Genomic DNA, 57671 nt, shown 5'->3' with positions numbered 1-57671 from the left:
GCTTGCCCACCAAGGTACATTGTTTGCTGTATTGACATAATTACAGACATTAAAGCAATTGTTTGTAAGTGCGGGTCGCCTTTAAGCTCTTCTAGCTCAACTACTACTAGGCGAGAAGAAAAATCGACTGGCGGCTTTTCGGGATCAAAATATGCGCCATAGTAAAACCCTTTACAAAATGGTTTAAGCTGGTGGCCAATTTCTCTCACCGCTTCATGTTCACTTTTTACACACAGTTCATAGTAATCATCAATACAGGCCTTATTACCTTTGTCATTCCATAGCGCTGTTAACAGGGTCAACATTTGCGAGCTTTGAAAGTCTGAAATTTTACCTGAAGGTGCTGCCATTGTTTTTAGTTGCGCTAGGCATTGTATACCTTGACCTTCTTCACCATCAAACTCATGAATATATGAGAACGGGTTTAGTGTATAAGCCAAGTCTTTATTGAAGACTAAGAATTGCGCTTCATGCAGCTGCTTTGCTAGACCTTCGTAAGAACGCCCCACGTCAATTACGAAAACTTGAGTTCCATCATCAAAATCTTTGTTTTGTGCTGGGTTATCGGGATCATCTTGTAACTTAACGCCAGAAGAAAGCATGTTTGCAATGAGGTATCCCGTAAAGAAAGACTTACCTGCCCCGGAAGTAGCTGCAATATAAAAGTTATAGTTTGTCTGTGATTTAAAAAAGTCGATATTTACCAACTGACCTAATCGGGACGTTAATAATAGTCTAGGTTCCGAGGTGTTACCCGCCCAGCTCCCCATGTGAGGTGTTAAAAAAGGAAGTGCTTTTGAAGTACATACATTATAACGGCCAGAGAGATTAACAACTTCTTCGCTAAGCCCCATTGGGAGTGAGCTTATGAACATCGGTACTGTGAAAAAATTATTATCAACCAGCGTACAGCCCTTACGCTCGTAGAATGCAATAAGTTCTTCTGCAAACACGTCAGCTCGCTCTTCATTTTTAGCAAATACATTTACTTGTAAGGCATACTTAACAATAGTTGATTTTTCTTGCTCAATTTCGCGATTTATATCGTTAAAGTCTTTATTTTGGAAGCGTAATCGGTCAACCCATTGCACTAACTTGCCTTTTGCCTGTGAGTTTATAAAACTACGTTTAGATTTAATATCTTTAATAGCTTTTACTGCGTCTTCATAATACATATTAAGTGTGATCATGAAGTGCTCTGTCAAAGGTGCTCCCTTACCTTCGAGCCAATCACCAAGCAAGTCCATCATTTGACCATAAACCATGTTTTCTGGCATTTCAGTTACAGACAACGATTTAATGTATTCACATTCGTTATCTTTATCATCTAGTATTTTTATGCCACTACCTTCTATCTCAACTCGCTTGCCAGGATCTAAAATCTGATCACGCATTAAGCCCGAAGCTTGTGACTTTTCTTTAAAATGCGGGCGTGTACGCCACTTGTCTTTATTGAACATGTTGAACATAACGCGTAAGCGGCGACGAAAACCTACATCATCAAGCTCTACTGCGCCTAAAATTGACAGTGAGCGTAAAGCGCGCTTTTTAACATCTTTGGCTACCGTTAGTTCATTACTAGTTGGTACAAGTTGTTTAATAGGTATTTTTATAGTAAATATGAACTCAAAAGTTCTAAATATAAAATCCGATTCATTTATTCCTTCGTTTGTACCTTTGCGGTAGAAATCATGAACAGCTTTTGCTATGGATGAAACTTGCTCTTGGTCTTTACCTAAGTAGCGTCCAGTTCGTGCAGCACGAAAACCATAGAGCTGATTTTCAATATCAGGGCTTGAAATTAAAGATGCCTGTATAAGTGTTCCTTTGGGAAACTTTGTTTTGTAAATACCGGTTAAGCTATTTAAAATTTCACGATTACCGCCGTTTGTGGGCATTGATCTAAATGCAAAGCCAAGATAAGGCCCCTCTAGTAAAAATAATTTTTCATCCTCCCAGTATTCTAAGTACGGGAATAAATCAGCAAAAGCTTCGTGCTTTAATAATTTTTCGTTACGGCGGCGAAATGCAGACATTTTTAAAATACCCCTTTAATTACTTTCTACGGTTGATTGGGTTTACTACTTCCATAGCATCGACTCCGTTTGAGCGATTACGAGCACGGTTGAATTGCTCTTCACTACGGCGTTTTACTTCTAACGGTACTACCCGAGAAGGTCTGTCGTTGGCAGCTTCGCCATAACTCCACCGTCTTGGTGTAACCTCAACAAATGTATATCCTGGCATATGTAATAAACCGTCTGAATCAGTATACGAGGCAATTAATACACGCATAACTTGAGCAGGCTCAAGCGTTGCTAATGGCTCAGGTGCGAGTGGTTCATTATTGCTTGGCCACTGTTCATATTGATTTTGTTGGTATGAAAAACGGGTTTGCGGTAATGCTTCCGGTGTTTGGTAATTATCGGGTGTTTGCTGGCCGTCTCCACGCGCAGCATAGGTAACGCCATTGTCCGTATTACGCTTACTAGATTTATTTTCAAGTTTAGTTGTTTTGTTTTTATTGCTAATAACTTGCTTTGTTTCACCATCACTTTCGTACAACGAAACGTGATTTGTGTTTTGGCCATTGCGGTATGCGTTTAGCTCTTCTTGGGTTAGGTTCTCAAGACTAACGCGGTTATTAGTTAATTTATAAACATCACGAGGTCCACCACAGACACCGCCTTTTTTTAAATTTGGGCAGGTAAATTCTTCTTTACCTAGTGAATTAACACACCCTTGAAGGCTTAAAGCACTCATTACCAGCGTTAAAGTAGTTAAAAGCTTAAATTTCATTGTAAGTCCTTAAATCTGAATGATTACACATGTTATTTGTTTGAGTGAGGTAGCGTGGGCATTGGCGCGGATCAGGTTCACTGCCAATTGGTGACATACAGCCACCTAATGCACTTACCAAAATTATTACTGTTAATGTTTTAATCATAATGATTCCAACCATTTATCTAACTCAATGGGCGCGCCTTTCGACACAAGGCCATCTTCTCGTACAACATGCGGTAAATTGGTGATTTTAAAAATTTCCTGCATATAAACAGTAAACATTAAATTTTGGTCAGGGCAGCCTTCATTGGTGTCCAAGAATGATTCGCTTGTGTTGTTAGCTAAATCTTCTATTGCAAGCTCTCTATCTGGTGCACAAAGTATGCTCATGCTGCGTTTTACTGCATCCTCTCCACCAATCAGCGGCATCATGACAAATACGAAATGGTATTTTTCTTTGTTAGCGTTAATCTTTGCTACAAATTCTTGGGTATGTTTTGCTGTTGGGTCCCCAAAAATAACTCCTTGGCGCGGTATATCAGGGTTACCCAAAACAAGTGAAGCTAGGTCTTTTTGGAAGTCGAATTTCATTTCAGATAATGGCATACGTAGTGTATCGCGCACATCGTCAACGGTTTTGAGCGTTTTTCTATGCCATACGTCCTTTATTGTTCCTTCAATAGCAAAACGACCGTCAGAACTAATGATATAACTTCCACTTTGAGCTTCGACAAAATACAAGCGTGAGATTGGTAGCTCTTGAATGGCGTTTACAGCTCCGTATTTTCCAAGGTCACGTTTTGTTTGCTCTGCAAATTCAGTGCGTGACGGTATAGGTAACTTAACTTCATCTTTATTTACTTTTTCTTCTGCAAAAACAGAACCGCTTAGAAGTGCCGCAATAATGGGGAGGGTTAGTAATTTCATTTACTTAACGCCTCTCAGATTTTTAATTAGATCATCAACTGGTGCATATCCTCGTTGAACTAGTTGCCCATCAATTGAGAAAACGGCAGGCGTTCCAGTTACACCTAAACTTAATCCCAGTGCAAATTGCTCAGGGATTGTGTTTTCGCACGTACTTCTTGGCACGTTCGCTCTATGTGCTGCGGCATCTAAGGCCGCTTTAGGGTTTTCAGCGCACCACACATTTTCTAATTTGTAATAAGCACCAGTGTACTGTGTTTTATTTTGTTGGTTGTATACGCCTTGTCTTGGCCATGCTGCATAGTGGACAGTTACACCCGCTTGGTTGAAGTCTTCTACTTCATTATGAAATTTTGTGCAGTACGGGCATGAGGTATCGTAGAAAACTACTATTTCACTTGTTTCGTTTTCAGCCTTGTATGTAATAAAGCTATCTTTTAATTCAGTAATTTTCTTTCCATTTTCTTTTGCTAAACGCGCTTTAGTTAAATTAGGGAGGCCTTCTTTAGCTTCATGAACATTACCAGCAACAATATATTTTCCATCTTTAGTGGCATAAAACACGCCTTTTTCGGTAACAACTTGCACCATATTTGGAAGTGGTGATTCTTCAATTGCGACAATTGGAATTGGTACAAGTTTTGTAAAGTTATCTATAGCGGCTTGCAGTACAATTTCTGCTTGGCTTTTTTCAACTTTTACGCCTTCGGCATTCGCTGCTAACGAAAATGTAACGCTTAATGCAAGCGTTACCATATTCTTCATATTTAACTTCATAATTAAGGCCTATCTAATGTGATTAGGCCTATTTTTACATCCTGTAAATGGCTTGGCTAAAAATACAGAGGGTATAAAGTGCCTCTCTAATTATTTAAATACTCATTTGAATCGTTATTTTTAAAATTATTCTGTGGATTTAAAACCCGTCACCCAATCCCGCTATAACCCCATTTATTTACGGTTGTTAAACCTTTTAAAATTAATCTGTGAATTTAAAAGCTCGATCACCAAATACGCTTGTACTTATTGACTCTTTTACGCTCAAACTTTCTTCAACACTAGCTAACCCCATTATTTACGCGGGATTCAACCTAATTCCCGTTCGGTAGTCAGGATTTCAAATAAACGTAGTATTGATTTAACTTTTACGGAGAGTAGCCCTAATGTCTTTTATTAAATTACCCTGTGCAGACTTTATATCAATTTTAAACCCTATCGCTCGCCTTGCTTGCTCTAACAAAAAGAGTAACGGTGTGCTTGAGTTCGCTCGCATTCTTATTACGAATAAAGGTGGCAAGCTTGCTGCTTACGCGAGTGCTTCAAATGGTGGTCAGTCTATGGCGCGTAGAATAGAAAATTTTGAAAGCGATATAGATATGCTGGGTGAAGATAAAGAGGTTTTACTTTCAGGTGAAAAGCTTTTATCCATTGTTAGTGCTTATACGTCTTTTGATGCAAACGAGCCTGTAAAAATCTCATGGGATGATTTTAGCGAAAATGGTGGGTTAATTACTGCCAAACGTTCAAAGATGAAAATTGATACCGCAGACCCTAGCGCGTACCCAGCACCACCAAAGTTAAGTGCTGAACATTCAGTATTAACTATTCCCCTAAAGCGACTTCAAGACGTACTTGTGCAAGCGCGTGGCTCTGTGGCGGTCAATAACAGCACAAGACCTGCCCTAAATGGTGTAAATATAAAGCTAAACTGTTCAGCAAAAGTAATTTCTTTAACTGCTACCGATGGATACCGTGTTTACGATAATAAGCTTGATGTTACAAATTCTAAGAATGATTTCAATATCGTTATTCCCACTAAGTTAATTGATATGATTCAAGGACTAAAAGTAAGTGATGCAAGTGAGTTAGTACGCCTACGTTGTGATACCAATTCATGCGAAATCACCTTTAAAAGTACACTTATTCGCTCTCAGTTACTTGATAATAAATTCCCTGACTTATCCGAATTATTTTTAAATGAACCAGATTGGTTAATGGATTTAGAGCAAAAAGATATGGCTGATGCATTGGGGCGCTTATCTGCCGCCATTGACAAGCGTCTACCCGCTATAGAGTTATTGATTGACGATACAACTCAAGAAACCCATTTACGCACAGTGCAAGGCGGTAAAACGCTTGGTGAGGACTATCTTAAATCAAAGGTGACTCTTAAACCTGAAAATGCGCTATCTGTAAATTTAAACTTCCTAATGCAAGCAGTGGCTAACGTAACAAGCAAAATTGCGCGGATTGGACAGCACCCGAAAGATAAATATCTCGTTATCCAAGGTGAAAATGAAACCAGCCGCATGATAGTGCTACCACTACGAACCTGATCAGTAGCCAGAATATCGCAATTGGTTAGCATACTTATAACTTATTAAGTCTTGGGAAGATTATTAATGAATACTGTAACTGAAAAGAATGAAGCCGCAGCTACTACGGCAAATGCATCTATTACTTCACGTAGCATCACTGTTAACCCTGCTGAACAGGGGGTAACACGCGCAGAAAAAACGATGAACAGGCCTTTAACGAACTGTGTGAGTCAATTCGTAATATTGGCATTATACAAAAGCCTGTTGTTCGCACAAACAGTGAAGGTGAGCTTGAAATCGTTGTTGGCCACAGACGCGTATCAGCGGCTATCAGTAACGGTTTAGAATTAATTGATGTTGAGCATAAAGAGCTTACTGACCGTGAAGCTATGGAGCAGCACCTTTGCGAAAATACAGTGCGTCAGGACTTAGACTTTGTTAGTCAAATCCAAGCGTCAAAACGCTGGTTAAGCTTTTTCAATGGCGATAGAGAAAGTGCAGCCAAGCGCCTTATGTGGAGTGTTAAAAAACTAAACGAACGACTTGAGCTAGTTCATTGTTGTGATCAAGTATTGGACGCGCTAGACAAAGGCAAGATTAAAGCAGGTCATGCATTAATTTTATCTATCCTGCCAGAGAAAATTCAAATCGGCACATTAAAACGTGTTATTGATGAAAAATTGACTGTCGCTGAGTTAAAACAACGAGCAACTAAAGTTCAGTTGCCATTAGGTACGGCCAAATTTGATAAAGCAGATTGTAACTCATGTAAACATAACAGTGAGCGCCAAGTGGGTTTGTTCGATTTAGGTGATGAAAAAAGCTCTACGTGTTCGTTTGGTACATGCTACCGAAATAAGACACAAGCATATTTAAGTGACCAAAAAAATAAGTTAGAAGAAAAATACGGTAAAGTTTTATTTTTTAGTGAGTCTAATCCAGCCGATAGACGAAAAGTTGATACAACTACCGTAGGTGAAACACAATTCACTAGCGGTTGCGCCCTTTGTTCTAAGCGCATCAGTATACTCGATGACCGCCCAGCACATGAAGGCACTGTTATTGAAAATCAGTGTATTGATGTTGACTGCAATGATAAGTGTGTTGCAGCACTCGCTAAAGCAAAAAAAGCAAAAACGAAAAAAATTCAAAAAAGTATTCCGAAATCCGAGAACGACAATAAAAGTAATATTGATGAAGCGGATACTGAAACAACTAGTGCGCCTGACGAAACACAAGAAACTGTAGAGCCTGTTGTTTGCCAACCTTCAAACGTGGTCATTGAGTCTCATAAAAAAGAGTTGGTGGACTTTGCTCGTAATGAATTAAAGGATAACGAACTATTTAGATTAAGCCTTGCTGTTGCGTGTGTAACTAGCGCCCACTCTAAGCAACGAGGGTTTAATAATGTTGCAAAAATAGCTACTGAGCTTGCTTCAACCAAAACGAAAAAAGAAATCTTGGATGAACTTTCAAAATCTATTACTAATTTCATATTAACTAGTGATGGTGCTGATAATGCAAATGCATTCCAATTTTATGAAGTCGCATTTCAAAGTATTGATGGGCTTGCTGATAAAGCAGTGCAAGAATGGCAACCGAGTAAAGAGAATATTTCAAGCTACACGATTGAGGGGCTTAAACAACTATGCTCTGGTAGTGGCTTTGCACAAGCCGCTAATAAACATGCGGAGGGTAGCTTTAAAATAATGCACACTGGCAAAAAGACCGATTTTATTAAATCAATTTTAGGCACTAAATTTAACTGGCAGAAATACGCGCCACCAGCGTTATTGACACTACTCAAACGCTAATCCCTTTTTACATAACTTCCCAACCCAAACCGCTACTTCCCGATCAGTAGCGGTTTTTTTCGTTTGTTTTACTATGTAGACACTTAAAACATAGATACTAACTAAACGAGATAACCATGTTAAACACTCTTAAAAAAATCATTGATAGCGCGACATTAGCGGGAGTAGCAATTAACGTTACTTCAAAAAACGACACTGAGCTTGCTATCGTTTTTACTCCTAAGTTAGCAGCATTAAGCAAGTCTGGTAAATCTGACATATTAGAAGATGGTAGGGCTAACGCTGAGAGCCATTTTAACCTTCGTGCAGCCCTATCGACCCCTTGGGTTATGACAGGCACACCTGAAAGCATAGAAACGCAATTAAATGACTTTTTGCATAGTGCTGGCACTCCATTAGAGCAAGCAAATTCAAATATGAATAACTCAAGCTTTATAGATGCCTTAAATAGCGCAACGAAAGCCGTTGAAGCCAACAAAGCCCCTGCCGTAGCCCCTAAAGAAAAGATAAAGCCTAATACTGCAACCACTCCAACTACTAAAGCACCAGCTACTACAGCAGTTAAAAATGAATCAGCACAAGCACCTGTTGTAGTTCAAGAACCACCAGCAGTTGAACACGATTTATTTAATGGTTTCGATGATATTGACAGCATTTAATTTTAATAAGTAAGGAATAAAAAATGAATAAACACAAAAGAATTTTCAAAGTGGGTGCGCGTGAGATTGATGCACCTTTACCAAATGGTTCTCTACAAAAAAATGTTGAGCAATTAATGGTTAACTTCCCTATGTTTCGCTTCACACATATTCTCGAAGTAGATGGGATACCGCAATCTGATGGCTCAATTCTATACGAAGTGGAGTTACCGCCATGCAAAACGAACGGGTAACACCGCAAGCTCAATCAAATTTAGATTATTTGATTGAGCTTAACAAAACCGAACACAGTGATAACTCAGTAAAATCAAAAGCTAGTAAGCCAAGTGCAAGCATTAAATTTAAGAAGGAATACAAAACATGCGATTCATCGAAGGTTGTGGTTTTGAAACAAAAATTAAAAAAGATACACGCGCCAATAAACGTATTAAGAATGTTTGCACCGCCATTAATGTAACTAACCCATTAGTTAGCCTTACTGGTGAAACACTTGTTTATGAAAACTCTAATTACTTTAATTCGTTAAATGATAGTTACTATTTAAGCCAAGTATCTGACTTTATGGAACATTATTCAGATACTATTATTAGTGCTATTAATTTTAATTTGATTCACTCAAATCAACTTCCTAATCTACGTCCGACAACGATTGATGAAGCAAAAGAGTCAATTAGTCTTGTTCGTAACTTACTTGCTAACGTCCCCGTTAAGCTTATTGAACAGCTTATGCCGCATATACACGCTGCTAAAAAAGACTTGATTGCTGGTGGTGTGCCAAGTGAGCTAATTGAGGAATTTGACGCTCAATTTAGCCCTGATTTTGACTTTTCTTACAACAATTCTGAACTTGTATTTGAGACACCTAATATTGAAGGGTGTTTGATTGTTAACATTGATAGTTTTCGCGCTAACTCTAAAGCCGCCAGTGCCTTAGTATCATTATTATGCAAGGGTAACTTATTCGATCAAGGTCATAATGCATCTTATTACAACCACATGGAAAGTTGTGAACCAATCACGGACACCAAAATAATCGCACAAGTTAATAAACTGCTATCGAGCAAGTTGGATTTAGACGAATTACAAGACCAAGCTGCGTGGGTTAAGTTAGCGTTACCTTTACTGGCACGTATTCAAAACGAATATGATCTTGAAATATCTGAGTTACTTTTAATGAACTTTAATGACTTGGATGCAGAGCGATTGATGGCGTGTGATGAAGGTTATGTAGATGAACTTGCTAACAGCCGTATAAACATAGACTGTGAATTGGAGTCTCTGGTGACTTTTTTCCATCAAATGCTTACTAGAATCGCCAGCTTTAGCTATTTAGCATCAAGGTTTCAAGACCCTGATATGTTTTCAAAGCTTAACAACAAAAGGGCTAGTTCTGCCAAAATACTGACAGCAATTTATGATGTTGCCAGTAAAGCAACTGACAACGGTTACTTAGAAATTGCTAATGAAGATCATGTTGGACTAAGAACCTTCGTTTTAACTGATTACGTTACTAGCGATAATGAAGCTGCCTACGGTGTGATTGACGATGTTTACAATCATGCTTATGAAGTAGACGAGCTAACATTAAGCTATAAAATGTCACTGACAGACAGCAATATAACGACCGTAAAAAACACGTTGATTAACTCGTATTGCATGAACTTTTTATCTTTCCTTAGTGATCGAGCAAAGCAATTTAATTTTTAGTTTGGGTATTCCCGTTCGGTAGCCTGAATTTTCAAATATTTTATTATGAACCTATATTAAATGTAGGAGCGAATAGAATGTTTGCACAAAAGAGTTCTGATGATTATATAAAGCAAATCACCAATATCGAAGAAATTGGTGGCATGAAAGGCCATTGTGCCATAGTTGTTAATCAGTATGAGTCATCTACCTATCTTACTTACCATGACATTGATGCGAATAATAAAATCAAAGATGGTAAATTCATCGACATTGCTCAAGCAGTAAAAGCACTCGCCAGCTTAAAAGACGAACCTATAGAAAGCGAAAGTAACTGGATAGATACAGACATTTTGTATTCAAGTGACAATCAATTAATCTGGTATGTACCCGCTCATAAAAGAACACTTTGGTTTGTTGCTAGTGAAAATAAATTCTCAGTGAAAGTTCACACACCATCTTTTGTTTTTTCCCTAAATCGCAATGCCCGAAATTTAAGAGTGTTTAGCTGTAAATCAAAATCTCGCCCAACCCCTGAAACAAAGCTCTACAACGCCCCATTGATGAATGTAGGTATTAATGGCTCGCTCTGCTTAGGCTCTGCGACATTGCCTGATAACGTTCAATCAGATAGCAAGCAAATACGTACTGCGTGTGAATCAGCGCTATTTGATACCAATTTTAGCCACGTAAATAACACTAAAACCTTTAAGAGTAAAAGAGAGGTGACGACAACAAGGCATGTTGCTTTTTGGAAGAAATTTGAAAAGGAAAACCGCGAACCTAAAGCGAGTGAACTTGTATTGTCTACCGTATCTTTTAAAAAATTAACTCAAGGAGCATAAGATGTATAAATCACCGCAATGGCTAACGGATAATGAATTTCAAAACAAAAAAACTAAAGTTGTAATCATTGGTGCTGGTGGTACTGGCTCTGAGTTAATAAGTCAAATTTTCAAAATTAATTACACATTAATGGAGTTAGGTAGTGCTGGCCTAGACGTAACGTTAATTGACGATGATGTAGTTAGTCCCACTAATTTAGGGAGACAGTCGTTCTACCATTTTGATCTCGGTTTTTCTAAAGCAAAGACACTGATTGAACGCTTTAATACGTTTGGTAACTTAACGTGGAAGTACGTAGTTGAACGTATTACGCCCGATAATATAAACAAGTATATTCCCAATAACTGTGTAGTTTTTACATGTGTTGATAATCCAATTGCGCGTGTTACCGTGGGTGAGTATTTAGAAAAGCGGCTACACAGCGAAGTTTTATGGATTGATGGTGGGAATAGCAGAGCTGATGGGCAAGTAGTGCTTGGTACGTATGAACAGAGAAAAGACCTACCATACCATCGCTTACCTTCTGTTTTTGACTTGTATGGGGAGCAGCTAAAAACACAGGAGTATATTGCAACCGAAAGTTGTTCGCATGTTGAAGCAATGAGATCACAAACGCTCGGTATAAATAATGCAATAGCATTACAAATGACGCAGCTCTTTTGGCAGTTAGTCCGTGAAGGTGAAATTACAGCGCATGGCGCTTTAGTTGATTTAAAATCTTTTACTGTTAATGCCTTGCCAATCGACCCTGAAATCTGGACAATGTTTGGCCTCACCGATAAGCGCACTTAATTTGGTGATGAAGGGAGCACACAATGAAAAGTTATAGTTTTATTTTCCTCTGTAAACAAAGTGGCAAAGATATTCGTAAAACAATTAATACTAAAGGGGAATGTGTTGGTTATGCTCTGGAACTGGCTGCAAAAGAGGCGGTTTCAAAGTTTGGTACACAAGAGATTTATTTAGAATCATTTTCACTCAGTAATTTTTAAACCCATTTCTGTAAAAGTTCTGCATCTTAATTTAGCCCATTCCCAATCAGTAGCGTGATTTTCTTATTCTGGCAAACTTAACTCATATTCAATCTAGTTAGGTTTGTCATTATGAAAATAGATACTTACCAAGAGCGCCTTGCTCGTATTAAAACTATTCCAGACTTACACAATGAAGTCGCTGACGCAAAGCGTACAAGCATGAAAGTTCGATTACATGCTAAGAGCCGCATACCGCTAGAACATCGTCACAGTACCGCCCTGTTGAAAATGTACCCTGAACTAAACGTGCTTTATACAAAAGCTAAATCGGTTGAACAGAAACTTCAAATTAATTTTCTACGCATTAAAGCTAATTTACGTGAAGGCGATATAAGCGACCCTATACCTAAAAATGCAATTTGCCACATTAGGCGTAAAGCGCGTAGCTATTTTCATGTTTTAGGCAAACTTCCTAGTGCAGTCACTTTTGAGGGTTGTGAATACAAAAGTAATTCGTTCATGGCTTTTGTAAGCGACATTTCAACCACCAGCTATCAATAGAGAGTTACCCCATGCTTGCCATTAAAACACCAAAAGAAATGAAAATATCACTCCTGCAATTGTCTAATATCTTACTGCATAGAGACTTTATAAAGTTGCTCTTGAACAATAACCATCGCTTTGAGCAATTCCCTTTCGTGAGTGAGCTGGTGGAACGCGAGTCATTAAATACGCTGGCAGAATTAAAGGTAGTGGCCAAAAGCGTAAGTGAACGCAGTGAATTTAGAAAAGCGGTATCGTTAAGTGATAAAGATTACATTATCAGCATAATCACTCAAGCATCGGCAGCTATCAATACACTCGCTGATTCAATGTGTCCAGACCCAGTAACAAAGCAATTATCTTCTTTTTCAGTACGCAAAGATGAAACATTTTTAGAAAAAGCGACTCAGTTCTTTGGTGCTGACTTTGGGTTGAGTGTGAGTTCTTCAATCAGTATTAGCACAAGTGGGTATGAGGCAAGAGACAACTACAATGTACCTTCACTCTATTACTTTATAGGCTCTTATTTAAAGCTTAGGCATACAACTAGCTATATAACACATAGCCCCATTGCGGAAGGTTTAATAAATCATGTATTACTTCGAGGGCGTGATTACATGCTTAATGGCCATCCTGCAGATCTCTTTGCTCATGATGTTTCAAATATTACGACCGCTAAAGTAAATGGCCTACAGGGTATTTACTTGCATGATGATGCGCTTATTACGAAAGCCTCTATCGAGGGCACAACAAAGCCAGAAGGTAACTACTCAACCTATTATGATTTCTCTGAGCTAAGTCAAACTCGTTTTGAGTTGGTGGGATAAATTTACAGAGGGTGTTTTGACCCTCTCTATTTTTTTCACTTTCCCTCAATAAAGGTAAAACTAAGTTTAATTATTTTGTACTTCGAGAGAGAAACGAATGAGTATTTTAAATTACATATATAGATTTTTAAGATTTTTTATTGCTGCAACCTGCTTTACGATCATCTTAACAGCGTCAATTATGTTTATTTGGTTATCTATCCTCCCCCCAGTTCATATTGAAACAGATGCTAATGTCGCTATCAACGAAACTCAGTATGTTTTTGCTGTATTTAAAGAGAGCGTTAAATATGCATTATTGCTTATTAGCCTTTATTTCATAGCAGAACGCTGTCTATTGAATGCAGAAATGAAATCAGCCTCATTCCAGAATTATAAAAAGGCCAGAGGGTAAATCTAGCTTAGTAGCCAGAAATGTAAATGATGCTTTAATAACCAAATACACCAACAAACTTTATAGAGATTTTTATTATGTTCAATCAAACGCTAGTTCTAGGTAATTTATTCCAAGACCCGATTCTTCGTTATACAACGCAAGGTACAGCTATCGTTAATATTCGTATCGGTACAAATACATATTACAAAAGCGATGGTGAGAATAAGAAAAAAACTGAAAGCCATGATGTTTTTTTCACAGGTACAGTGGCAGAAAATATAAATACATACCTTAAAAAAGGGAGTTTGGTGTTTGTACTCGGTGAGCAAAGCACTTCTATTGAGAATAATTCAGTGAAAGGTAAAATTTATCATAAAAATATTAAAGGCCACACTATCAAGTTTTTAGATGGTAAAAAGAAAGACCATGCTTATACCGATAACAATGCAAACGAACTTGACGATCAACACCAAGATAATAAACCTGCACCCACTACTCATAACGAATATCAACAGAAAAGCGCGGGAGTTCAGCAGCAAGAACCACACAAGAGCGCCCCAAGACCTAGCAATCAATATCAGGCAATGCATGCTGAAGGCTTTGCACCTGACTCAGATTTTGAGTAAAACCATCAAAGAGTGCCACTGAGCACTCTTTTTTCATTCTTATATCTAATACCTACCGGCGACCCGAATTTAGCCCTGAATCTTTCCCTTACTAGTTTACCCCCCAATAATATATTGGCGAACAAGGGTTATTTATAAAGAGAATAATTTCCCTTGTTCTTGTGTTGAAATACTCATTTTACACATTGAATTAAAAGGAATGTTGTGTAAAATGAAGATCTGCTCTAAGGGTTTGAGCAGAAAAAACTTTTAGTTTTGGTGTCGCGCCAGTTTTGAATTGGTTACTCTCCACTGGTGCGCCATTTCCCCATTTATTCTAAATCAAATATCAAACATTTAAATTTACACACCCCTTTTTAGGCATCTCTATTTTTTAACTTCCTAGATTAAAAACGTTTTAATACGCTTATACATCTCATAAGCGGAATAAATAATGTTAAAGAAGTTAATTTACACGAGCCTACTGGCTGCAATCTCATTTAGCGCACTGAGTATTGAGCAAAACGAAATCATAGACCTACAGCAAAAAGCCAATGTGGGTGATACTTCAGCCCAACTTTTACTTGGCCAGTTAATGCTAACAAAGCAAGTGAATGTCGCAGGTGATTTAACCGAAAAAGGGTCGGAATTAATACTACGCGCAGCTAGATCAGGTAATCCAAAAGCACAATTCATGGTGGGCGTGTTGTATGAAAAAGGTGTTCTCGGTCAGGTAGACTTAGAGAAAGCCTATATCGCTTACCAAGATGCGGCTAATAATGGGTATGTAAAGTCGTTAGTTAACATGGCCTATATTAAAGAACAGCAAAATGACTTGATTGAAGCTCGAAATTTGTATTCTCAAGCGGGTGAAAAAGGGGATGCACTTGGCTACCTAAATCTATACATTTTAGAAAAGCGTGAAGGGAAAACAAAACAAGCTGAAAAAGCGCTTATCGCAGCCGCTCAAGCGGGAAATGATACCGCGCAATACATCTATGCCTCAGAGTTATTAAAACTTGATACAGAACAACCGTTGAATGATGCCTCTCCTGCTATTTTGTGGCTTAAAGTCGCTGCCAAACATGGTAATACAGACGCAATGACTGATTTAGTATCACTCTATGACAGAGGAACATTCATCAGTGCAGATCACCCTTTCATAGAATCAATTCTGAATAAGTTACATTCAGAGGGCGACAATAACGCATCGTTCACCCTGGCAAAGTATTACATCAATTATTACAAGTCGTACAGCAAGGCGTGGCCACTACTAACACAGGCTATTTCAAATGATGTAGATGGAGCGTTACCTTACAAAAACTTGATACTTGATTCAAAAAAAGTAATAACGACCGAAAAAGATATTTATGTAGCATCAATCGCGCAGGAAAACGACCTTCCTCCAGTCCTAGTTAAAAGCGGTGCTCGTTTCAATGTTGTAGATGAACTTCAAAACGGCAGTGTTTTTGTTGTTGAAGATGAACTAAGTGTTTATGGCTTTGCAGAGCAATCTTTATTAAATGCTGCGCGAGTCAATGAAGATATTCGACCAATGGCCATTCCTGCCCCTGTTGCAATTGAAACTGACTTGATTGATATAAAGTCACAGAGTGAAACTGAAACCAGTGAAAATGATGCTTTAGAGTTACAGAGTAACATTGAAATTGATGAAGAGGTTAAAGCTCAGCCAATGGATCGAAATATTCAAAAGGTCGTTGCAGTTATTAATCGACCTGTTAACTTTAGAGAGAATGCACACCCACAAAGCAATGTTATCGGAAGTTTAGATGCTGGTGATGAGGTTGCTTTAATTGGTTTGGATGATTGGGGTTGGGCGCAGGTGGTGCATGATGGCACTGCTGGTTTTGTTATGTCACGAGCCCTTGATTATGACGACTAAATTTCAGTGCACGCTATTATACACTTTCAGCCAGTATCGTTGTTTTACAATTGAGGAAGCGAATCACACATTCACTTCCTGATTATTAAATTAAAATTATTCTGCAACAACGAGTTACCAGCAATTATTACAAGAGAATTAGAATGGAAAAAGTACAGAGTAAAGTTGAGAGCTTAATAGCTCAACCAATCAAAGAATCGTTCCAAAGTAATAGAAGCGCTAATATAGGTTTTGCATGTTCTAATGGTGTTCAGGTACAAATAGCTAGACCTACTTCATGTGAGTGCTGTGGCGAACCAGTTAATGTTTTTAATGTCCGTGATGCACACCATCCAGTTGATAATAAAAGCTCTATCTTTCACCGGGTAATATATTGTTCTAGGACAGATGCTTATCATCAAGATATATACATCGTTTTTAGTTACCTATTGGGTGCTAAGCTGCACTACTTAAATAAAAACAATGAATTAAGTTTACCATTAATGTCTTTTTCACTGCCGATAGGCAAAGCAATTACCTTTAATGCTTTAAGAGGCCTAAACGCGCTGAAGCGTAAGTTAGAGTTTAATAGCTAACATCTACCATTAAATGTAATCAAATGCGCTGTTCAGCGCATTTTTTTTGCCTATCTCGATACTCTGCTTTCATTGACTAATATCAGTACATTAATGTGTATGTTCTTGCCTGGTATTCTTTTCCGGCAGTTTCAAAACCAAGATTACGCTCTATTCTAATTTATAACTCAATAAGCTTGTCAACATAGATCAGTGAACCAAATAGTATTTCGGCTATAGGTAACCGAATACTTATCAGAAACCCTTTCAGTAACTGTTTTCCAATCAGTAGCTCAAATATCGAATATTGATACTATTATTTCATCAACTCACGACAGGCATTTAAGACAATGGAATCACTTTTCAACAAACGTTTACTTGAGGCACAAAAGCAACTTGGTTTAACTAAAGGATCTAGCCAAGAATTAATCAAATCAATTAAAGCAAAGTCTGAACGCTTTACTAAACCAACAGTTCACTAGGAGAGCTCTATGATTATTTTCGTCGTAATTTTAATGGGTGTGTTTTTCTTGATTACTACTAGCTCATCAATGTTTTCTGATACCGCTACTGATGAGCAAATGCGTGAGGTTGGTGTGCTGTTACCCAATCAAAATAAGAGTGTTAATTCTGACGATGACGATGACGATGACGATTTTTTGTTAGAGTTTGATGGCACTTTACCTCCAGATTATTATTCAGATCCAAATAATCTAGTAGTGATGTCTATAAATGATAGTGAAGAATTTTAATAGTTAAATTAGATGCTGGGCTTAAAAGCCAGCTCTAATAAATTTATTTAAGTATGTGTGTTAAAAAATACCCCAATTAATTGTTCTAAAAATAATAGCACTCAACTTTAGTATCATTAAGAAATAATTAAACTCGTATTTATGGGTTGGTTTCGTCTGAAATTAGGTGTTTTTTGATAGATCATTGATGGCTGGGTAGCCGTGTGCTTTCATCTAGTGAATTATTGGTGACTTTCTTTAAGTAGTGTTATTAACAGCTCGTAGTAAGGGGGGGAGGCTTTCTCAATATAGGGATGTTCTTGCTTTATGTTTTCCTCTAATTCATAAATTTTAAACGCAGGCACATTAAATTGTACAACTAACCGGTTAAACACCTGTTGTGGATTTGCCCCTGGTTTTTGTTCGCTCCCAACTTCCTTTTGTTTCTTTTTAATTAGCGACGTTACCTTTTCTTTCATCTCGCGTATATCGTCAGGAACATTGAATTCATTTTTAAGACGAGCCTTAAATGTTTTTAAGCTATGGCTGTCGTGTTCTTGTATGGCCGCATTACTTTGCGCGCGTAAATGCTCCATTCTATTTGATTTATTTACATCAAATCCATTTTTAATATCGTGCTTATTTTGTGAGTGTATTAGCTTCTTAACTGTTTTTTTATTGATACCAAGTGATGCAAATAACTCTGGGGTGATGAAGATACGCATACTTTGATAGCGCTTTAGTTTAACGCTGTAATTCTGTTGTAACATGACCAGCCCTGCAGCTGCTAAATCCTTTAATGCATTAATTACAGGGTTGTAGTTTTCACGACCATGGCGGTATTTGGCTGTTGGCTCTGATATGTGAAGTTGATTAACCATTTTGGCCAAAGCTTTAATGGACATTTTAATTTCAAACAGGGAGTTAGAATAGGGTTTGTATGAGGCACAGTAAACTAACGCCTTCATCGTTTCGCGAAGGGTTTGCTCTCTTTCTATTCGCATACGGTTAGTTCGCGCCGCTAGTGCGATGGTACTGAAACCAAGATTTAGCATGCCACCAGCGTATCGCGCTTTGTTTAAGAACGTATTAAGTTTGAAATCATGCATTTCAATACGAGCAATAAGCAGCTTAGCAATTGGATTTTTAGCTTTAAAATCGAAATGCGGAGTCAAATGCCTATGCACAGAGCGACCTGTTATTACAGTGTCGCTCATGGTCTGATGCTACGATCAGATAGAGTAGTTTTCATAAAAAACACTTATAACTTAAATTTTAGCCAAAAAAGCCCTTGACCTTATTTTTATGTAGTTATAAGCTTGTCCTAAGTTACGTGGGACTTACCAGTTGGCGCTGGTTGCTTACAACATTACATAAATATAAAACCTTCCTAGAACCGACTTTATGTCGGTTTTTGTTTTTCTATTGCTTAGCAATGTTACTTTATTGTTAGTTTTTCGTTGTGCTTAGCCTTATCTATATGTTAATTATTCAATTATTTATCGAATTTCGATCAAAGGATACTTCGCTTAAATAGTTAGATCAAGATAATTCACAAATGATGATCACTTTTTTATGCTTATTTGTACCCTTTTCTAATCAGTAGCCTAAAAACTCGAAATACGTATTATGTCTCTCAAGGGTTAGGCCGAGTATCCAACACTACTCTCCGTTGGGTATTTGGCCTTTTTAAATCTACCTTTGAAGCGCTTCTAACTCCTTTATCATTCTGTCCGTTTCCTTCTTTGCCTGCTCGATTATTTCATCTCGAAACTTAACTATATTTATACCTTTATCTTTAGCCATCGCGTTTATATCGCTTACGCGCAGGTCTTTAAATTGCTTGTCTGTTGGCGCAGTTATTGTTTGATTACTATCAATAATTAATACTCCCTCATCCTCCATCATTTTAATTAATAGCGCGAATGCCTCCATTGACTCCGCTTGTGTGTTTCCATCACGCATAAACTTATCAATTAATCGCTTACCATTTAATGCGATCACTTGAGATGATTTTTTACTTACTTGTTGCTGCAGCTGTGCTATTTGCTTTGTCTGTTGGTAAGTTTTAACGCTTACCAACAATAAAATAGCAAGGCTGGTGGCTAAAATTAGTTTTGTTAAATAACCGGCCATTATTTTTGGTCCTTAATATCATCTTGGTTCAATTGTAAGGTCATTCCCTTCTGAACTAAGAAATCTACTTCAATACCTGCTGGAATCTCTATAACAGGCCACATAGCCTCAGCAATTGCTAAGTAATATGAAGCTACACGTTCCATGGCGCTACTTGCACCTTCCATTATTCCTGCTCCAGCGTACTGGTTCAGGTTTTGGCTTTGCCATACGGTTGATGCAGAAAGCTCAGTATTAATCGAAGGTACTTGCTGCGGCGCAGCAGCACTTGCAAAACCTGATAAAAAGCCTGCTTTTATAGAGTTGCCTATTGCTTTACCACTTCGCTCGATTACCGTACCACGTATACCTGTTAAACCATCTGAACTAGACACAGCATAAGCCGTTAATGATTTTTCAATGGCTTGGCCATCATTGGTAATACATGAAATTGCTTCTGCACGGATTTCAACGCGTTCGCTTGCTAGGTTACCAATACCTGCACCAAGGACCATGCACTCACGTATATCCAGTGAGAAAAAGTTAGGCATAATCGCTTCTCGTTTTACACGAAGTAAAATAGGGATAGGTGTATCTTGTGAACCTACTTTTGTTGGCGCCGCAACACCATTTATTAACGTGCCCGATAATATTGAGCCCATTGCTAATGTAAATTCCCCTTTATCACCTTTTGCTGATGGGTTTCTTTCGTCATTATTTTTAGCAATTTGCCCTTCACGACTATCGTCTACATTTTGATTGTCATTCGTTAAACGCTGAACTTTAATATCACTAATGGTTACTTCACCAGAGCGCTGCACTTCACGTATACTGCGTTGAGTAATTGTTCTAATAACGTTGCCTTTAATTTGGGGTGATTGCGTTATTATCTCAGTTTGTGGCCTATATAGTACATTTTGGTTTTGCTGATCTGCTTGGTAACTGACTGGCTCACCTTGTACTTGAAACTGTTTGCTAGGCAACTTAGTGCTTATATCAATTGGTTTTGTGTTCGTAGCGCTCTTCCTTTTTAGCTCAAACATCTCATTTTGCATTTGCTGCATTGAAAGTTTCAATTGTTCAAGGTTTTCAGCGTCTTTATTGTATTTAGCCTCCATTTCGCGCTCTTTATCGGCTAAACGAACTTTCATTTCATCAACAATACCTTCTGCTTCTTGTTGGTCCATTGTACCCAATGTGTCAGATAGGCCCAAAATTGATGTTACAGACTGACTTTCAACCTGCTGTTCACTCATAGTGTCATCTGTAAAAAGTGAACCCCCAACAAACCAAAGAATAACCAGAAATATGATTCCTAGAATGCCCTTGCGTAACCATGGGTTGTCTTCAATATAGGTTTTTAGCTTTTCCTGAATCATTCACCTGCCCCCATTGTTAAGCGTGGTCTAGTCTGACCATATGACTCCGCGCTTGCCTTTTTCAGTTTACGAATAATATAAATCTCTGTTTCTTCCCCTGGTTGTAAGTAAGACTTTGGATATAGCGCAACCGATGTAACCCCATCGTTTAGACACATTTCTTCACGTACTTGGTAAACACGATCGCTATCATTGTGCACAAGAACTACATCAATAAAGTCCTGGCTTCCACTTAATCGTTGACCCGCTTCATGATATATAGCTATACGACACGGATGCTTAAGATAATTTGGTATATCGTTCGTTATTGAGTATCCAGATGGGGTCTTACCTTGCGCTATCGGTTTCAAGATAGAAACAATACTTTTTTGATAACTTGATGAACGCAGTACCGGTGCGTTTTGCGCTTCAAGAGTCGCTTTATCAATTTTTTTCTGTTTTTCCATTTCGTTAAAATGATTCAGCGCTTTTAACGTCATCTCAGCTGGCATATCTATATCAATATCTACCATGGCTGGTGGTGAAGCCATTGGTACTAATACGATGGAGATTTCAGATTCAATAACACCGTCTTCAGATAGTAATAAACTAATTGGTTGCATTGTTCTCAACGTCACATACAAGTGGCCGTCCTCAACCTCAAGTAAAGCTTGCTCTGAGTTAGCACTTGTTTTTACAGATAAACTTCTAAAGTTAGTTCGTATGGCATTACTAAATCCCTGCCCGACTGGAATTACTATGTTTCTTCCCGGCTTTAGGTTGTAAGATTGTTCGGGTTTAAAGCTTTGTTTCACTTTTTGTAAGAAATCAGGTTCATTACTACTCTTACTTACAGGAGTGTTTGACGCTGATCTATTAGTTTCGTTAGGTACAAAGCTATTAGTTGCAGCGCGCAACTCAGCGGCCCCGTTATAAGCTGGTTGACCCGCCGGTGTTGCATTCATTGGTTTTCTACCAAAGTTTGTTTGTATTGGTATGTCTAACCCTTCATCTTGTGCATAGACTGCCGGCATTAAGCTCAGTGATAAACAGATAGATGCTGTTATTTTATTTATTAATTTCATTTTCATTCCTTAATCGTCACTTATGACTTTTTTAAGCTCAGCAGTTAACATTGGGTTTTCTTCAACCAGATATTCAACATCACGGTTCTTTGGCAGACCTTTGTATGAGTTAAAGTGTGTAATAGCAGCGCGTTCAGAGAAAGGTTTAATTCTGAACTCATACGTCCATCTTTGAGGTAAATTGATATTATTGGCAGTGGCTTTTAGTTTGATAGTTCTGTCACCCCAGATCCAAACCAAGTCCTTTACAGGGTCATAAATAGCGTCTTTGATAACAAAGGTTTGCTCTGCATCTCTTGCTATTAAAATCTGAACCTCTTTTTTTAGAGAGGGTAATATTTGCTGCCGTAAGTAAGGTGAAAGCATGCTATCCAGTTGATTCAATACAAAATCAGCATTGTCCTTCGATAAATTCCCTGCTATCGACGCTGCCGCAACTGCCCATCGTAATTTATATTCTTTATTAGCCACATTACCCGCAACGACTAAAGGCTGTGTGAAATTAGGAGGGGTGGCGATTACTTCTGTATCTTTAAAAGCCAATGCGCAAGCTAATACCCCTGCAATGGCAAGTAGACCGTATTTAATTATTGTATCTTTAGTTTGATTTGTTTGAATCTCGCTAACGGATTTTAAAACTTTGCTTTCACTTCTTTTCATCTAATGAGTTCCTATTGAAAATATTCACGACTATATGGGTCAGGTATATATTTACTTTTTTTCAAAAATGGCAAAGCGCCATGCCACCATAGGAAGTGAAGGATAAAACCTCTTGAGTAACGTTCTTCGGTGTATTTCAGTGTAAAAAACCAAATTAAACCAAAAGTAAGTAGTTCCATTGGTTTGTTGATCAATATGCCAAATCCAAAACACATGATGGGCATAAGCACATAATGCATTGGCCATAATATGAGAGTAAGTGGCTCATTAATGCGTTTTGGCATTCTGTATTGAAAAGGATTATCTGACATTTGTTTGTCCTTCATTAAAATCTATTCGCTATTATTTACCGTTAACAGACGAATGCATAAAATTAGAGAGGGTGTATTTGATACCTCTAATTATTTAGATCAAAAAAAAAGGCTCAAAATGAGCCTTTTTTCTAGGAGGGAAACTAAGTGTGTTATTAAAGGCCTGGGATACCAGCGGTAAAGATTAAATCTAATACTGAACCAGCATTTACCATTAATACTGCACCAAGGAATGCACCAGCAGCCATAGTGTAGTTTTGTTGAGTGATGTTATAAACAGAGTAACCAAATGCTAATAGCGAAATAGTCTTACCCGGAATACCTTTTATCCAACCATCAAACGTTGTATATATCGAGTTCCATTCGGTACCACTACCTGCAGCAAGTGCTAGTGATGAAAACACTACACATACTATAGCTAGTGCTAATAGAAGGTATTTAGTTTTTTTAGATGTCTCAACGTTATTCATGTTGTCGATGTTTGCAATTGCTATACTCATGGTTATCTCCGATTAATGAGTTGTTTTAATTCAAAGTGATTATTCACTGTAATTCATTCATTTTAAAATTTTAGAGCGTACTAAAATGGCCCCTCTAAGCTATGCTAATTTTAAAGGAGCACATTAATGTGTTCCTAGTCCTTCTCAGCAAAATCATTATTACCTTTAACTTGGCTTATTTTAAATTTTACAGAGGGTTAAAATCGCACCTCTAAGGTATACATTTATAAAATTCCACCTATTAGGCGACTAATGCTGAAACCTTGAGCACTAACTGACTTAGCATCTTTAGTCTCTGTCATCTCCATTAATTCATTTTCAACTTCTATTGTGCTACTTATCCCATCTATAAAGCCTTTTGACTTAGCATCCTCACCAAGCCACACCATTCCATTAAACAGTTCAGGATCGTTTGCAAGTTTGTCTTTTCTCGCATCAAGCACAGATGAAACGAAATTGGTGTGCATTGGCATCATTAACGAATCTTTCAATAGCTGTTCATCTTCAACTTTCAGTTTTTTAAATGGATCAATGATTACCTTTTTACCCACGGAAGTTAAAATTTGTTTTTTAACTCCCAATTTCTCAGCTAAACCCGTTAAATCCCATGAATCAATTCGCACACCAATAGAGCCAACCATCGAACTTTTGTGGGCATATATTTTATCTGCAGGCGATATAGCTTGGTAACACGCTGAGGCACAAATGGCTTGAATGCTTACATAGAGCAGCTTTCGTTCAGTTACCGGTTTATCTGTGTAACTTTTTATAAATGAATAAGCCGTTTCTCCCTGTACGGGCGAACCACCACCAGAATTAACAATTAGCATTATTGCACTCGCCCTTTCGTCTTTATCCGCGCGTTGTATTTCTTTCGCTAAATTGTAGCCAGAGCCGCCACCAGCATCAGTCATCTCACCCTCAAGCATTATTTGCGATACATACTTAGGCTTATTTATTTCTAATGTCTCTGTCTTCCAGTTTATTAATATGGCCGTTAAGAAGCCTCCAAATATAATGAATGTTTTAAAAACCTGTGAAAATGAATAAGCCTTAGCTACTGGTCCTAACTTAGATTCAACTGTTGAAGTTAACTCTGATATGGCCTGTGTTAAATTTTCAGGTTGAACTTTAACTTGCTTAACTTTTTTTCTTTTAAGTTTTCTTAGTAAATTTGTAATCATTTTAACTTGTACCTTTATGGAAATTACGGATTATTCCTGAAATCAATAAGGCAATGCCTATCAAATAAATAAATGGAAAATAGGGCAACACTCCGCCTACAAAATTCGGAGCTAACATAAAAAATGTAAATAAGCAGAATGAAACCCAAATGATTTTTATATATAAACGCACCAAATTAGGTTTAGCCCCACCAAATCTATATGCGTTTGCTTTGTGTCTGTTCACAGACCCGTAAATTAAAGCTAAACAAAGTGGAAGTGACACAAACAACCAATACTTAAACATCATTATTCGCAAAGCGATCTGATACGCTAGTATCTGCCCGTTTATTGCTAATCTTTCTTGGAACGTACTACCTATGACACCATCCCATTCCGTGTCCTTTTCAGGCATTAACTTTGATAAAAACCATTTGTATAGCCCACTCCCATTTACCCATTTATCTTGTAAAAAGAGGGTTTCGTTATGCAATACGTTCCAATCATTCTCTGAAATCGCACCTTTAATCTGATATGACTCTTGCAGTACATTCGATTTGTATTCGTCTGGTTCAGTTAATAACAGCATGAGTAACATGGCTGCTACAGAAAGTGAGGACAGCAGTAATAATATTTCTAAACGCGTATGCTTACTTGTAATTGCAGTCTTCATACTGCATCCCCCCAAAATACTGCCAGCCTTTTGCCTGTGGCCGGCACTCCCCAAATACTTAAATCAATGCGATTGAATACCAATAGATTGAAAATTAAATATAGTTTTTTATTCGTCTCTTTCGTTGGCGTATGCAATGTTATTAAATTGTCCTTTGGGTGTTTATTTGACCAAGCACGCAAGCTTTCTTTGGTCCAATCCCACACCTCATTTTCACATTGAATTTTCATGCAACATAATTGAGTTAATTGATTTGAAATATATTCACAAAAAACCAAATACGCAGCCGATTGTCCTTGTATCTCAGCCTTGGCGTAATATGCGCTCAATGATGTTGTAATGATGGATATGTAAGTAGGTGCGCCACTATTGAATATATCAATGTTGCCCATGTACTCTTTTACTTTGTTGCATATTTTTACTACTGCCGGGTTGATGGTATCTATCATCGACAATTGTATTTTAATATTTGACTCACCAATTGAATCAACCAATTGCGCTTTCTCTGTCAGAGATTTATTTTTAACTGCATGCATGAATTTTAAAATTGATTCAGCGTCAAAGAATTTATTTAAAATGAGTAGCCCTACTTCATCTTTACGCAGGTACTCTAACTTTACGTTAAGTTCAGTCGTTGAAATTGACTCAAAGTTATTGTTTTCAATCCACGAATATAAACTTTCATTCGTAAAATCCCACGTTAATGAGGCTGACAATCGCTGGCCTTTTGGCCTGCCCGACACTTTTGCGTAAATGATTGGGTATAAGTTTTCTGATACTGCCAGAATTAGAGTTTCAACTTTTGTATTTTCAAGATTGTCTATAACGCCGTTCATAATTAGGCTAAATACGTGTTCTTTGTATATCTTGTTTTGTAAACCAACATACAGCGCAAGGTTTCTTGCCAATTTCAATAATGCTTCGTTATCACTGCATAACTTTAAAAACTTATCCTGATTTTTTTCACTTAGTCGTGCTCGTATCTCATTCTTAGATGATTGCTTTTCAATGTCATTCAGTGAAAGCCATGTTTTTTCAGCTGTTAAACCATTAAAGTTTTCAATTCGCCACTTTTCTATAACCATTTGGCTCGCTCCTCTGGGCAGCTGTTAATTACAATAGGTAACCTCATTTTAAGTTTACGGCCATCTGCTAACCGTGCTATGTATTGAAGTTTTGGTAAATCGCCCATTAAGCCCATTGGAAATGAATCATCCATCTCTTTAGCTGAACGCTCACCATGCATTGAGTTGAAGGCAAATATACTTTCGCTACTTGATGCACCAGATGAACTTTGATTTTGAACTTTTGTAATTGCTGTCTTTGAAAATTGCGCAGCAACATACTCTTGGGTCTTTGGATCAGTTGTTCTAAAAGAAATGAAGTTATTACATAATCCTAAAACCCTGTTTGCTGTAGGCTCATCTGTTTTAGCTGCAATATCGCTGATTGTTTGTGTAGCAAGGTAAAGCTCGATTGATGATGCACGACCAACAGCAAGGAGGTTTAATAAGCTGTCATTATTTTCAAGTGCGGCATGTGCTTCATCTAAGAAAACAGCAACTCGTGATGCTTTCTTGTCGTTATTGTTATAACGGCGACCAGACACGGCGGCAATCTCAGCCATAATCAAACGCGCTAAAAAACCTGCCGTTTTATTATCAGTCATTGAATCTAAACTTATATACAGACACCCCCCTTTTTCCATGAGGTTATCTAAATCTACTATTCTTCGTTTATCTTCACTTTCGGGATCATCAATAGGGGAAAACAAATCATCCATTGGCTTTGACGTTAACGCCGTTAATACAGGGCGTAACGATGTGATCATCTTTATAAAATGCTCAGAAGGGTGTTCTATTAATTGAATAATACCCAATATAGCCGCGTTCTCATGCGACTCGCTTAAACGAGCTTTATAGTATTCACTCATTACTTGCCAAGCTTCTACACCTTTTTTAAGGTACTCAGCCATATTCAGCTTTGTTTCGTACTCCGGCCCTAGTGTCCTTTCGTAAAACACACGTAACACTTTTTCACAGAACGGTATTTTCCCTGAAGACAACGCTTTTTGGATGGATGTTAAGCGAATAGGTGTGCCAATGTACTCCATGCCTGCAGCCACAAATGTTATTTGTTCATAGGCGAAATCTTCAAAGGTTTTGCTGCCCCCTGAAGTACCCATTAGTGGTGCCACTCTGTCAGCAATTTCTGAGACGCGTACAAAGTTCTTTAGTAACGGTATACGACAAGAGTCACTTTGTGCAGCTGGATGCACACTGAAAAACCTATCGCCATAGCCTAAGTGCTCCATTTCCTGCTTGATAGACTCTTTCCAGTCAGTGTCGTTTTTTGGGTCGATAACGACGATTACTTTGCTGTTATTTTTTGTTTTGTCGCCTTGTTTGATCTTGTTTTGTTGTCCATTTATATTGAAGCGAGCTGAACTTTCTTTAGCACCCATATGTATAGCGTTTAGGCTAAGCAAGCGTAATAGAGTTGTTTTGCCTGTACCTATATTTCCTGATATGAGTGTGTGCCCGAAATATGTATCTTCCACAACTTTTATTTCTGTCTCATCGCCTACGGCATGGATAAAGGGTTTTCCACCAAGCTCTTCAGTTTCATGCTGAAATTCGTCTGTTGCTTTACGTAGAAAAAATGGCAGCTTTATATCCGTTAGTTTAGAGTCCATATTCATAACTTGATAAATACGATTGGCATGTTCAGAACCCCATTCGAACCCATACCCCATAAAGTTATGTCTAGGGTCAACAAATTTATCATTCGTTATTCTTGGTTCAAGCGAGTTGATTTCTCGTAATTTTTTACAATCCATAAACTCTTTTCTATTGAGTTTTAGTTTTAACTGACGCTCAATTAATGGTTTTGCTTTCATAGCATACAAATAACTTCCACCAGCTAGTATGCCAGCAATACCAAATGAAACGGTTGCTCCTGGTTGAAATGCACCTAAAGTCATAAACGGAGTTGTTATGGCACCAATGCCATAAGCTATTGCTGTGTTTACTTCATAGATAGGTCGAAATAGAAACTCAACGTATCGTCCATCTGTTCTATTGTACTTGCTACTCACTGAACACCTCTGTATTTGATACATCTTGTATGTGGACTTGTATGGAAAAGGAACTCATGTCGTTAATTTTTACGTCATGTTTATAGCGCGCTTTCATTGATTGGATTAGTTTGCTTATTCGTATCCCCTTTATAAAAGATGGGTTTGAATCGCTAACTAACGCTACTTCTTTTAATATAATGTCTATGTGTTCTGGACCACCAGACACCTTAATTTTGTGAGCTAGCAAGATTTCGCCAAGACTTCCTTTGATGCTTGTTGTTGTGAATTCAAACTCTGTTGGGTCGGTTGAAGGCAAACTAGATTTATCTTTACCGGCAGTATCTTTTTCCTTAATAGTCATACTCTTTGCTTTAGATGAATTGGCATTAAAACTTTTTTTGGTTTCTGAACTTCTTTTAACAGCGCCAGTTAACGAGGACTGACCTAAAGGTGTTAGTTCAAAGCAAACGACAGACTTCGCTTTTTGACGCCGAACAAGTGTTGCAAGGGATGAGCTACCTAGTTTTTGCCTTATAAAACCTTTGCTTAATAGCTCTTGCCCAGCTTCGATTTGATTAGTGTTGTGAGCTTCAACGTACTTGTTTACGTCTACGTACCATTTATTATTGATTTGCAAAACATAGTCGTGGGATCTAGGCTTTTCTATCTCCAAAGCTGGTGGTATTGCCCGTTCAGTTTTTTTCGCAGGTGAAGTCTGTTCAGTTTTTTCCGCAGGTGAAGTCTGTTCAGTTTGTACTACAGAGGTATCGGTGTCGTTCTCAAATAGAATTGGTGTAACATTCGCCTTCTCCGGTTTTTTAGGCTTTGCCATTTTCTTCTTTTTGGCCGTGACCTGATTTTCCCCCCCGGTATTTACTTCACCTTTAGGCGCAACTGTTTTTTCTGTTTTGGCGGTATTGGTTTTTTCCTTCACATCGTTTACAGCAGTGTTAATTGAAACGGTTTGTTTAGTCGTGCTAATGTTAACTTTGTCATGTAATTCGTTCGTACTTTCAATTACCGTCTCTTTTTCTTCGCTAAGCGCTGCAGTGTCAAAGCTTAGCTCTGTAAAGCTTCCATCTTCTTTCGTAATGAAATATTTGTTTGATCCACTTAGGTAAAGCAAACCTTCTAAGTTTGGGTGCACTGGGTCAGAATCATATATCCACTCGCGATACACCACTTTGATCAACTCAATCCAACTAATGCTGATTGTTTCGTCAATGATGTTGATCACATCTTGTTCAGTGAACTTGCCTATAGCAAATAGCGCAAAGCGATTTTCTTTATCGAATGGCTCTACTATTCTGAAGTCTTCCATCATTCCTAATAGTGACTTGGTATCATTTGGCAGAGCATCGAAGTGGTTAGCGCGTGCAGCTTTGAGGATTCCATCAAACGCTGATTGCCAACGAATAAAAACACAATCTCCAATTACAAAAGCATGACTTTTTTCGGTATTAAAATTCCATTTACTTTTAAGACTTCGCATCGTATCAACAATAGACATCATTCTGGATTTTTTTAAGGTACCAAAAGCCGAAGTTGCCATTGTTTTGACATCTTTAGCCGTTGACACTGAATCTCCAAAACGAATTGCAGTGGCAAGGTATCCATTGATATGAGCATATCCGTTGAGTGCAGAGGTTAGATTGCTATATAAATCATCTGGGGAGTCCATAATGAACTCTAATCCCTCTCCTTTTAATATGTGAGGTAACAGAGTTGCACCTGAAGATACGTGTTCCCTGTGTACACGAGAAGCCCTAAAATGGACAAAATATCGTTCGACTTTATTGCGGGTAGCCCATTCAATTAAAGTTTCAATTTGTGGTATCCAAGGCTTAATTGGTTTCCCCCAACTCGCGATTGGTACACTTATATTTTTTTCATCATCAAAAATTGTATACGCACTCACCTGCATATCTGTCAAAATTTTACCTGTATCATGTAAAAGCGCCCCAACCCACGCTGCATACATGTAACGGACACGACGTTGTGCATCTAAGTCCACTTTGCCCACGGTCGGAGGCAATTGATTGTCTGCCTTACGTAAAGCGATTAAAGCTGCATCTAGCGAGTGCCGAAATAATCCACCTGGTTGTGAATGGTGGTGGTATTCAGATGCAGGAAGCATGTGAACATATTCGGCCAACTTGCGAATTACACTCAAATAACGCGCGCCAAAAAGATTAACACCATCCTCAGTGGTTCTATGAAACCCAATATCTACGTGTTGCTCAAGCGCTATAATTTGGTCCTTATAGCGCTTTAAAATGGCATCTACACAAAAAACACTCAGACCATTTACTTTGGGTGGGTAAAATTGAGCTTCAGCATCGTGTACCGGCCTGTTATAAATATCCAGATAAATTTCTCCACTTACATTGGTCTGTAGGTGGATGGGCTTAGGTTTATCGTTAAGCACTTCTACGTCACCGGAAACCGGCTTGGTAGAAGTGGATATACCAAATAGCATTTTCATGGTGGATACAAATGACATTAGGCTACCTTGCTTTCACTATCTTCATTTTTAGCTTTAACAATTAATACTAATTGCTCTTCTGTCAGTATTGTTTTTGCTACCTCATAAGGAATGTCACACAGCGAAAGCATGTTAAATTGTGGATCACGTAAAAACTCCAAATAGTAACGCGGATTAAATTGGCCACCTTCACGTTTACCCGGCGAAGTCACTTTCATTATTCTGTCAGTAACACCAGTAACAATTGCTGCTGCCTGTTTGCAAGCTTGCTCATACTCAAGATCATCTAAAGCACCAAACATAAATAATTTTTCAATTGCGTTTAACTCTTTGTCCACGGCAACAATTAACTGAGTAATTGTGAGTCCTACTGGGTGCGAAACTTCAAATTGCATGGCATAGTTGTCTGGTGTATTAATTATAAAGTCACCCATAACCGGTAAACTTTTCTCACGCTCTACACGTTGCTCATGAAGTGTGTCCAACTGAGCTTGAGCAAGATTTAAATTAATATCTCTATGCCACTCACTTATTCTTGTGTACGCAACGCTTGAGGTTTTTGCCATGCGTAGAATTGCGGCTAAGCGCTCGAATGCATTTAAAATTTTATGCTCGTTAAGCTTTAAATATGAGTGAGTGTGGTCTGTTTCATAGTTAATCGTGGTCGTGATTGTTTTCATTTTACCAGCATGCTTTGTTGTGGCTCTTTGCGCCTGGTTATTCTTTACATGTTCAGCCGATATTGAATTTTCAGTTTTATTCTGCATTTTGGATCTCCTTAGTTTCTAAAGTTTTTGTGTTGTTTAGTAGCTTTAAACTTTGATGAATCATATTTATAAGTGTGATAATTGGCTCTGCTTCAATTAGAAATTCATCAATTAATTTAACTTCCCAGCTTTCAGCGTTTTTTACTAATTGGAATCGACTTGTGGTGCCATCTTTATTCCGCTTGAGTTCTTTTGCGTAGCGAAGCGTCTGCTTATTGCTTTTAGCAACATTCAGCCTTGCCCAACTATTTTCGTAAATTCGCCACCTGAGTGTTACTCGGTTGTGGTTTTTGGTTTTGTATATGCGAATGCTCGGTGCAACCTTGCCGACTTTATCGGTTCGGTCTGGATTAGCGGCTTGACTTATGATTTGTCTATTCATGTCTCGCCAAGCACACCAATACCCATCCACTAACGAATCAAGCTTTAAAGCTAGGTCGTCCTTTTTATCAGTTAAATACTGCCGTACTTCAAATGCATCTTGGTTCATTTTTTTAAACTCTTGTTTCTGTCTTGTTGTTATTTTCGCGTAATTATCTGTAAGAGAAAAAAAATACAGAGGGTATAAATGCATGTTGTAAATTTCGAGCACCTTCCGGTGAGGTTTTCTTTTACTATTGATGCCCTAAAATCTAATTGAGGGCAGTTTTCTCAAACTGCCCCTAAACGGGCGGTTTTGCAAAAGCTGCCCCCAATTAATTAAGGGGATAATTAAGTTTTAGAGGTTTGTTTATTTCGTGTTTTATTTGGTAAGTTAAGATTGATTAGGCAAATGCCCGCAATGGGCGTTTTGAGTGAGGTCTTAATTAATTGAGGGCGCATTTAATTATTTTTATTAGTTTAATTTAATATTCTGCCCTAAAAATGGGCGCAAAAAATATCTCTCCCTATTAATTGAGGGCGGTTTCTTTTCTTTTTGCTGATTTATTATTTTGTAAACTTTTATTTTAAGAAGCATGAAATTTAGCGTATTTCCTCTAAATAAATAGAGTTGCGCCATTGGGGGTAGGTTTTGGGGGAATGCACTATTAATTGAGGGTAGTTTTAATTAATTTATATCTTTGAGACTAGTGGTAATGCCCTAAAAATGGGCGTAAAAAAAATCGCACCCTATTAATTGAGGGCGGTTTTAGACTTTAGATTTTTATGGTTCTAAATTATTGAGGCGTAATAGTCTTAGTTTTATATTATAAATATGCGAGTTTTTTATCGTTCAGCATCTCAATCATAATGCTGGCTATACCAATAAAGCAGAAATGAGGCTCACTTTGTTAGAGCGTTAATGCATTTAATAAGATGGAAATATTAAACGAGTAGCGCTGTTCATAAATAAAAGCAGCATGAGAACTATATGTTGTTTACTTATCGTTAATCCCTACGTATTGCCATGTTGCGCCGTTTTTGTGCCGTTTTTTTGCCACCTACCGGTAAACAACCGACCTACCCAATATAATAAATAATATAGTGCCATATTGTGCCGCTTTAGTGCCGTTTTCATACCACTTGCCTATAAGCGATTGACATCTCCAATACCATAAACTGCGCATTTCCATATTACGCCGCTTTCATGCCGGTTTTATGCCCATTTTGTTCTGTGGCTTTGGTATTGACTGTGTTTTTAGTTTTCGCTCACTCAAAATAGCTAATTAGTTCCATAATTAAAGCTTAGAGGTGTCATTTTGGGGTGCTCTAATATTTAAAGCTTTTAATTACTGGGTGTATTCTCTGCCTGAACAATAAATATAGGAGTGTAGAGAATGGCTAAGAAGATAGTGAGAGCTGCTGAGGTTGGGTTCGGAACAGTAAGTTTTACTGTGTCGGGTGACGATAAGCCAGTGATAAAAACGTTTAGCTCTTCTGTTGGGCGAATTAATGAGAGCCGAATTGGGCAAGCCGATATGGGGATTGGTAAGCGTGAAACGGTAGAAGTAGATATTGATGGCGACATTTTTGAAGTTGGGCCGGATGCTTATTTAAGTGCTCAAGATTCTGATGATGTTTTAAGTGATCATTATGTTGGTTCCAAACAATATAAAGCATTATTAAAAGGCAGTCTTTCTCTAATGCATGATCGTGTTATTGATTTGCTTGTTGTTGGCCTACCAGTTAATCATTGGTCCAAAAAAAATGAGCTTATAAAGCTAACTGAAGGTGTGCATGATTTCAAAGGCGGTAAGCAACGAATAGTTAAAAAGACTATGGTGTTGCCACAACCTGTTGCTGGATTAGTCTCTTATGCGACAAGTCTACCTAAACAAGAGTTTGAAAAAAACTTTAAAACAGCAAACGTTGTTTGTATCGATGCCGGATACTTAACACTAGATGTATGTACATCTCGTGGACTAACGCCAATAGAAAAAAGAAGTGGTGCAACTGAGAACGGCTTTTCAACTGTGTTGAATGAGATAATACCGACCCTATCAAAAGCTTTTTCATTAACTAACAACCTATCAAGGCGCTTAGTGGATGATGCTTTCTGGAAAAAAAATGGAAAGCTAAAGGTTAGAGGTTACGAATACCCATTTCCAATTTGCAAAAAAGAAGATAATGATCTTGGTATTGAATATGACGTAACGGGGAATATAAATAGTTCTACAAGTACGGCTGCAAACTATGTAAGAAATATTGTAGGTAGCGGTGATGACATTGATTATTTTGTTTTATTTGGTGGACCTATTAAAACGTTTGAACCTGCTATTAGAGCGCAATACCCACATCACAAAATGATTGTACTAGAAAATAATTTAACTACCGTTGTTGAGGGGTTGTTCTACGCAGGCAAACAAGTCGTTAGAGGTTAACCTATGAGTAGTATAATTAAAGTAACAGCGAGAATAAAAAGAGAAAGTAAACTTGGGGTTCATTTGGTCAATGATTCTCAGTTATCTGGCTATCCTAATGAGTTAATTAGATTAGCCATTCAAGGTTTGTTATTTGAGAGTCTAGTTAATAATGGGGGCGAGGTAAAATTATCAGTTAACCAATCGAATCACTCTTTGGTTAGCAGTAGTTTGAACAAAGCCTCTAATGCTGTAGAAAAAACTCAAAGTAAGCCTGAAGAACAAACCCAAATTGAGTCTGTAGAACAAGTTGAGGAAGATGAAGACCAACTTGACCTCGTACCTTACTTGGGCAGGTACATTGACGATTCTGATTTTAATTTTACAGATTCAAATGGAAATCCTGATTAAATAACTGCTCATCCAATCCTTTAGGATGGGCATTTTATAAAGCGCTTTGAAAAATAAATGTAATTTAATTTTTTTTATTTTAAATGTTTTAAGTTAATGTCTCATTAAGCATTGAATCTATTAGTATTTATAATTTAAATTAAAAATTAACCCACCCCTAGTCACAAGTGGTGACGTTATTTTTATTGAGATGTTCCTTTTATGAATCTATAATTCAAATTCATTGAATAATTTTAAACGGAACTAGAGCAATGCTAGAAAATGCTAACAACCTTGCTGAGCAAATTAATAACTACTTTAATTGTAATGTGGAGCTGTTATTAATTATTAAGTCACTTATTGATTTTGATTGCGATATTGAGGGTGTCATTGGCATTGATTCACAACTTGTAGAAGCCCTTAAAAGTACACATGTTCAAGATATTGCATGTTTAAAAAATGCAGATTCTCGCCTTCCTTTATTCCAATTAGCGTGCTCACCAAGTGACCTAACTAAAGCTATTGCTAGTATGACAAAAAACAAGCCAAAAGCAGGGTCAATAGACCACATATTTGCTTCTGAGGTTAAATAGAATGTCTATATCATTGACTAATATTTATAAAAATGAAATTGCAATATGCGCTTTAGCAGTGTTAGGTACTGAGAAGAAGATCCTACTTGCTTTGTCTCATAGACGAAAAGACAACATTAAACACTTTTGGAAAGACCTCCCTTTTTCTAGACAATTTCGTCGTGGTCAAGGGGGTTGGGTAAAAGATACTGAAGGGCGGTTGATGGCCGACAGAATTTTATCGTTATATAAAAAAATGTATAAAGATACCCAGCTCGACAGACCTATAACTGGTGTTCAATTACTGAATATGTACTATGCTTATAATGCATTGTACCCAAACTCAAAAATTCACCCTACTCGTATATTTTACTTTTTCCCACTAGTACGTGAACAGCTACTTGGTATTATGCCCTCATGTGCTTGTTGTTCTAAGTCTTATGTAGTTCATTATGATGACAACTCTGATATAAACCTTTGTGCATCGTGCCAAATTACTGGTGCGAAAGCTCCAAAGGCTAAACGTGAGAAACATGAGCTATTTGAAGATCAGATAACTGATGTTCCAATGCATGATAATTTACCTCAGCGACAACAAGTTTAAAAGTTAATGTAAGAGACGCATTTAAAAAATTTGATTTTTAATATTTGAAAACCAATACTAGTAGCAATTTCAAGTGCCAAGGTGTTGGTTTTTTATGCGTAAAACTTTTTTATCATTACTTCTTATTGCTTCACTACCTTTGCAGGCCGGCGAATGGCTTGATCCAATGATTCCTAATAAGTCACAAATAAGCATTAATTTTGTTAACTTACTAGGTGATGAACAGGCTTCGCTAATTAATGTTGGGTCAAACAATAATGCTGAACAAAAGCATTATCTTGCGGGTGTGCTAATTCAAAAAGATAAACCTAAATATTTAGCTTTAATAGTAGCTAACTTAGATAAAAGTTTGTCAGGATTTGATTTTGATTTCAATCACGTAAATGTAAAGGCTACATGTTCTCGCCTAAAAGGTGATGTGGCAGATGAACTCTTAAAAACTAAGGCTTATTTATCACAAAGCGTGGAGCTGTACTATAAACAAATGTCATTTTCTTCTCCATGGCATCAATTTAAGCAAGCAAGTAATACTAAGCGTTTTATTCAAAAAATCTCAGATGTCGGTAATGTAAATTCTATTTCATTGTGTGAAATTCCAAGTCAATTTTTATAATTTATAAAAGAGGCTCATTAGCCTCTTTTTTATTTCTTCAGTTAACTATCCCCCTCCTTTTTTAGACGATTGAATGTTTAGAGGTAGCATATTTGTACTCTCTATTATTTCAAAAGTTCCTATATAAATAAGAAAATGGCTCAATTGAATATTGGGGGTCATTTTGAAAAACACTATATTAGCTACTTTACTACTTGCAAATTGCTTTAACGCTTCAGCTGCATCATCAACTTCAACAAACTCTCCTTTTTATGGCGATAAGTACAGAGGTTGGTATTGGTTTGAAGATCCACCAGTAGAACCTGAAAATGAGCCAGAAAAAGAAAAACAGGCAGCACCTGCAGCTGAAACTAAGCCAGAAGAAGAGAAAAAAGAAGAAAAAGTGCGCTTAGATGTTGCTTGGCTCAGATCAAAAATACCAGAATATCAAGAAGTTGCAATTAATAACCCAACGAGGGAAAACATTGCACGATACATGTATGTTCAGCGTTACATGCTAGATATGGGCTCACGATTTGCAACTAAAACAACGGAATTTAATCAGTTCGAATCTGAATTAGATGAATCAAAACGTCGCCCTATGTCCACGTTTTCATTAAACGTATTTAAAGATGACACTAAAAAAGCGATAAGCAATGTTATTAGTGCAATCAATGAAAAATCTCATTTATGGTTTTTCTTCTCCTCTAATTGCGCCTATTGCAAAAAACAACTTCCGTTATTAAAAGAATTAAAAATACGCTTCGGTATGAATGTACTTGCTATCTCAATGGATGGTTCAGTATTGCCCGGCATGGAAGATATTGAAGTTGTGGTTGATAAAACAAATGTTGCTCAACGCTTTGGCGTTCAGTTCACACCAACCATGTTTATGGCTCTTAATGACGGTACCGGTTTTACCAAAATAGGTGAAGGCTTAACTACATTACCTCTAATGCAAGACCGTATTCTTTTATCCGCCCGCTTAAAAAATGTAATTACCGATGAACAGTATCAACAAACTCAAAACGTTCGGGAGATAAATGTGCTGACCGATACGGATGGAACTATGTTAGCGGATGCAGAATTAATTGAGAATGATCCTGGTTATTTAGCTGAAATACTAAAAGCGAAATTAGCTGATTCTAAGCCAGTAGGTGCTCAACTGTTTAACTCTCTTTCTGGGGAATAATGATGAAATTAAAAAGAATTGGAATTTTTGTTAGCTTATGCATATTAACAAGCTCTCAAAATGCTAATGCAGGAATGAAAGACTTATTTGATTCGTATCAAAATGATTTAGGTCCATATCAAGTTGACGTTGCTAGTGGCAATAACTGGGGGTTAGGTCAATTTTCTGCTCGTTGGAATCAGCCTACAATTGATGTTGTATCATTAGAAAGCCCATCTATGTCAGTAGGTTGTGGCGGCGTAGATCTATATGGAGGTTCGTTTGGTCTAATATCAGGCGACGAGCTAGTTCAAGTTGGTAGAGCTGTTGCTCAAGGTGCAGCTGCGTACTTTTTTAAACTAGCAATTAATAATATCTGCTCAACATGTGCTGCAGAAATGGAGAACTTACAAAACAAATTACAGCGATTTAATGAACTGGCTCGAAATGCCTGCGCTGAATCTCAAACCTTCTTAGCTAATAACGAATATGTTGGTGAAGATAGGTTGGTAATGCAAGAAAGTCTTATTAGTTCAGATATGGCCTCAAAAGTCGGTTCTGTTACTAGCTGGGCGGGGTCTATTCTTGGCGATAAAAATACAAATGAAAAGAAAGATTTAAATACCAGAAAACTAACTCTTGAAGGTAACTCAGTCTATCAAGCGGTTACCTTACTAAACCCAACTTCAGCAACGCCTTTTTTGGATGCGCTTGAGTTTAAAGGTGATACGCAGAAGAAAAAAATGGCGTCTATGTTAATGACTTTATTGGGTACCAAAGTTATTAAGTTTGAAAATGGTGCGACTGATGTAGATTCAGAACCGGGAGTTGATAACACTGGACCTGCTAATTATTCTGATTTCATTTTTGGGAAAACAGCTGTACCGATAAAAATTAGAAGCTGTGGAAATGAAACTATCCCAACTGGAGGCGATTATCGCTGCTTAAATGTTGAAACAGAAACAGTGAGCTTTACTCCATTAGAAATGGTAGTAAAAGCGAGACTTGTTGGAGAAGCCGGTAGCCCTGGTATTTTTGCTAAATATTTAAGTCAAACACCTCTTAACGCAGAGGAGAAGCGCTTTGCTAAAATATTCACTTTCCCATATGTACGTTGGGCAGTATTTGCTAAAGAGAACCATATAAACATAGACGATATTGCGAATTATGCAGCTACATTGTTGTTGAGACAAATTAACGACGAAGTTTTTAATCAGGTCAGCAAAGTTTATGCAATGACCGCTTCGGCTAAAGAAAATATGTATAACTCAGGCACATCTTTAAAAAAGGAGTATGAAATTGCATACAGAGACTTTAGCAAACAGTATGAGCTTGTAAGCGATAAGATATATGCAAGTAATACAGAGAGCACCCAAGCCCTCCAAACAGTAGTGCAAATCTCTGCTATAACCAAACAGACTAAAGGGTGATATATGGACTTAAATGTTTATTTACAAGGTGATTTAGAGTTTGCGAATGATACTCTTGTTGCTGTAGCTCGTATGTTTAACGCTGGTTCGACTTACGAGCAAATACAAACAGGTGCAGGGATTTTAATATTCCTAACTCTATTTTTATCATACTTTAAGTATATTTTAGATCCAGAGCGCTCACCTTACCCTTTTAAAGAGTTTGTCTTCGGCGTTATGGGCTTTATTATGTTTGTAGGTCCCCTATCCCCACGTTTTACTGTTCATCTACAATCAGTTTCAACTAGTTCGCTTGACGTTAGAACTGTCTCAAATGTACCTTTCTTAGTAGCTGTTCCTTCTTGGGCTGGTACGAATTTAATAGGTGGCTTACGTGATATAGCTGCCAATAACTTCACAACACCTTCAATGGGCAGTAATGCACCCGCAGACCCATTAGGAGCACTTGTAAGACTCCATTCTATTCCTATGTCTCCCGTTATAAACTCCTTAGATCACCCGGGACAATACGACTTTAAAACGTCTATCAAAAATTATATAAATGATTGCTATATACCTGACCAGCTATTAAGTACAGGTAATCCAAATGGGAACATGGGTGGACTAGATGCAGCTCGCTTAGACAAGGTAATTGATAAAATTAAGGTTACATACCCTGACTACTACACGAGAATATTTTTAAATAATAGTCCAGATGGAGAGTATCTATCGTGTGACTTGGCCTATAACAAAATCTATGCCCATGTAAATACGGGCAAATTCCCTACTATGGTTTCTAGTTATTATGAAGCGCGCGGCGTTGATGGTCCTTCTATAACTGCTGCATATAGCCTTTTGACTGGTGGCGGTATGGCCAGCCCTAATCCATATGAAATAATGGCTGGTCGTTTTCTTGCTTTTCATACTTACGAGGCTCTACAAGGTCAAGATAGCCCGTGGGTTAATAAAATGGTTTTTGAGTCAATGCAAAAACGTTTGTATGAGCAAGCAGGTGAACGCTCTTTGTTCATGAACTACATGATTCCAATGATTTCTGTTTTTGAAATGTTTACGTTCTTTATAGGCCCTGTAATGATCCTATTATCTGTTATGGGCGGGGCTGGCTTCGCCATGATAGGTAAATACATGTACCTCATCTTGTTCGTCAATTTATGGGGTTTCATAAAGGTTTTTGTTGATTTATTTACATATAAAGCAGCAGAAAAAGCATTTTCAGTATCAACTAGTTTCGCACAGATGGACCCATTTTCAATGGGAGCTATGCCCGCTGTAATATCTGAAGTAGAGGGCTTCTTAGGTGTTGCTTCTGCTTTAACTGCTGCAATTCCAATGCTTGCAATGTTTTTACTTTACGGTGGTGTTCACTCACTAATGGGTGTTATGAGTTCTGTTAACCCAACTGGTAAAGGCAGTGTTGATGGTACAAATATGGCCCCAAGATTATCAAGTTCATGGTCTGATGGTGCGCAAAGTATGGGTACGCACAGCAATACATACAACGCTGGCACTGGAGCTATTGAAGCTAACGTGAAATCAAGTGATTCGGGTCGTTTTGCAAACGTAAATATAGATTCTGGTATTAATAATTCATTAGGTAATTCAACATCCATTGCCGAGAAAGATGTTCAATCAAAAACCCAAGCATATGAGCAGACTGCATCTACTGCTATGGCGTCGCTTGAACAAAACGCAGATGTAGTAGCAGGATCAAAAAACAAGACTTGGGGAGATATGAATACGGCCGAAAAAACCGTTGCATTGAAAAAGTCACTTGAAGAAGGGCAAAGTATTTCTTCGGATGCTGCTAGCCAAGCCGCATTCCAAATTATGGGGCAAGCAGGAGTTTCAGTAGGGGGCGGCGTTAATACGCCTAAAGGTTTTTCTGCGGTAGGTGATACTCCTACTCCTGGTAAGCTTGGTTTGAACGCAGGCGTTTCAACAAATTTATCAAATATGGATATGACTAAATTTGGTATAAAGGATAGTTCAGCCCAAAAGCTTCTTGAAGATGTAGCAGAAAGCCATAAGGGGCAAACAACTAATAGTGAGCAAGGTGCTTACAATATTTCCGAATCAAATCAACAAAGCGAAAGTTTTCAAGAAAGTTTAAATAAAGGGCATAAATTACAAGAGCAAATTGCACAATCACGAGAACTTTCAACTAACTTAGGTGCAATGTACAACTCAAGTAATGGTCTTAAATTTAGCCAAGCGCTAAATAATGAAGCTTTAGCACCCCTTGTAGATGGCAAAGCTTTAGATACTTATATTGATGGTCTATCCGACGATCAAGTTAAATCATTAGTGGGTAATGATGCTGGTGGCACAGTTGATAGTAAAAAAGATTACCTCAAAGATAAATATCAAAAAGAAGGCGCTGAGTTAGCAGGTCCAGCGCAAGCAGGTTACGGAGGTATGCTGTCTATACTTGACGACACATTAGCAAAACAACCGCAGTCTATCGATGAAGTTAACAGCCAAGCAGATATGCTTGCTGATTGGAGCCAAGTTGTATCCGACAATGGCCAATCAAATGGCGCAACACCATCTCAGCTTAATGCGCTAAGTATGATGAATGACTCTTACCGTAAACTTGATGAAACTACAGCAGATGGTGGCGTGATAAAAAATGCTTCCCCTGAGTTACTAGGATTAGATACAGATACTTCTAATGCTAAACAGGCCGAAAATGCGATTAAAACGTCCAAGATTGATAAGCCTTTTAAAAATGATATTCCTTCTGAAAGTGACTATTCAAAAGAAAAATACGGGGCAATGACTGAAAAACAAGCTGATGCAATGAAACGTGTTGAAGGTCATACTTTATTAAGTGGTGACCAACAAGATGTAATCGATAGAATTAAAAGCGGAGAGCTAAACGGTGCAATGTGGGCGTTCGGGCAGATTGAAGGAGAAGATAAATTTGCTCGATTTGCTGCTGATAGAGCTGCTGAATTAGGCTATGACGAAAAGAGTGTTTATGAAGGTACTCAAGCATTGAATACAAAATCGCCTTCTGAGATCCAAGATATGTTTGGTCGCGTGAATACCGGCACAGCTTCATTTGATGATATGAAATCAGTAGCACAAATGTCACATGCAGCTGATTATTTGACTAATACACAATCTGGCAACGACTCTTTTATTGTAGGTTTAGGTGCTGGCGAGTTAGATGAATTTAGCGGTTCTACATTAGCATTTAAAGCTGGAGAGCAAGCGTTAAGTAAAACAGCGCTAGGTCGCGATATTAACGATGTAATGGATATGGGTGGTAAAGAAGGGTTTAGTCACGCGTCCGCTATAGATGCAGTGGGCTTGATGGCCGGTAAAGGTGGTACTGTTGGTGGACGATTCGCTTATGAAACATCACAGATAGACTTAGAAAGTAAAAATCAATCATACAAAAATGGTATTGATAGAGCCGACAAAGATAGCTTCTTTGGTTCCGGTATAAATTACGGAAAGGACGGTGATTATAAAGGTTCAGCTTTAAATTCGTTCAAAGATAAAGCTGCCAATATTATCCAATCTAATCCGACAAGTTATGACGCTCATTCTGCTGTAGCTAACTTACCAGCATTGCTTGATAACGAATCACTTGTAGGTGGTAGAAATGGTGAATTTACATCTGACCTAGCGAAAAAAGTAATGCTAAGTGGTGGAGATAATAACTTATTAAGAAGCGTACATGAGAATTCGGATGAATTAAGGGCTTCGGTAAATTCTTTACCTGATCAGGGCAACCTAGTCGAATATAAAAAGAATATGAATGAAATGCTTGACCAAGCTGGCGTTGCTTATAAAGAGCAAGGGCTATCATCCCTTTCACCGTATTCTGACGGGAATGAAATACAAAAGACAAGTAATGTTGATGTACCAATGGAAGTAAGCTCTAGTCAATCTCCTGTAGCAACATTCAAGACTGATAACGGTAGATTTACTTTACAATCACAAAATGAAGATGGTTCATTTGTTTATCAAAATGAAAAGGACAAAGGTTATTCCTATAAGCAAGGTGATGCTTACATGTCACCTATAGAGAGTAAAGAGCCAAATAGTGTAAATTCGACTAGTAAAACTACTGATAAATCGCTTAAAGCACCTGAAGGATCTACAAATACTACTCAGTTTGATAATAGCGAAATACCACTATCTACTGGTGTATCAGCATTCGCAGTTGGTGTTCCTGGTCTATTGAATTATGTAAATTCACAAACTAACGCTAATCAGTCAAAAGTAAGCGATGAAGCGGCAGAAAAACAGATACAAGGCGTGGATAGTTCTTCTTCTGTCCCAAGAAATACTTCTTCTATTGATGGTTATACTTCACAACCAAAAGCAGACAATACTCAGGCTGACAATGACAACTCATTAAATGGTGATCAAGCTCTGAACGCTCAGAATGTGAAAGCTACTGATGTTGGTACAGGTAATACGCCGCTAAATACAGGAGTTGCTGCTTCAACTGCTCAAGGTAACGCCACTCAGCAAGTGGATGAGACTACTCAACAAAAAGCTGACAATGCTCAGGCAGGCAGTGAGAACACATTAAATGGTGAACCAGCTGATAATGGCCAAAACGTGAAAGCTGATGCTGCTACTGCAAGCACTGCACCGCTGAATACGGGTGCTACGGCTTCAACTACTCAAGCTAACGCGACACAGCAAGTGAATGACGCTACTCAACCAAAAGCTGACAATGCTCAGGCAGACAGTGAGAACACATTAAATGGTGAACCAGCTGATAATGGGCAAAACGTGAAAGCTGATGCTGCTACTGCAAGCACTGCACCGCTGAATACGGGTGCTACGGCTTCAACTACTCAAGCTAACGCGACACAGCAAGTGAATGATGCTACTCAACCAAAAGCTGACAATGCTCAGGTTGACAGTGAGAACACATTAAATGGTGGACCAGCTGATAATGGGCAAAACGTGAAAGCTGATGATGCTACTACAAGCAATGCACCGCTGAATACGGGTGATGATCCTTCATTAGCTCAGAGTAATGCGACCCAACAAGTTAATGATGTACAAAAAAAGGAATTAGAAACTAAAGGTGAAAGAAATGAAGATGTGCAAAGTGGTAATGAAAGTAAGCCACAAGCTGACATTGCTAATAACGCTAACTTAGACCCAGGTACACAGTCTATGCCTAGCGATGTAAACGAAGAGCCACCAGCGACAAGCAATGATGTTACCGGCAATGCAGATCAACAATCTGAAATGTTAGATGAAAGTGACGCTGTTAGCGGTACAGATACACCAAAAGAAACTAGTTTAGATGCGCATCCTGCACCACATTCAATGATGAGTGAAAATACAGGAGACGTAGACACTGGTGCTCATATAGAAGCTGGAAGTAAAAACAATGTACCTATTAGCGAAAAAATAGAAACAACAACTGACGGTGTTGATGCACAAATCTCATCTAAAACACCAATAACTAGTGAGTCAGATGTAGAGGAACTACCAATAGATGCTATGCAGTTTTTAACTGATAATGAAGTTGGCCCTAAAGAGTTTGAAACAGACTCAGGTGAAAAATATACTCGCGTCGGTTCGTTTGGTTCTGCCGATGATCCAATTGGTAATGTATACGTTAATTCCGATGGTAATGCATTTTTCAATGATGGATTTAGTTCTAAATTACAGGACTATGGTGATATATCCGGTATTGACTATGTGAAACAGAAATAACAAAAAAAGCCCGAAAGGGCTTTTTTCTAAACGGTCGCGCGAATTGTCAAAATTGCTATTATGTTAAAAATTTTAAAGATAGGCTTTGGTTATGAATAAATATACGTTTGCAGTCGCTCTACTTGGTTTAATTCATTTCAACGCAACAGCAAAGCAAATTGAAGTGAGTGTTTCAACTATCGGCCTTACTGAGCATCAGGTTAGAGAAAAGGTAAAGTTGGAAGCTCGCTGGTATTCGGCCAAAAATGTACCAGTATTAGTTTCCGGCAGTGAAAAAATAAACTCGATCGGTGAATACAGCAGAGAAGTTACCGCTTTATCAGCAGCCGCTTTAAATATTACAGTGTTGAACGAATATTGGGATAACGAGGCTGAGACTTTAACCAGTAAGCTAGAAGTCACTCAAAATACGGATATAAGTGAGCATGTATTCGGTAGCCTTCTGAAGAATGACGCTTTAAAAAAACAGTTACGAAAAGCATATGAAAACTTGGATAAAGTTTTAAAGGTTAACTCAGAATACGATTTTACCGCTGCAAGTAGTGAAATGGGGATGTTGGACACGGTTTATAACGTTTTGTATATGCGTAATAGTTATGAAGATTCAATGCGGGTGAAATCATTATTACAGATTGATTATGAAAGTTATGTTTTAAATAAGTACATCACCCCTTATTTCAATTCATTGGAGCCCATAGCTATTGATGTAGACGATAAAGGGTTGGTTATTAAGTACGGGAGTAAGTTTTATAAAAAGCTCTCAAAGAGCTGTATGGCGCTTGTAAATGCATTTTTCTTTCAAAATACAAGTTCAACTAACAAAATATCTAGCAATACCTGCATAGACGAGCCGATATTTAATCAATTAGATCTTTCATATAAGAAAAAATGGTATGCATATGCTTCGGACTATAAGGATGGTGAAATTGTAATTATATATCCAAAAAAATACTATGGTGCTGAAGAATTAACGAGAATAATGAATGATCCTGTTAACGAGCTAAGAAAAATAGTTGTGATTAGTTACAAGGAAGATAACAAGGTTCGTTGGTAAATTTATGATCTGGTTTGCTTATAAAAATGCCTAGGCGAAGATGTTTAGCCTGTTTAATGTACGTTTAACAGGCTAAATCGGTATGAATTTCAATTCAAATAACTTGTTAGTAAAATACTGATCTACACTATTATTTCGGGATGATGATACAAGTAACCTTGGGCAAGTTCAGCTCTAGTTTTCTTTGCAATCAATAACTGCTCCTTTGTTTCAATCCCTTCAATAACTACTTTATGCCCTCTGTTTCTAATTAAATCGACTAAGCGATAGAATTTAATAGCGTTAGCTTTTGATGTTGTCGCTTTTTGTATTAACGATATATCCAATTTTACAAAATCTGGGTTTATAGAATTTAACGATTCAATATTAGATAACCCTACCCCGTAATCATCGATAGCAATTTGAAATCCATGCTTTTTCAAATTAGCTAAATTCTTCTCAAATATAACTTCATTGTGTTTGGCTTCACACTCAGTCACTTCTATTACTATTTGTGTGTGAGCTAATAACTTTGATAGCTGGTTACTGCAAAGATTAAAAGAAATGTTAGCAATCTCACAACGGGAAAAATTCATGAAAACCCATACATTACGCTGTTCAGCTATTTTTTTTACGGCAGTTATTTTCAGATTTGTTAATTCGACCAAGTTATCAATAAAAAAATTCGATGAAAATGGCTTGCTATTCTGAACGACAGTCAACTGACGACGTATTAATAATTCACATGCAAGCACTTTACCTGATTGTAAGCCCACGATTGACTGAGAGTAGTAGCTGACATTATTCATTAATGTATTCCACCAGCTCCACAGGAATATGATTAAGTAAAAAGAATGTAGATTTTAGTGTTTCATTCTTTTTGTCCTTTATAAAGATACGATGCAGCTTACCCTCTTGCCTGGTTGTCACAATAAACGCGTCAATATGATGGAACGTTAAACCGAAAATAGTCAGTGATAGTGACGTATTTGATACCTTCATTCGCACTAATAGCACAATCAATGAAAGAAAAGTTGGTATAGCAAGGTCATTAGGTGGCGTATCTTGATAGCCTGAGAAGTAGTGGAGCATCATTAATGGCCACAATACGCCTATACTCATTAAAATGATAAGTATAGCTCGCACAGGTGGTGATATCGAAAATAAATAATAAGTTCTGTTCATAATTACTCCTTAAATTTTCAATATTATAAAACAGGGTATTTGAGTCATGAAATTTTACACATGGGTAAAATAGGCTCTGTAAGTTTCGGCTAAAAACAATTTTTGCTTTAAGATAGCTATGGTTGATCTAAGAGAGAAGTTTATCGAAGTCAAATTCTTCATTTAATCTTTAATTTTTGGATTCAAAAGATTTAAGGTTTGATGTAATGAGAACTATTATTATATTTCAGTGAGTTAATTTGATTACATGAAAAAACATTACAGTGCTTGTTAGATTTTATTCGTTAAATCGCTTATTATTAAGTTTGAGTGCATTAAAAATTGCGAAAATGCATGACTAGACGTAAGTTAATATAATTTAAGGTATATAAATAATGCCATCGACAAACTCAATATCTAAACTAGGGTTAGAGGAAGCTGCAGTAAAGCTTTTTCAGATGGGTATTCGTTCTGCAACAGATTTTCAAAAGTTGTGTAACGGCCAGTTTAATGGATTGCAAGGTCGTCCAGCAGATATTCCCTCTAATCCAATGATGTATTTTAAAGAGATCAGCAACTTTAAAGAGCTTCTTAAACTCGGGCAAAGACTAAGTGAAGAAATACAGGCTGAAGAACAGCCAAAAAAAATAAACACAGATGAACGCGATGTAATGTCTTATGAAGATCTAAAGCAATTGGTGCGAAAATACAACGTAACCTCGATACGTCAGTGGAAAAAGGTTGTGAAGGAAGATAAGTTACCGGGTTCTTTCCCTAGCTCTCCACAGGCTTACTACAAGGATTTTGAAGGCTGGGATCTGTTTCTTGCGCCTAAAGCGTCCCGTTTTTTAGAATGGGATGAAGCAAAAGCCTTGGCAAAAAGCGTCCGTGTAGAGCATGGTTTAAAAAACGCTTATGATTGGCGTTGGCTTTCAAGGCAAGGCCATAGACCAGCAGAGTTACCGAGTGCGCCTGATTATTATTATACTCAGTTCACAACATGGAAAGATTTTTATGGACTGGAGTAAACATATTTGTAATAGCAGTAAAGCACAATTGCTTTACTGCTGATTTTTTTCTTTCAAGTAAATGTGTAGACGCGGTATTAATGGCTCTACTTTGCTAACCACCTCTTTTCTACCAGCATAATCTCCCAACGGTTTAAATTTAAACGTATCAACACAGTTAATTAAGAAAACAGGCGAATGCGCGTGTAAATCTTTTCTGAGGGTCATTTCCGTACCGCTATTATTCGGGTTTTTAGGCTCGTTGAAGCGCAATTTCAAAATCGGCGTTGCAGGTGCTTTCCTAGTTATGTTAAATAGCGTGTTACTTGTGAAATGACTGATAAGCTTACGCTCTTCTTGAATGTGAAGCTCAAAGCCTGCTCGCGAATCTGTACTATTGCCATGGTTAGGTGCATACGCCAAAGAGCGGTCTATTTTCTCAATCACCTGCTGCTTAGTTAGCGTTTTAATTTGTGACTTATGTTCCCATGAAAAACGCGCACTCAAAATATCCTTTTGAATAAAGACAGGGTGTGTTCGTGTTGCCATTGGAAATATGAGCCCAGGTTCTGCGTCGTGAACAATTTCAAATCGTTGATCAACTGATTTAGCCAAGCGGTGAATAACACCTTTGAGTTTCACCTTCTCTGCATTGAGGCTATCAAATAAAGTGGCCAACCTTTGCATATACGCAAAGTCGCATTGGATATTGATCAGGCCCGGTAATTTGATTGAATAGCGAGTTGATTCATTGTGTTGTGCGCGAAACTTACCGATATGCGTAATCGTCTTACGGATAGCCTCAATGCCGGTTTGGTGAATAACATCAAACGGTGCATCTAAAAGAGCTTGTTGATGTTCATCATTGAATTTCAAACGAATGCGAGACTGTACCAAGCTTCGAGTTTTGGCTATGTCTTCAGTGATGGTAGGTAGGACGAATATATCTGCACCAATAGAGTCAGTATTTTCTTTAAGTGCGCAGGTTAGAGCATCTACAGCATTAAGCACTTCATTGTATTGAAACTTAAAATCGCCCCGCGTTGTTTTGATTAGTTGTTCCATAGTGCCTCTTACTGTCCAATAATGACTACAACATGCACATATTATATACCACCTAATACGCGCTCTGACACATTTTTGTATAATATTTAGCTTGGCTTACCCTGATAGCGTGTTTATTTTCTTTTTATTTATTATTATTTTCTTTTTTTTTCTTTGGAGCGTGGCATTAGTGGCGTATCAGGAAAGGGAAAGATATATGAAATAAACAGCTACCCGAAGGGTAAAGCTGTTTCACCTTGTCTGTCAATAACATGTATGTTGTAGTCATATATATAGAACCATTCAATTTCATTCCCTTAATTTGTAACACTAGTTTACTCTTCCTACTCAACGACTTTAAATTTTACAGCCCCCCTTTTTGGTATCTCTATTTTTTTAGCTTCTGTGTTAATCCCTTTACTATTCACCTATACACTAATTAAATGCTTATTGGAGTTTACATGCTTACCTCTATTCTCTCCGCATCGCTTATTATGTTGGCCACCAGCGCCAGCCTAAATATAGATACGGCTTTACCAACTGAAAAACCAACCTTTTTACACCACGAACAGGCGTTCATACTCTCATATGACTTAACAGATACTGACGTTAAACTAACGTGGGATGTTGCTCCTGGTTATTATCTTTATCAAGACACCATTAAAGTAAATGAAATCTCTGAAGACGCACTTCAATTTACCAGTACGCCCGTTTCAACCCATGATGAATATTTCGGTACCACTATGATTATTAAAACGCATGCTGCAGCACACTTCGCTAAATCAGCCCTTAAACAGACTACGTTTAGTGTTTCTTATCGCGGTTGTGCTGAAGCAGGCCTGTGTTACCCACCCGTTACTGTTGAAATTAACTTATAGGACAACTGAACATGTTTAAAAGTCTCTCTATTATATCTTTGGCTATATTAGCCTCAGCCTGTTCAAACACGATTGTCGTAGAAGAACAAAAAAGTGTGGTTAAAGTAGCAACCAAACCTTATAAACCCACCTTTCATTTTGTCGAATTCGAATTTGATGCAGCGGAACCAATCAATGTTAAGACTATGGCTAAACAACTCGCGCCACACATTGCCCACTTAACCGCTAATCCTAGTCATTTTGTTTTATTGCAAGGCGCCGGTGATGATTCGGGGTCCTTTAATTACAATTTCAAGCTTGGAATGTCACGCGCTACTTTTATAGAAAACTATTTACTCGAGCGCGGGGTTTTACAATCGCAAATAAAAGTAAGCTCTGTTTCAAAAGCAAATAGTCACTTAAAGCCATACGCGCGTACAGTTCATTTAAGCTATTAATTGCACTGTGCCTGCGAACCCCACTCTGTGGGGCTTCATTTGTCTGGTTAGTGAAACATTTAAGGTATTATTTATTCATGCTTAATCATTAATTATATTTTCTAACACACTACTTATAGAGGGTTATTCTGAGCGTTGTGTTATATTCCGCACGAATTTAAATCACTACTATTTTCTTATTGGTTAGCACCTGTTTTAAGTCAGTATTTCCAATGTGTATAAGTGTTCTTAAGGAACCGTGATGGCAATAATCAAACGCTTACCTCTAGGGTTTTTATTTATAGCAGGGGTAACATCTATTATTTTTTCCGCTGCTATTTGGTGTCAGTGGGATAATGAAAAAAAATTCATGAAGAACGCCAAATTTCGACGGTTAATCGTTTTGCCAGCAGCGTTGACTCATTACTTAGCACCCAAGAATTAGTTTTATCGTTTCTTGAACAGTCTATTGTTGATGGCCAAGAGCTCATTGATAGCGACAGGGTTACAGAAGAGTTCGATCACCTTATAGAGTCAAACCTAGATATAGCGATGCTTGGCATTTCAAATCTAAATGGTCAACCTAAATTAGTGAGACCGCGCATTAAGCTAGACCCTCTCTTTAATTTATTAGACTATGATGAAACACGCGATGGATTTATTAACGCTTTAAATAGTGACCGTGTGGTACTTGGGCGAACATATCGAATAGACGGACAACTTCTTATACCGTTACGTAAAACATTACGCACTGACGCCGGTGAGCCTATTGCGTTGATTGTTATTGGACTAAAAATAGATGGCGCGCGCTTGTTTAACAATCATCAGCATTATGCCGCCTATAATACGCTCACAATGTTGCGTGATGATGGGTATCGCCAATTTATTTCGACTCACCTTGATTATTCCAGTGCGTACACAAATAAACCTTTTATCTTCTCTGAGCGAATGGGTAAACCCATTCCATTAGTTGATGTGATTGCTAGGCAATACCCCTACACAAAAGATACATTCAAGCCGTATCTTTTTTACAACGAACGGGCTCAAGTTGTCATCGCACGACTTGATACCTATGGTTTATGGATCAAGTCTATAATATTGAAAAGTGACATTTTAACCCTCTTAATTTCGCCTTTTTTAATTCAGTTTTCTCTGTTAATCGCCATTAATTTAGCTGCACTATATATAATTCGCTTACTGGCCGCTAAGCAGCGACAAAGAGATCATGATTTACTCCACCAAGCTCACCATGATGAACTGACGTCATTGCCTAACAGACATTACTTTAACAACCACTTGTCTGACTGGTTTAAATGCACGAAGAAAACATTTTCCATGATGTTAATTAATGTTGATCACTTTAGATTAATCAACGACAGATATGGCCATTTGGCGGGCGATCGCATTCTGCAAGAGGTAACGGCACGACTTAAAAAATTTGAAAAAAAAGATGAACTCCTTATTCGCTATGCGGGTGATGAATTTATTCTTTTAACACCTGACATACATACGACCGAGCTTCGCCGCAACGCATCAATTATCATTAAAGCAATGATGTTACCCTTTCAGATTGGTGAAAGTGAGTTACGCCTTGGTTGTAGCATAGGCATTGCGAAAGCACCTGAACATGGTAAAACATTAACCCTGCTTTTACGTTCTGCCAATATCGCGATGTATAATGCGAAAAAAGAAGGCAATACGTTTAATGTATTCACCTTCAGCATGGCCCAAACTTATATGGATCGTTTGGAAATAGAAGAGCGCTTACGTGTAGCTGCTGAGCTTGAGTGCTTTTACATGGTTTATCAACCGCAAGTGGATGCAAATAATACCCTATACGGCGTTGAAGCACTTGTAAGGTGGGAAGATAAAAAGTTGGGCTTTGTACCCCCTGATAAATTTATCGCCATTGCTGAATATTGTGGCCTAATGCCAAAAATTGGTAATTATATTATTGAAAGAAATGAGTGCATTGCAAAAAAGCTTAAATTTAACCTTTCAAATAGCAATCAATATTTCGGCTCAACAATTTTCCCACATTGATTTTATTACGATGCTTAAACAGTCCATTAACCGCCACAATATTGACCCAAAGCGAATTACTATTGAGATCACTGAAAGTCTTTTTATCGATGATATTAATAAAGTGCTCCCGATACTTAACCAGCTTCGTGATGAAGGCATTTGTATTTCACTTGATGATTTTGGTACGGGTTATTCGTCTTTAAATTTGCTTCGCACATTACCCATAGACGAGTTGAAAATTGATAAGAGCTTTGTGGACGATATTATGCATGATGTTCAATCGTTGAAAATGGTGCAAAACATTATTTCAATTGGTAAAAATCTAAACTTGACGTTACTTGCAGAGGGCATTGAAACTGGTGAGCAAAAGCAGTGCCTTATAGACTGTGGTTGTGATTTGTTTCAGGGCTATTACTATTCAAAACCGCTATTATTAGGGGTTTTGTGCCCATCCCCTCGAAATCGGCATTAGGATGAAACATTAACTTTTTTAGGCTTATCTTCATTTAGAATTTTATAAACTGTAGATCTTCCTATTCCTAATTCCTTGGCTATATCAGTGGCTCCCATTTTACCTTTATGAAGTTCAAGTAACTTAACCCGATCAACAGAACGTTTTCGACCAAAAGCAACACCATTTGCCATAGCGTCAATCCGACCTTCATTTGTGCGTTCTAATATACGTTCACGTTCGGCATCAGCAACAGCACTTAGAATAGTAACAACCATTTTCCCCATTGTTCCTTCAGTACTTAAACCTTCTTTAATAAAGCGAATGGCAATACCAGCTTTATCAAACTCTTTTATTAATTTAATCATATCGGCAGTATCACTACCCAAGCGATCTAATCGAGTAACTAAAACAAGATCACCTTCTTCTACCTTTACTCGTAAAAGATTCAAACCCTCTCTATCCATATTAGATCTGCTACCAACATCAGAAAATATTCTTGATGGTTTAGCACCTTCAGCTTCTAGAGCTTGTTTTTGGAGTTTTAGTGATTGTTGGCTAGTTGATACTCGTGCGTATCCAAATTTTCTCATAAGCGTCTATTAAATCGATAAGTAGAATTGTTGTCTATTTAGGTAATGTAAACGATTTAGTAGACGATTAATATAGGGTATATCAAACTGTCTACTATGTTATGAGATAAAGTACATGTTGATGTCTTATTTAACTATCTATATTCATAGTCTCTTGTCGAGCTGATTATAAATACCTAAACTTGACTTAATTGTTCAATCGCCTCAATTTGCTTAGTAACTAACTCCAAATAAGTTATCTTATGTTGGATCTTAATATTAAGTAAATTAAGTGTTTCGTCTGGAATATTATGCTTGTCAGCATTAATTGCCATTAATAATGGCTTAATATCAACAAGAAGAAGACCTGCTGCTCTTGAAGCTCTGATAAACCTAAGACGTTTCAATGCACATAAATCATAACGACCATAGCCTGATTTGGTTTGCTCATTGCAATGTAATAAGTTTTCAAGCACATAATTTCTGACAGTGTGGACGGTGGTTTGAGCGGCTTTCGCTAATTGAGAAATACTCAATGGAAAGTCCAATAATTCATCGTCTGCTTGGATAAAGCCATTAAAGTCGGGAATTTTATTTAGAAAAGAGGCATATTCAATAGGGATATTTTCAATTTTTTGGCTGTTCATTATCGTTCCTTATTTGAAAAAATATTGATACTAAATTTTATAGCAATAAATATGTAACTTATTGATAAGCCTTTAGACCTTAAAGAAGTGGTAACTAAAAAAACAAATAGTTACCACCTAAAAACAATAAATTACAAAGGAGTATTCGACATATTATAGTGACGTTATTTCATCAATGACAACACGCATTTTCGTCATTGAAAAACAGTCCTTCGAAGTCTGTTTTTCCTGACATTCTGTCGATATAATACTGAGAATCTTTTTGGAATGTATCTAAACAATAAGGACAGCGACAAAAGTGCAATTCATGGTCGTTAAACTTAAAAGGTACGGTTAGCGCCACTGGTTTTTCTGCCAAACACGTAGGGCAAACTTTTATATCCAATGTTTCCCTCAGATATTTATCTGGTTTTTTTTGAAAAATGGCTAAACACCCCTGACAACAAAAAAAATATTCAACAGATTTGTACTCTATCTTTGGTGCTTGCGAAATATTGATCCCTAATCTGATTAGCGAACAGCCACAGGTTGAGCAAATCATCGTGGATATCTCCTATTAGTTGTTTAAAAAAATAATGGTTTAACCCGCGCAGCACGATAAATCTTTAACATCTTTGCTAAAAGTTTGCGCACATAGTTTTAAACCCTCAACCATCGTTAAATAAGGGAATAATTGCCCTGCAAGGTCATCTACCGTCATATTATTATGAATAGCGAGAACAGCGCTTTGTATTAATTCGCCACCTTCATGAGCGAGTATTTGTGCGCCAAGAATTTTACCTGTTGCTTTGTCAGCGACAAGTTTAATAAACCCATCTGTTTCAAAATTTGCTAATGCTCTCGGTACGTTCTCCATATCTAACACACGGCTAATAACATCAAATCCCCCTGTTATGGCTTCCTCTTCCGTTAATCCCACTGTTGCTACTTGTGGATCTGTAAAAATAACCGCTGGCATGGTTGATAAATCAAGCCTAGCGTCACCACCTGTCATATTAATACCAGCCCGACTGCCTGCTGCGGCTGCTACATAAACAAACTGGGGCATGTTAGAGCAATCACCAGCGGCATAAATATTAGCCGTTGATGTTTCCATTTTATCATTAACAACAATAGCGCCATTTCTTTGTGTTTCAACACCCACCTCCTCTAAACCAAGCTGCTCGGTATTTGCATGACGACCCGTAGAAATGAGTAACTTGTCAGCGTTTAAAACCCCCTCATTAGTGTCTAATGAGAATGAGTGTCCATCATGGCTAACGCTTCTCGCTTGTGTGTTATTTAATACGCGAATACCTTCTTTTTCAAAGCATTCAGTAAGCTTTTGACCTAATAATGGATCTTCTGCATATAACAACGTATGGCGTGCTAATACCGTAACCTTACTACCTAAACGCGCATAAGCTTGGGCTATTTCTAACGCGATAACGGATGAACCAATGACAAGTAAACTCTCAGGTAGTTCTTGAGCAAATAGCGCTTCTGTAGATGTCCAATACGGGGTATCGGTTAAACCATTAATTGGTGGAATAGTCGGTGTAGAGCCTGTTGCAATTAAAATGCGATCAGCAATAAGTTCTTCTTCTGAGCCATCCTCTTTTTTGACAAGTAATGTATTTTCATTTTTGAAACGCGCAAACCCTTTTAATAAGGTCAATGCAGGGTTTGACTCTAAAATACTGATGTATTTAGCCCCACGTAATTCATCAACACGCGCTGTTTGTTGATGTGCTAGCAGAGAACGGTTTATTTGAGGATTATTGTTTTCAAGTCCATCAAATGGGTTTTCTCGTTGTTGATGTGCTAATTGCGCAGCACGAATAAGTATTTTTGAGGGGACACAACCGACATTGACGCAACAACCACCAATGACCTCTGCACCTTCGATAATGGTTACTCTAGCCCCACCTTCTGCCGCCTTAATAGCACTAGCAAAAGCACCTGAGCCACTACCAATAATCGCAACATGTAATTGTTTGGTTTTATGTAAATCTAGTTCAGCTACGGTATAGCCAAGTGCTTCTATTGCATCAATAATTTCACAACGGTTGTTGTCATTTTCTGTCTCGATTTTGGCTGTAGCATTATCATATGAAACGTCAATACATGTTACGCCTTGGATTGCTTCAACAGCTTCATTAATGTGATTAGTGCAACTGCTACAAGTCATACCTTTAATAGATAAAGTGAACATTTAAATATTTCCAATTTTTATAAGTTAAAAAGTAATGGTTATGCAGGGCACGTTTCATCATCACAGCGACGACTTGCAGGAGAAACCATATCCCATATTGAAACCGCAACCATTAACCCTAGCCCTGCATAAGTAGCGTATGAACTCCATTCATATTCAAACCAAGGGTATAAGGACAATAAAACTAAAATCGGGCCGATTGAACCGAGTAAACTACGGTGCCACTGGCGATGACTAAGCCAACCTAAAAGATTCATTGCTAAGGCTAATGAGGCAAATAATGGAAATAAAGTATTGATGAATAATCCTTCCCATTGGCCTAAAAACCCCATACCTAATGCCGCTGCAATGTTGGCAATAGCAGGGAAGCACATGGCACACCCCATTGCTGAAACAACTGCGCCTAAAGATCCTGTTTTATCGCCAATGCGTGTTAAAAGCTTTAAAGGATTAAACATAGCTCACCTCTATTTTTTCAATGTAGACGGATAACCCGCATTGGTTGTTGCTTCTATTAAGGCATCAACGTTGGTTTTGGCATCATCATAAGAAACCACGGCTAATTTGGTTCCGTAAGTGACTTCGGCTTTTTCAACACCCTCGACATTTTTTAGTGAATGCTTAACCGTTATTGGGCATGTAGCACAATTCATCGTGGGTACGTCAAGCGTAACCGTTTGAGTTTCAGCAAAAGCACTGATGGTTGAAAGAGAAAGTAAACAGCTTAATAATAATTTTTTCATAGGTGATCCCAAATTTTAAGTAGTGTAAAAGTAAATTTTTTGATAAAAAGTTAAGCGAACCAAAGTATCCAGTAATTGCTAGTGACCAAAATAAGCGCAGTTAATGCACTAAGCCAAAAGATAACTTTACGTCGCTGTTGTGTTGCTGGTACCGCACATGCCGTATCAGGTTTACATTCTTCTACAGGACGGTAAATCTTCCAGCCTGAGTAACTAAATAACAACACCACAAACAGAACAAATACGGGTCTGTAGGGTTCAAATGCGGTTAAATTACCTATCCAAGAGCCGCTTATGCCAAGTAGCAATAACACGAGAGGGCCGACACAACATACCCCTGCGCCTATGGCAGCTAAAATGCCGCCTATCATTGGAAGGTTTGATGTTTTCTGATTCATATGGATACCTCGTTAAATTATGGTATTAATGTAATTCATGGTAAGCGTCTAGCTAACGACACCTAGCCTTTCTTAATGTTCCAAGGTAACAGCGCCTCAAGGTTATCAGGCTGCTCA

The 57671-nt window shown here is 37.8% G+C and carries 56 protein-coding genes and 2 pseudogenes (1 of these 58 running past the window's edge); 29 read left to right on the top strand and 29 right to left on the bottom strand.

Annotated features, from left to right (window positions below):
- The 5 genes in view from I6E85_RS11455 to I6E85_RS11435 are tightly spaced (at most 19 nt apart) and all read right to left on the bottom strand, a layout consistent with a single transcriptional unit that may run on beyond the window.
- Positions 1–2036 carry the 5' portion of a TraC family protein gene (locus I6E85_RS11455; RefSeq protein WP_024591259.1) on the bottom strand. 535 nt of this gene lie to the left of the window's left edge, so 2036 of the gene's 2571 nt are visible here — the first part of the coding sequence; it begins with the start codon at positions 2034–2036; its stop codon lies off the left edge, out of view.
- Positions 2037–2055: 19 nt separating this feature from the next.
- Entirely contained in the window at positions 2056–2799 is a 744-nt protein-coding gene (locus I6E85_RS11450; protein WP_024591258.1) for a TraV family lipoprotein, read from the bottom strand.
- A complete protein-coding gene (locus I6E85_RS11445) occupies positions 2789–2947 on the bottom strand; it encodes a hypothetical protein (RefSeq protein ID WP_155945836.1) in 159 nt (52 codons plus the stop codon). The genes I6E85_RS11450 and I6E85_RS11445 overlap by 11 nt, the downstream gene beginning before the upstream one ends.
- Positions 2944–3711, bottom strand: a complete 768-nt coding sequence (locus tag I6E85_RS11440; RefSeq protein ID WP_024591257.1) for a hypothetical protein — start codon at positions 3709–3711, stop codon at positions 2944–2946. The genes I6E85_RS11445 and I6E85_RS11440 overlap by 4 nt, the downstream gene beginning before the upstream one ends.
- Positions 3712–4488: a thioredoxin fold domain-containing protein gene (locus tag I6E85_RS11435; protein WP_024591256.1), complete on the bottom strand. Its 777-nt coding sequence runs from the start codon at positions 4486–4488 to the stop codon at positions 3712–3714. It lies immediately after the preceding gene.
- Positions 4489–4874: 386 nt separating this feature from the next.
- On the opposite strand from I6E85_RS11435, the gene I6E85_RS11430 reads away from it, so the two are divergent.
- From I6E85_RS11430 to I6E85_RS11360, 16 genes and pseudogenes are all read left to right on the top strand, one after another.
- A complete protein-coding gene (locus I6E85_RS11430) occupies positions 4875–6047 on the top strand; it encodes a DNA polymerase III subunit beta (protein WP_024591255.1) in 1173 nt (390 codons plus the stop codon).
- Between the two features lie 170 nt (positions 6048–6217).
- Positions 6218–7843 (top strand): annotated as a pseudogene (locus I6E85_RS11425) (PRTRC system ParB family protein); the annotation flags it as partial.
- A 116-nt stretch (positions 7844–7959) separates the two neighbouring features.
- Positions 7960–8502: a hypothetical protein gene (locus I6E85_RS11420; RefSeq protein WP_024591252.1), complete on the top strand. Its 543-nt coding sequence runs from the start codon at positions 7960–7962 to the stop codon at positions 8500–8502.
- Between the two features lie 23 nt (positions 8503–8525).
- The gene (locus I6E85_RS11415; RefSeq protein WP_024591251.1) at positions 8526–8735 is read left to right on the top strand and encodes a hypothetical protein; all 210 of its coding nucleotides are present in this window, start codon (positions 8526–8528) and stop codon (positions 8733–8735) included.
- Between the two features lie 127 nt (positions 8736–8862).
- Positions 8863–10209, top strand: a complete 1347-nt coding sequence (locus I6E85_RS11410; RefSeq protein ID WP_024591250.1) for a hypothetical protein — start codon at positions 8863–8865, stop codon at positions 10207–10209.
- 77 nt (positions 10210–10286) lie between these two features.
- Complete coding sequence (locus tag I6E85_RS11405) at positions 10287–11033, top strand: PRTRC system protein B (protein ID WP_024591249.1); 747 nt, start codon at positions 10287–10289, stop codon at positions 11031–11033.
- 1 nt (position 11034) lies between these two features.
- Complete coding sequence (locus I6E85_RS11400) at positions 11035–11826, top strand: PRTRC system ThiF family protein (protein WP_024591248.1); 792 nt, start codon at positions 11035–11037, stop codon at positions 11824–11826.
- Between the two features lie 23 nt (positions 11827–11849).
- Entirely contained in the window at positions 11850–12026 is a 177-nt protein-coding gene (locus I6E85_RS11395; RefSeq protein WP_155945835.1) for a hypothetical protein, read from the top strand.
- Positions 12027–12137: 111 nt separating this feature from the next.
- Positions 12138–12569 (top strand): hypothetical protein, encoded by a 432-nt coding sequence (locus tag I6E85_RS11390; protein WP_024591247.1) that lies wholly within the window; start codon positions 12138–12140, stop codon positions 12567–12569.
- A gap of 11 nt (positions 12570–12580) precedes the next feature.
- Entirely contained in the window at positions 12581–13378 is a 798-nt protein-coding gene (locus tag I6E85_RS11385; protein WP_024608182.1) for a hypothetical protein, read from the top strand.
- Positions 13379–13475: 97 nt separating this feature from the next.
- The gene (locus I6E85_RS11380; protein ID WP_139016103.1) at positions 13476–13772 is read left to right on the top strand and encodes a hypothetical protein; all 297 of its coding nucleotides are present in this window, start codon (positions 13476–13478) and stop codon (positions 13770–13772) included.
- A 77-nt stretch (positions 13773–13849) separates the two neighbouring features.
- Positions 13850–14380 carry a single-stranded DNA-binding protein gene (locus I6E85_RS11375; RefSeq protein ID WP_024591244.1) on the top strand — a complete coding sequence of 177 codons (531 nt, stop codon included), beginning with the start codon at positions 13850–13852 and terminating at the stop codon, positions 14378–14380.
- Positions 14381–14813: 433 nt separating this feature from the next.
- Positions 14814–16262, top strand: coding sequence for a hypothetical protein (locus I6E85_RS11370; RefSeq protein WP_024591243.1), 1449 nt, complete (start codon positions 14814–14816; stop codon positions 16260–16262).
- A 143-nt stretch (positions 16263–16405) separates the two neighbouring features.
- Positions 16406–16837 (top strand): hypothetical protein, encoded by a 432-nt coding sequence (locus I6E85_RS11365; RefSeq protein WP_024591242.1) that lies wholly within the window; start codon positions 16406–16408, stop codon positions 16835–16837.
- Between the two features lie 329 nt (positions 16838–17166).
- Positions 17167–17298, top strand: a complete 132-nt coding sequence (locus I6E85_RS21160; protein ID WP_259398326.1) for a hypothetical protein — start codon at positions 17167–17169, stop codon at positions 17296–17298.
- 9 nt (positions 17299–17307) lie between these two features.
- A complete protein-coding gene (locus I6E85_RS11360; protein WP_197236970.1) occupies positions 17308–17568 on the top strand; it encodes a hypothetical protein in 261 nt (86 codons plus the stop codon).
- 221 nt (positions 17569–17789) lie between these two features.
- Here I6E85_RS11360 and I6E85_RS11355 read toward each other — a convergent pair whose 3' ends face one another.
- From I6E85_RS11355 to I6E85_RS11290, 14 genes are all read right to left on the bottom strand, one after another.
- Positions 17790–18764, bottom strand: a complete 975-nt coding sequence (locus tag I6E85_RS11355) for a hypothetical protein (protein WP_024591240.1) — start codon at positions 18762–18764, stop codon at positions 17790–17792.
- Between the two features lie 478 nt (positions 18765–19242).
- The gene (locus I6E85_RS11350) at positions 19243–19683 is read right to left on the bottom strand and encodes a hypothetical protein (protein WP_024591239.1); all 441 of its coding nucleotides are present in this window, start codon (positions 19681–19683) and stop codon (positions 19243–19245) included.
- On the bottom strand, positions 19683–20918 hold the full coding sequence (locus I6E85_RS11345) for a TraB/VirB10 family protein (RefSeq protein ID WP_196812474.1): 1236 nt from the start codon (positions 20916–20918) through the stop codon (positions 19683–19685). The genes I6E85_RS11350 and I6E85_RS11345 overlap by 1 nt, the downstream gene beginning before the upstream one ends.
- A gap of 119 nt (positions 20919–21037) precedes the next feature.
- A complete protein-coding gene (locus I6E85_RS11340) occupies positions 21038–22105 on the bottom strand; it encodes a type-F conjugative transfer system secretin TraK (protein WP_024591237.1) in 1068 nt (355 codons plus the stop codon).
- A 9-nt stretch (positions 22106–22114) separates the two neighbouring features.
- Positions 22115–22765: a TraE/TraK family type IV conjugative transfer system protein gene (locus tag I6E85_RS11335; protein ID WP_024591236.1), complete on the bottom strand. Its 651-nt coding sequence runs from the start codon at positions 22763–22765 to the stop codon at positions 22115–22117.
- An 11-nt stretch (positions 22766–22776) separates the two neighbouring features.
- Positions 22777–23076 (bottom strand): type IV conjugative transfer system protein TraL, encoded by a 300-nt coding sequence (gene traL / locus I6E85_RS11330; protein ID WP_024595919.1) that lies wholly within the window; start codon positions 23074–23076, stop codon positions 22777–22779.
- Positions 23077–23231: 155 nt separating this feature from the next.
- Positions 23232–23576: a hypothetical protein gene (locus I6E85_RS11325; protein WP_024591234.1), complete on the bottom strand. Its 345-nt coding sequence runs from the start codon at positions 23574–23576 to the stop codon at positions 23232–23234.
- A 224-nt stretch (positions 23577–23800) separates the two neighbouring features.
- On the bottom strand, positions 23801–24760 hold the full coding sequence (locus tag I6E85_RS11320) for a S49 family peptidase (protein ID WP_024591233.1): 960 nt from the start codon (positions 24758–24760) through the stop codon (positions 23801–23803).
- Between the two features lies 1 nt (position 24761).
- On the bottom strand, positions 24762–25412 hold the full coding sequence (locus I6E85_RS11315) for a DUF4400 domain-containing protein (RefSeq protein ID WP_024591232.1): 651 nt from the start codon (positions 25410–25412) through the stop codon (positions 24762–24764).
- A complete protein-coding gene (locus tag I6E85_RS11310) occupies positions 25409–26497 on the bottom strand; it encodes a hypothetical protein (protein ID WP_024591231.1) in 1089 nt (362 codons plus the stop codon). The genes I6E85_RS11315 and I6E85_RS11310 overlap by 4 nt, the downstream gene beginning before the upstream one ends.
- The gene (gene traD, locus I6E85_RS11305) at positions 26488–28509 is read right to left on the bottom strand and encodes a conjugative transfer system coupling protein TraD (protein WP_024591230.1); all 2022 of its coding nucleotides are present in this window, start codon (positions 28507–28509) and stop codon (positions 26488–26490) included. The genes I6E85_RS11310 and traD overlap by 10 nt, the downstream gene beginning before the upstream one ends.
- The gene (gene mobH, locus I6E85_RS11300) at positions 28502–30994 is read right to left on the bottom strand and encodes a MobH family relaxase (RefSeq protein WP_024591229.1); all 2493 of its coding nucleotides are present in this window, start codon (positions 30992–30994) and stop codon (positions 28502–28504) included. The genes traD and mobH overlap by 8 nt, the downstream gene beginning before the upstream one ends.
- A complete protein-coding gene (locus I6E85_RS11295) occupies positions 30994–31743 on the bottom strand; it encodes a hypothetical protein (protein ID WP_024591228.1) in 750 nt (249 codons plus the stop codon). The genes mobH and I6E85_RS11295 overlap by 1 nt, the downstream gene beginning before the upstream one ends.
- Complete coding sequence (locus I6E85_RS11290) at positions 31733–32233, bottom strand: conjugative transfer protein MobI(A/C) (protein ID WP_139016105.1); 501 nt, start codon at positions 32231–32233, stop codon at positions 31733–31735. Before I6E85_RS11290 ends, I6E85_RS11295 begins: the two co-directional genes overlap by 11 nt.
- A 1267-nt stretch (positions 32234–33500) precedes the next feature.
- Between I6E85_RS11290 and I6E85_RS11285 the strand changes: the two genes are divergently transcribed.
- From I6E85_RS11285 to I6E85_RS11245, 9 genes are all read left to right on the top strand, one after another.
- Positions 33501–34544 carry a ParM/StbA family protein gene (locus tag I6E85_RS11285; RefSeq protein ID WP_024591226.1) on the top strand — a complete coding sequence of 348 codons (1044 nt, stop codon included), beginning with the start codon at positions 33501–33503 and terminating at the stop codon, positions 34542–34544.
- Positions 34545–34547: 3 nt separating this feature from the next.
- Entirely contained in the window at positions 34548–34934 is a 387-nt protein-coding gene (locus tag I6E85_RS11280; protein ID WP_024591225.1) for a hypothetical protein, read from the top strand.
- Between the two features lie 251 nt (positions 34935–35185).
- A complete protein-coding gene (locus I6E85_RS11275) occupies positions 35186–35506 on the top strand; it encodes a hypothetical protein (protein WP_024591224.1) in 321 nt (106 codons plus the stop codon).
- Position 35507: 1 nt separating this feature from the next.
- Positions 35508–36089, top strand: a complete 582-nt coding sequence (locus tag I6E85_RS11270) for a FlhC family transcriptional regulator (RefSeq protein WP_024591223.1) — start codon at positions 35508–35510, stop codon at positions 36087–36089.
- A 94-nt stretch (positions 36090–36183) separates the two neighbouring features.
- Positions 36184–36702: a hypothetical protein gene (locus tag I6E85_RS11265; protein ID WP_024591222.1), complete on the top strand. Its 519-nt coding sequence runs from the start codon at positions 36184–36186 to the stop codon at positions 36700–36702.
- A gap of 163 nt (positions 36703–36865) precedes the next feature.
- Entirely contained in the window at positions 36866–37873 is a 1008-nt protein-coding gene (gene traF / locus I6E85_RS11260) for a conjugal transfer protein TraF (RefSeq protein ID WP_024591221.1), read from the top strand.
- Positions 37873–39282, top strand: coding sequence for a conjugal transfer protein TraH (locus tag I6E85_RS11255; RefSeq protein ID WP_024591220.1), 1410 nt, complete (start codon positions 37873–37875; stop codon positions 39280–39282). The genes traF and I6E85_RS11255 overlap by 1 nt, the downstream gene beginning before the upstream one ends.
- Positions 39283–39285: 3 nt before the next feature.
- Positions 39286–44982, top strand: coding sequence for a conjugal transfer protein TraG N-terminal domain-containing protein (locus I6E85_RS11250; protein WP_197236969.1), 5697 nt, complete (start codon positions 39286–39288; stop codon positions 44980–44982).
- Between the two features lie 91 nt (positions 44983–45073).
- A complete protein-coding gene (locus I6E85_RS11245) occupies positions 45074–46036 on the top strand; it encodes a hypothetical protein (RefSeq protein WP_024591218.1) in 963 nt (320 codons plus the stop codon).
- A 122-nt stretch (positions 46037–46158) separates the two neighbouring features.
- On the opposite strand, the gene I6E85_RS11240 is transcribed toward I6E85_RS11245, so the two are convergent.
- Together I6E85_RS11240 and I6E85_RS11235 are read right to left on the bottom strand one after the other, a co-directional pair.
- Positions 46159–46824, bottom strand: coding sequence for an EAL domain-containing protein (locus I6E85_RS11240; protein WP_024591217.1), 666 nt, complete (start codon positions 46822–46824; stop codon positions 46159–46161).
- Positions 46817–47200: a hypothetical protein gene (locus tag I6E85_RS11235; RefSeq protein ID WP_024591216.1), complete on the bottom strand. Its 384-nt coding sequence runs from the start codon at positions 47198–47200 to the stop codon at positions 46817–46819. Before I6E85_RS11235 ends, I6E85_RS11240 begins: the two co-directional genes overlap by 8 nt.
- A 374-nt stretch (positions 47201–47574) precedes the next feature.
- Here I6E85_RS11235 and I6E85_RS11230 point away from each other — a divergent pair, with 374 nt between their 5' ends.
- Positions 47575–48207 carry a hypothetical protein gene (locus I6E85_RS11230; protein ID WP_024591215.1) on the top strand — a complete coding sequence of 211 codons (633 nt, stop codon included), beginning with the start codon at positions 47575–47577 and terminating at the stop codon, positions 48205–48207.
- A 33-nt stretch (positions 48208–48240) separates the two neighbouring features.
- On the opposite strand, the gene I6E85_RS11225 is transcribed toward I6E85_RS11230, so the two are convergent.
- Positions 48241–49251, bottom strand: a complete 1011-nt coding sequence (locus tag I6E85_RS11225) for a DNA replication terminus site-binding protein (protein ID WP_024591214.1) — start codon at positions 49249–49251, stop codon at positions 48241–48243.
- 440 nt (positions 49252–49691) lie between these two features.
- Between I6E85_RS11225 and I6E85_RS11220 the strand changes: the two genes are divergently transcribed.
- From I6E85_RS11220 to I6E85_RS20995, 3 genes and pseudogenes are all read left to right on the top strand, one after another.
- Positions 49692–50108, top strand: a complete 417-nt coding sequence (locus I6E85_RS11220; protein WP_024591213.1) for a protein-disulfide reductase DsbD domain-containing protein — start codon at positions 49692–49694, stop codon at positions 50106–50108.
- Positions 50109–50119: 11 nt separating this feature from the next.
- Positions 50120–50545, top strand: a complete 426-nt coding sequence (locus tag I6E85_RS11215; RefSeq protein WP_024591212.1) for an OmpA family protein — start codon at positions 50120–50122, stop codon at positions 50543–50545.
- 531 nt (positions 50546–51076) lie between these two features.
- Positions 51077–53021, top strand: a pseudogene (locus tag I6E85_RS20995) (putative bifunctional diguanylate cyclase/phosphodiesterase).
- On the opposite strand, the gene I6E85_RS11200 reads toward I6E85_RS20995, so the two are convergent.
- The 7 genes from I6E85_RS11200 to I6E85_RS11170 all read right to left on the bottom strand — a co-directional run bounded on the left by I6E85_RS11200 (position 53018) and on the right by I6E85_RS11170 (position 57554).
- Positions 53018–53593, bottom strand: a complete 576-nt coding sequence (locus I6E85_RS11200; protein WP_024591208.1) for a recombinase family protein — start codon at positions 53591–53593, stop codon at positions 53018–53020. The pseudogene I6E85_RS20995 and the gene I6E85_RS11200 overlap by 4 nt on opposite strands.
- Positions 53594–53769: 176 nt before the next feature.
- Positions 53770–54219 (bottom strand): MerR family transcriptional regulator, encoded by a 450-nt coding sequence (locus tag I6E85_RS11195; RefSeq protein WP_024591207.1) that lies wholly within the window; start codon positions 54217–54219, stop codon positions 53770–53772.
- Between the two features lie 172 nt (positions 54220–54391).
- Positions 54392–54760: a YHS domain-containing protein gene (locus tag I6E85_RS21215; protein ID WP_024608233.1), complete on the bottom strand. Its 369-nt coding sequence runs from the start codon at positions 54758–54760 to the stop codon at positions 54392–54394.
- A 39-nt stretch (positions 54761–54799) separates the two neighbouring features.
- Positions 54800–56413: a mercury(II) reductase gene (merA, locus tag I6E85_RS11185; RefSeq protein ID WP_024591206.1), complete on the bottom strand. Its 1614-nt coding sequence runs from the start codon at positions 56411–56413 to the stop codon at positions 54800–54802.
- 38 nt (positions 56414–56451) lie between these two features.
- Positions 56452–56871: an organomercurial transporter MerC gene (gene merC, locus I6E85_RS11180; protein ID WP_024591205.1), complete on the bottom strand. Its 420-nt coding sequence runs from the start codon at positions 56869–56871 to the stop codon at positions 56452–56454.
- Positions 56872–56880: 9 nt separating this feature from the next.
- Complete coding sequence (gene merP / locus I6E85_RS11175) at positions 56881–57156, bottom strand: mercury resistance system periplasmic binding protein MerP (RefSeq protein WP_024591204.1); 276 nt, start codon at positions 57154–57156, stop codon at positions 56881–56883.
- A 50-nt stretch (positions 57157–57206) separates the two neighbouring features.
- Complete coding sequence (locus I6E85_RS11170; RefSeq protein ID WP_024591203.1) at positions 57207–57554, bottom strand: mercuric transporter MerT family protein; 348 nt, start codon at positions 57552–57554, stop codon at positions 57207–57209.
- Positions 57555–57671: the final 117 nt, after the last annotated feature.

The sequence above is a fragment of the Pseudoalteromonas sp. NZS71 genome (assembly GCF_015864715.1).
GTDB lineage: Bacteria > Pseudomonadota > Gammaproteobacteria > Enterobacterales > Alteromonadaceae > Pseudoalteromonas > Pseudoalteromonas arctica.
This window is presented reverse-complemented; position numbering and strand designations above follow the sequence as displayed.

What these genes read in the sequence shown, in the direction of transcription:
- I6E85_RS11275 (WP_024591224.1), top strand. Translation starts at nt 35,186, where the DNA reads ATGCTAGAAAATGCTAACAACCTTGCTGAGCAAATTAATAACTACTTT.
- mobH (WP_024591229.1), bottom strand. Translation starts at nt 30,994, where the DNA reads ATGTCATTTGTATCCACCATGAAAATGCTATTTGGTATATCCACTTCT.
- traL (WP_024595919.1), bottom strand. Translation starts at nt 23,076, where the DNA reads ATGTCAGATAATCCTTTTCAATACAGAATGCCAAAACGCATTAATGAG.
- I6E85_RS11335 (WP_024591236.1), bottom strand. Translation starts at nt 22,765, where the DNA reads ATGAAAAGAAGTGAAAGCAAAGTTTTAAAATCCGTTAGCGAGATTCAA.
- I6E85_RS11195 (WP_024591207.1), bottom strand. Translation starts at nt 54,219, where the DNA reads ATGAACAGCCAAAAAATTGAAAATATCCCTATTGAATATGCCTCTTTT.
- I6E85_RS11280 (WP_024591225.1), top strand. Translation starts at nt 34,548, where the DNA reads ATGAGTAGTATAATTAAAGTAACAGCGAGAATAAAAAGAGAAAGTAAA.
- merA (WP_024591206.1), bottom strand. Translation starts at nt 56,413, where the DNA reads ATGTTCACTTTATCTATTAAAGGTATGACTTGTAGCAGTTGCACTAAT.
- I6E85_RS11240 (WP_024591217.1), bottom strand. Translation starts at nt 46,824, where the DNA reads ATGAATAATGTCAGCTACTACTCTCAGTCAATCGTGGGCTTACAATCA.
- I6E85_RS11225 (WP_024591214.1), bottom strand. Translation starts at nt 49,251, where the DNA reads ATGGAACAACTAATCAAAACAACGCGGGGCGATTTTAAGTTTCAATAC.
- I6E85_RS11410 (WP_024591250.1), top strand. Translation starts at nt 8,863, where the DNA reads ATGCGATTCATCGAAGGTTGTGGTTTTGAAACAAAAATTAAAAAAGAT.
- I6E85_RS11235 (WP_024591216.1), bottom strand. Translation starts at nt 47,200, where the DNA reads ATGAACAGAACTTATTATTTATTTTCGATATCACCACCTGTGCGAGCT.
- I6E85_RS11170 (WP_024591203.1), bottom strand. Translation starts at nt 57,554, where the DNA reads ATGAATCAGAAAACATCAAACCTTCCAATGATAGGCGGCATTTTAGCT.
- I6E85_RS11230 (WP_024591215.1), top strand. Translation starts at nt 47,575, where the DNA reads ATGCCATCGACAAACTCAATATCTAAACTAGGGTTAGAGGAAGCTGCA.
- I6E85_RS11350 (WP_024591239.1), bottom strand. Translation starts at nt 19,683, where the DNA reads ATGGCCGGTTATTTAACAAAACTAATTTTAGCCACCAGCCTTGCTATT.
- I6E85_RS11345 (WP_196812474.1), bottom strand. Translation starts at nt 20,918, where the DNA reads ATGAGTGAACAGCAGGTTGAAAGTCAGTCTGTAACATCAATTTTGGGC.
- I6E85_RS11270 (WP_024591223.1), top strand. Translation starts at nt 35,508, where the DNA reads ATGTCTATATCATTGACTAATATTTATAAAAATGAAATTGCAATATGC.
- I6E85_RS11220 (WP_024591213.1), top strand. Translation starts at nt 49,692, where the DNA reads ATGCTTACCTCTATTCTCTCCGCATCGCTTATTATGTTGGCCACCAGC.
- merC (WP_024591205.1), bottom strand. Translation starts at nt 56,871, where the DNA reads ATGTTTAATCCTTTAAAGCTTTTAACACGCATTGGCGATAAAACAGGA.
- merP (WP_024591204.1), bottom strand. Translation starts at nt 57,156, where the DNA reads ATGAAAAAATTATTATTAAGCTGTTTACTTTCTCTTTCAACCATCAGT.
- I6E85_RS11340 (WP_024591237.1), bottom strand. Translation starts at nt 22,105, where the DNA reads ATGAAATTAATAAATAAAATAACAGCATCTATCTGTTTATCACTGAGC.
- I6E85_RS11245 (WP_024591218.1), top strand. Translation starts at nt 45,074, where the DNA reads ATGAATAAATATACGTTTGCAGTCGCTCTACTTGGTTTAATTCATTTC.
- I6E85_RS11325 (WP_024591234.1), bottom strand. Translation starts at nt 23,576, where the DNA reads ATGAGTATAGCAATTGCAAACATCGACAACATGAATAACGTTGAGACA.
- I6E85_RS11375 (WP_024591244.1), top strand. Translation starts at nt 13,850, where the DNA reads ATGTTCAATCAAACGCTAGTTCTAGGTAATTTATTCCAAGACCCGATT.
- I6E85_RS11390 (WP_024591247.1), top strand. Translation starts at nt 12,138, where the DNA reads ATGAAAATAGATACTTACCAAGAGCGCCTTGCTCGTATTAAAACTATT.
- I6E85_RS11320 (WP_024591233.1), bottom strand. Translation starts at nt 24,760, where the DNA reads ATGATTACAAATTTACTAAGAAAACTTAAAAGAAAAAAAGTTAAGCAA.
- I6E85_RS11385 (WP_024608182.1), top strand. Translation starts at nt 12,581, where the DNA reads ATGCTTGCCATTAAAACACCAAAAGAAATGAAAATATCACTCCTGCAA.
- I6E85_RS11285 (WP_024591226.1), top strand. Translation starts at nt 33,501, where the DNA reads ATGGCTAAGAAGATAGTGAGAGCTGCTGAGGTTGGGTTCGGAACAGTA.
- I6E85_RS11380 (WP_139016103.1), top strand. Translation starts at nt 13,476, where the DNA reads ATGAGTATTTTAAATTACATATATAGATTTTTAAGATTTTTTATTGCT.
- I6E85_RS11415 (WP_024591251.1), top strand. Translation starts at nt 8,526, where the DNA reads ATGAATAAACACAAAAGAATTTTCAAAGTGGGTGCGCGTGAGATTGAT.
- I6E85_RS11420 (WP_024591252.1), top strand. Translation starts at nt 7,960, where the DNA reads ATGTTAAACACTCTTAAAAAAATCATTGATAGCGCGACATTAGCGGGA.
- I6E85_RS11290 (WP_139016105.1), bottom strand. Translation starts at nt 32,233, where the DNA reads ATGAACCAAGATGCATTTGAAGTACGGCAGTATTTAACTGATAAAAAG.
- I6E85_RS11440 (WP_024591257.1), bottom strand. Translation starts at nt 3,711, where the DNA reads ATGAAATTACTAACCCTCCCCATTATTGCGGCACTTCTAAGCGGTTCT.
- I6E85_RS21160 (WP_259398326.1), top strand. Translation starts at nt 17,167, where the DNA reads ATGGAATCACTTTTCAACAAACGTTTACTTGAGGCACAAAAGCAACTT.
- I6E85_RS11255 (WP_024591220.1), top strand. Translation starts at nt 37,873, where the DNA reads ATGATGAAATTAAAAAGAATTGGAATTTTTGTTAGCTTATGCATATTA.
- I6E85_RS11445 (WP_155945836.1), bottom strand. Translation starts at nt 2,947, where the DNA reads ATGATTAAAACATTAACAGTAATAATTTTGGTAAGTGCATTAGGTGGC.
- I6E85_RS21215 (WP_024608233.1), bottom strand. Translation starts at nt 54,760, where the DNA reads ATGATTTGCTCAACCTGTGGCTGTTCGCTAATCAGATTAGGGATCAAT.
- I6E85_RS11215 (WP_024591212.1), top strand. Translation starts at nt 50,120, where the DNA reads ATGTTTAAAAGTCTCTCTATTATATCTTTGGCTATATTAGCCTCAGCC.
- I6E85_RS11435 (WP_024591256.1), bottom strand. Translation starts at nt 4,488, where the DNA reads ATGAAGTTAAATATGAAGAATATGGTAACGCTTGCATTAAGCGTTACA.
- I6E85_RS11450 (WP_024591258.1), bottom strand. Translation starts at nt 2,799, where the DNA reads ATGAAATTTAAGCTTTTAACTACTTTAACGCTGGTAATGAGTGCTTTA.
- I6E85_RS11295 (WP_024591228.1), bottom strand. Translation starts at nt 31,743, where the DNA reads ATGCAGAATAAAACTGAAAATTCAATATCGGCTGAACATGTAAAGAAT.
- I6E85_RS11200 (WP_024591208.1), bottom strand. Translation starts at nt 53,593, where the DNA reads ATGAGAAAATTTGGATACGCACGAGTATCAACTAGCCAACAATCACTA.
- I6E85_RS11430 (WP_024591255.1), top strand. Translation starts at nt 4,875, where the DNA reads ATGTCTTTTATTAAATTACCCTGTGCAGACTTTATATCAATTTTAAAC.
- I6E85_RS11365 (WP_024591242.1), top strand. Translation starts at nt 16,406, where the DNA reads ATGGAAAAAGTACAGAGTAAAGTTGAGAGCTTAATAGCTCAACCAATC.
- I6E85_RS11250 (WP_197236969.1), top strand. Translation starts at nt 39,286, where the DNA reads ATGGACTTAAATGTTTATTTACAAGGTGATTTAGAGTTTGCGAATGAT.
- I6E85_RS11310 (WP_024591231.1), bottom strand. Translation starts at nt 26,497, where the DNA reads ATGGTTATAGAAAAGTGGCGAATTGAAAACTTTAATGGTTTAACAGCT.
- I6E85_RS11370 (WP_024591243.1), top strand. Translation starts at nt 14,814, where the DNA reads ATGTTAAAGAAGTTAATTTACACGAGCCTACTGGCTGCAATCTCATTT.
- I6E85_RS11315 (WP_024591232.1), bottom strand. Translation starts at nt 25,412, where the DNA reads ATGAAGACTGCAATTACAAGTAAGCATACGCGTTTAGAAATATTATTA.
- I6E85_RS11395 (WP_155945835.1), top strand. Translation starts at nt 11,850, where the DNA reads ATGAAAAGTTATAGTTTTATTTTCCTCTGTAAACAAAGTGGCAAAGAT.
- I6E85_RS11265 (WP_024591222.1), top strand. Translation starts at nt 36,184, where the DNA reads ATGCGTAAAACTTTTTTATCATTACTTCTTATTGCTTCACTACCTTTG.
- I6E85_RS11405 (WP_024591249.1), top strand. Translation starts at nt 10,287, where the DNA reads ATGTTTGCACAAAAGAGTTCTGATGATTATATAAAGCAAATCACCAAT.
- I6E85_RS11360 (WP_197236970.1), top strand. Translation starts at nt 17,308, where the DNA reads ATGATTATTTTCGTCGTAATTTTAATGGGTGTGTTTTTCTTGATTACT.
- I6E85_RS11400 (WP_024591248.1), top strand. Translation starts at nt 11,035, where the DNA reads ATGTATAAATCACCGCAATGGCTAACGGATAATGAATTTCAAAACAAA.
- I6E85_RS11355 (WP_024591240.1), bottom strand. Translation starts at nt 18,764, where the DNA reads ATGAGCGACACTGTAATAACAGGTCGCTCTGTGCATAGGCATTTGACT.